Source organism: Streptomyces sp. NPDC028331 (genome assembly GCF_055565775.1).
In genome coordinates this window covers 567-54706 of record NZ_JBVHTR010000036.1, presented here as the reverse complement: position 1 = coordinate 54706, position 54140 = coordinate 567, and the positions used below count along the sequence as shown (strand labels likewise).

Annotated in this window: 48 protein-coding genes; 11 read left to right on the top strand and 37 right to left on the bottom strand. The window is 72.8% G+C overall.

Annotation, left to right across the window (positions count from 1 at the left end; genetic code table 11):
• Positions 1–163 precede the first annotated feature (163 nt).
• From ACZ4SW_RS34955 to ACZ4SW_RS34925, 7 genes are all read right to left on the bottom strand, one after another.
• Positions 164–1069, bottom strand: coding sequence for a S1 family peptidase (locus tag ACZ4SW_RS34955; protein WP_468253107.1), 906 nt, complete (start codon positions 1067–1069; stop codon positions 164–166).
• Between the two features lie 228 nt (positions 1070–1297).
• Positions 1298–2080 (bottom strand): DUF1684 domain-containing protein, encoded by a 783-nt coding sequence (locus ACZ4SW_RS34950; protein ID WP_468253106.1) that lies wholly within the window; start codon positions 2078–2080, stop codon positions 1298–1300.
• A gap of 138 nt (positions 2081–2218) precedes the next feature.
• Positions 2219–3166: an LLM class flavin-dependent oxidoreductase gene (locus tag ACZ4SW_RS34945; RefSeq protein ID WP_468253105.1), complete on the bottom strand. Its 948-nt coding sequence runs from the start codon at positions 3164–3166 to the stop codon at positions 2219–2221.
• A gap of 32 nt (positions 3167–3198) precedes the next feature.
• On the bottom strand, positions 3199–4956 hold the full coding sequence (locus tag ACZ4SW_RS34940) for an FAD/NAD(P)-binding protein (RefSeq protein WP_468253104.1): 1758 nt from the start codon (positions 4954–4956) through the stop codon (positions 3199–3201).
• Positions 4953–5183, bottom strand: coding sequence for a hypothetical protein (locus tag ACZ4SW_RS34935; RefSeq protein WP_468253103.1), 231 nt, complete (start codon positions 5181–5183; stop codon positions 4953–4955). The genes ACZ4SW_RS34940 and ACZ4SW_RS34935 overlap by 4 nt, the downstream gene beginning before the upstream one ends.
• Before the next feature lie 648 nt (positions 5184–5831).
• A complete protein-coding gene (locus tag ACZ4SW_RS34930) occupies positions 5832–7154 on the bottom strand; it encodes a nitrate- and nitrite sensing domain-containing protein (RefSeq protein ID WP_468253102.1) in 1323 nt (440 codons plus the stop codon).
• Between the two features lie 139 nt (positions 7155–7293).
• Positions 7294–8508 (bottom strand): DUF5685 family protein, encoded by a 1215-nt coding sequence (locus tag ACZ4SW_RS34925; protein WP_468253101.1) that lies wholly within the window; start codon positions 8506–8508, stop codon positions 7294–7296.
• Between the two features lie 289 nt (positions 8509–8797).
• Between ACZ4SW_RS34925 and ACZ4SW_RS34920 the strand changes: the two genes are divergently transcribed.
• Positions 8798–9235, top strand: a complete 438-nt coding sequence (locus ACZ4SW_RS34920; RefSeq protein WP_468253100.1) for a cell division protein SepF — start codon at positions 8798–8800, stop codon at positions 9233–9235.
• 43 nt (positions 9236–9278) lie between these two features.
• Here the strand turns inward: ACZ4SW_RS34920 and ACZ4SW_RS34915 are convergent, their stop codons facing one another.
• Both ACZ4SW_RS34915 and ACZ4SW_RS34910 read right to left on the bottom strand, forming a co-directional pair.
• Positions 9279–10469 carry an acyl-CoA dehydrogenase family protein gene (locus ACZ4SW_RS34915; protein ID WP_468253099.1) on the bottom strand — a complete coding sequence of 397 codons (1191 nt, stop codon included), beginning with the start codon at positions 10467–10469 and terminating at the stop codon, positions 9279–9281.
• Positions 10470–10608: 139 nt separating this feature from the next.
• A complete protein-coding gene (locus ACZ4SW_RS34910) occupies positions 10609–12210 on the bottom strand; it encodes an MFS transporter (protein WP_468253098.1) in 1602 nt (533 codons plus the stop codon).
• 258 nt (positions 12211–12468) lie between these two features.
• Here ACZ4SW_RS34910 and ACZ4SW_RS34905 point away from each other — a divergent pair, with 258 nt between their 5' ends.
• On the top strand, positions 12469–13641 hold the full coding sequence (locus tag ACZ4SW_RS34905; RefSeq protein ID WP_468253097.1) for a glycosyltransferase family 39 protein: 1173 nt from the start codon (positions 12469–12471) through the stop codon (positions 13639–13641).
• A gap of 239 nt (positions 13642–13880) precedes the next feature.
• Positions 13881–14897, top strand: a complete 1017-nt coding sequence (locus tag ACZ4SW_RS34900; RefSeq protein ID WP_468253096.1) for a phosphatase PAP2 family protein — start codon at positions 13881–13883, stop codon at positions 14895–14897.
• Positions 14898–14997: 100 nt separating this feature from the next.
• Here ACZ4SW_RS34900 and ACZ4SW_RS34895 read toward each other — a convergent pair whose 3' ends face one another.
• The 3 genes from ACZ4SW_RS34895 to ACZ4SW_RS34885 all read right to left on the bottom strand — a co-directional run bounded on the left by ACZ4SW_RS34895 (position 14998) and on the right by ACZ4SW_RS34885 (position 17486).
• Complete coding sequence (locus tag ACZ4SW_RS34895) at positions 14998–15213, bottom strand: I78 family peptidase inhibitor (protein WP_468253095.1); 216 nt, start codon at positions 15211–15213, stop codon at positions 14998–15000.
• A gap of 423 nt (positions 15214–15636) precedes the next feature.
• Positions 15637–16611, bottom strand: a complete 975-nt coding sequence (locus tag ACZ4SW_RS34890) for a helix-turn-helix transcriptional regulator (protein ID WP_468253094.1) — start codon at positions 16609–16611, stop codon at positions 15637–15639.
• Positions 16612–16829: 218 nt separating this feature from the next.
• Positions 16830–17486: a transglycosylase family protein gene (locus tag ACZ4SW_RS34885; protein ID WP_468253093.1), complete on the bottom strand. Its 657-nt coding sequence runs from the start codon at positions 17484–17486 to the stop codon at positions 16830–16832.
• Positions 17487–18027: 541 nt separating this feature from the next.
• Here ACZ4SW_RS34885 and ACZ4SW_RS34880 point away from each other — a divergent pair.
• Together ACZ4SW_RS34880 and ACZ4SW_RS34875 are read left to right on the top strand one after the other, a co-directional pair.
• Positions 18028–18801: a hypothetical protein gene (locus tag ACZ4SW_RS34880; RefSeq protein ID WP_468253092.1), complete on the top strand. Its 774-nt coding sequence runs from the start codon at positions 18028–18030 to the stop codon at positions 18799–18801.
• 85 nt (positions 18802–18886) lie between these two features.
• Complete coding sequence (locus ACZ4SW_RS34875) at positions 18887–19213, top strand: hypothetical protein (protein ID WP_468253110.1); 327 nt, start codon at positions 18887–18889, stop codon at positions 19211–19213.
• Between the two features lie 74 nt (positions 19214–19287).
• On the opposite strand, the gene der is transcribed toward ACZ4SW_RS34875, so the two are convergent.
• The 14 genes from der to ACZ4SW_RS34805 all read right to left on the bottom strand — a co-directional run bounded on the left by der (position 19288) and on the right by ACZ4SW_RS34805 (position 34996).
• Complete coding sequence (gene der, locus ACZ4SW_RS34870; protein ID WP_468253091.1) at positions 19288–20769, bottom strand: ribosome biogenesis GTPase Der; 1482 nt, start codon at positions 20767–20769, stop codon at positions 19288–19290.
• Between the two features lie 73 nt (positions 20770–20842).
• On the bottom strand, positions 20843–21490 hold the full coding sequence (locus tag ACZ4SW_RS34865; RefSeq protein ID WP_468253090.1) for a lysophospholipid acyltransferase family protein: 648 nt from the start codon (positions 21488–21490) through the stop codon (positions 20843–20845).
• Positions 21487–22182 carry a (d)CMP kinase gene (gene cmk / locus ACZ4SW_RS34860; protein WP_468253089.1) on the bottom strand — a complete coding sequence of 232 codons (696 nt, stop codon included), beginning with the start codon at positions 22180–22182 and terminating at the stop codon, positions 21487–21489. The genes ACZ4SW_RS34865 and cmk overlap by 4 nt, the downstream gene beginning before the upstream one ends.
• A 160-nt stretch (positions 22183–22342) precedes the next feature.
• Entirely contained in the window at positions 22343–23428 is a 1086-nt protein-coding gene (locus ACZ4SW_RS34855; protein WP_468253088.1) for a prephenate dehydrogenase, read from the bottom strand.
• Positions 23425–23787, bottom strand: coding sequence for a chorismate mutase (gene aroH, locus ACZ4SW_RS34850; RefSeq protein WP_468253087.1), 363 nt, complete (start codon positions 23785–23787; stop codon positions 23425–23427). The genes ACZ4SW_RS34855 and aroH overlap by 4 nt, the downstream gene beginning before the upstream one ends.
• Before the next feature lie 199 nt (positions 23788–23986).
• The gene (locus tag ACZ4SW_RS34845; RefSeq protein ID WP_468253086.1) at positions 23987–25060 is read right to left on the bottom strand and encodes a pseudouridine synthase; all 1074 of its coding nucleotides are present in this window, start codon (positions 25058–25060) and stop codon (positions 23987–23989) included.
• Positions 25060–25731 carry an SMC-Scp complex subunit ScpB gene (scpB, locus tag ACZ4SW_RS34840; protein ID WP_468253085.1) on the bottom strand — a complete coding sequence of 224 codons (672 nt, stop codon included), beginning with the start codon at positions 25729–25731 and terminating at the stop codon, positions 25060–25062. The genes ACZ4SW_RS34845 and scpB overlap by 1 nt, the downstream gene beginning before the upstream one ends.
• Positions 25728–26894: a segregation and condensation protein A gene (locus ACZ4SW_RS34835; protein WP_468253084.1), complete on the bottom strand. Its 1167-nt coding sequence runs from the start codon at positions 26892–26894 to the stop codon at positions 25728–25730. Before ACZ4SW_RS34835 ends, scpB begins: the two co-directional genes overlap by 4 nt.
• A gap of 19 nt (positions 26895–26913) precedes the next feature.
• Positions 26914–27495, bottom strand: a complete 582-nt coding sequence (locus tag ACZ4SW_RS34830) for a hypothetical protein (RefSeq protein ID WP_468253083.1) — start codon at positions 27493–27495, stop codon at positions 26914–26916.
• Positions 27480–28613 (bottom strand): ParA family protein, encoded by a 1134-nt coding sequence (locus ACZ4SW_RS34825; RefSeq protein ID WP_468253082.1) that lies wholly within the window; start codon positions 28611–28613, stop codon positions 27480–27482. Before ACZ4SW_RS34825 ends, ACZ4SW_RS34830 begins: the two co-directional genes overlap by 16 nt.
• Before the next feature lie 410 nt (positions 28614–29023).
• The gene (gene ald / locus ACZ4SW_RS34820) at positions 29024–30148 is read right to left on the bottom strand and encodes an alanine dehydrogenase (RefSeq protein ID WP_468253081.1); all 1125 of its coding nucleotides are present in this window, start codon (positions 30146–30148) and stop codon (positions 29024–29026) included.
• Between the two features lie 136 nt (positions 30149–30284).
• Positions 30285–32354 (bottom strand): tetratricopeptide repeat protein, encoded by a 2070-nt coding sequence (locus ACZ4SW_RS34815; RefSeq protein ID WP_468253080.1) that lies wholly within the window; start codon positions 32352–32354, stop codon positions 30285–30287.
• Between the two features lie 252 nt (positions 32355–32606).
• Positions 32607–33236, bottom strand: coding sequence for an NUDIX domain-containing protein (locus tag ACZ4SW_RS34810; RefSeq protein ID WP_468253079.1), 630 nt, complete (start codon positions 33234–33236; stop codon positions 32607–32609).
• 83 nt (positions 33237–33319) lie between these two features.
• On the bottom strand, positions 33320–34996 hold the full coding sequence (locus ACZ4SW_RS34805; RefSeq protein WP_468253078.1) for a CTP synthase: 1677 nt from the start codon (positions 34994–34996) through the stop codon (positions 33320–33322).
• A 495-nt stretch (positions 34997–35491) separates the two neighbouring features.
• Here ACZ4SW_RS34805 and ACZ4SW_RS34800 point away from each other — a divergent pair, with 495 nt between their 5' ends.
• From ACZ4SW_RS34800 to ACZ4SW_RS34790, 3 genes are all read left to right on the top strand, one after another.
• The gene (locus ACZ4SW_RS34800) at positions 35492–37294 is read left to right on the top strand and encodes a glycoside hydrolase family 15 protein (RefSeq protein WP_468253077.1); all 1803 of its coding nucleotides are present in this window, start codon (positions 35492–35494) and stop codon (positions 37292–37294) included.
• A 96-nt stretch (positions 37295–37390) separates the two neighbouring features.
• Positions 37391–38773 carry an FAD-binding oxidoreductase gene (locus tag ACZ4SW_RS34795; RefSeq protein ID WP_468253076.1) on the top strand — a complete coding sequence of 461 codons (1383 nt, stop codon included), beginning with the start codon at positions 37391–37393 and terminating at the stop codon, positions 38771–38773.
• A gap of 49 nt (positions 38774–38822) precedes the next feature.
• The gene (locus ACZ4SW_RS34790; protein WP_468253075.1) at positions 38823–40466 is read left to right on the top strand and encodes a PucR family transcriptional regulator; all 1644 of its coding nucleotides are present in this window, start codon (positions 38823–38825) and stop codon (positions 40464–40466) included.
• A gap of 6 nt (positions 40467–40472) precedes the next feature.
• On the opposite strand, the gene ACZ4SW_RS34785 is transcribed toward ACZ4SW_RS34790, so the two are convergent.
• From ACZ4SW_RS34785 to ACZ4SW_RS34760, 6 genes are all read right to left on the bottom strand, one after another.
• A complete protein-coding gene (locus tag ACZ4SW_RS34785) occupies positions 40473–41609 on the bottom strand; it encodes a glycosyltransferase family 4 protein (protein ID WP_468253074.1) in 1137 nt (378 codons plus the stop codon).
• 187 nt (positions 41610–41796) lie between these two features.
• Positions 41797–42600: a hypothetical protein gene (locus ACZ4SW_RS34780; RefSeq protein ID WP_468253073.1), complete on the bottom strand. Its 804-nt coding sequence runs from the start codon at positions 42598–42600 to the stop codon at positions 41797–41799.
• Positions 42601–42634: 34 nt separating this feature from the next.
• Positions 42635–44353, bottom strand: coding sequence for a DNA repair protein RecN (gene recN / locus ACZ4SW_RS34775; protein ID WP_468253109.1), 1719 nt, complete (start codon positions 44351–44353; stop codon positions 42635–42637).
• Positions 44354–44531: 178 nt separating this feature from the next.
• Entirely contained in the window at positions 44532–45437 is a 906-nt protein-coding gene (locus tag ACZ4SW_RS34770; protein WP_468253072.1) for an NAD kinase, read from the bottom strand.
• Positions 45434–46249 (bottom strand): TlyA family RNA methyltransferase, encoded by an 816-nt coding sequence (locus tag ACZ4SW_RS34765; RefSeq protein ID WP_468253071.1) that lies wholly within the window; start codon positions 46247–46249, stop codon positions 45434–45436. The genes ACZ4SW_RS34770 and ACZ4SW_RS34765 overlap by 4 nt, the downstream gene beginning before the upstream one ends.
• A 7-nt stretch (positions 46250–46256) precedes the next feature.
• A complete protein-coding gene (locus ACZ4SW_RS34760) occupies positions 46257–46571 on the bottom strand; it encodes a hypothetical protein (RefSeq protein ID WP_468253070.1) in 315 nt (104 codons plus the stop codon).
• A 43-nt stretch (positions 46572–46614) separates the two neighbouring features.
• Here ACZ4SW_RS34760 and ACZ4SW_RS34755 point away from each other — a divergent pair, with 43 nt between their 5' ends.
• Positions 46615–46962: an SCP2 sterol-binding domain-containing protein gene (locus tag ACZ4SW_RS34755; RefSeq protein ID WP_468253069.1), complete on the top strand. Its 348-nt coding sequence runs from the start codon at positions 46615–46617 to the stop codon at positions 46960–46962.
• Here the strand turns inward: ACZ4SW_RS34755 and ACZ4SW_RS34750 are convergent.
• Genes ACZ4SW_RS34750 through ACZ4SW_RS34735 form a run of 4 tightly spaced genes read right to left on the bottom strand, consistent with a single transcriptional unit; the run spans position 46946 to position 51025 of the window.
• Positions 46946–47824, bottom strand: a complete 879-nt coding sequence (locus ACZ4SW_RS34750) for an ABC transporter ATP-binding protein (RefSeq protein WP_468253068.1) — start codon at positions 47822–47824, stop codon at positions 46946–46948. The two genes, ACZ4SW_RS34755 and ACZ4SW_RS34750, sit on opposite strands and share 17 nt — an antisense overlap.
• Positions 47825–47867: 43 nt before the next feature.
• Positions 47868–48905, bottom strand: a complete 1038-nt coding sequence (locus tag ACZ4SW_RS34745; RefSeq protein ID WP_468253067.1) for a FecCD family ABC transporter permease — start codon at positions 48903–48905, stop codon at positions 47868–47870.
• A complete protein-coding gene (locus ACZ4SW_RS34740) occupies positions 48902–49945 on the bottom strand; it encodes a FecCD family ABC transporter permease (protein WP_468253066.1) in 1044 nt (347 codons plus the stop codon). The genes ACZ4SW_RS34745 and ACZ4SW_RS34740 overlap by 4 nt, the downstream gene beginning before the upstream one ends.
• Before the next feature lie 54 nt (positions 49946–49999).
• Complete coding sequence (locus ACZ4SW_RS34735) at positions 50000–51025, bottom strand: HAD hydrolase-like protein (protein WP_468253065.1); 1026 nt, start codon at positions 51023–51025, stop codon at positions 50000–50002.
• A 71-nt stretch (positions 51026–51096) separates the two neighbouring features.
• Between ACZ4SW_RS34735 and ACZ4SW_RS34730 the strand changes: the two genes are divergently transcribed.
• Positions 51097–52386: a DUF1015 domain-containing protein gene (locus ACZ4SW_RS34730; RefSeq protein WP_468253064.1), complete on the top strand. Its 1290-nt coding sequence runs from the start codon at positions 51097–51099 to the stop codon at positions 52384–52386.
• Between the two features lie 62 nt (positions 52387–52448).
• On the opposite strand, the gene ACZ4SW_RS34725 is transcribed toward ACZ4SW_RS34730, so the two are convergent.
• Positions 52449–53228, bottom strand: coding sequence for a tetratricopeptide repeat protein (locus ACZ4SW_RS34725; protein WP_468253108.1), 780 nt, complete (start codon positions 53226–53228; stop codon positions 52449–52451).
• Positions 53229–53564: 336 nt separating this feature from the next.
• Between ACZ4SW_RS34725 and ACZ4SW_RS34720 the strand changes: the two genes are divergently transcribed.
• On the top strand, positions 53565–54140 hold a 576-nt coding region (locus tag ACZ4SW_RS34720; protein WP_468253111.1), incomplete at its 3' end, for a hypothetical protein.

The window sequence follows — 54140 nt, the reverse complement described above, 5'->3', positions numbered from 1 at the left end:
TCGGCTGGGAAACCCCAGCCGAGCGTCTGTCTAAACTGCTCGCCGCCACACGTCAGTGATCACGTGTTGCGACGACCACTGGAATCCGCCGTCGCGTGCGGGGGCTCGCCTGCTGCCGGACGCAGGTCAGGCCGTGCGGGTGTGCCGGCTCGGGGTCCTTGCGTCAGTAGACGTGGACGCCGTAGGCGCTCAGGGCCTCGGTGACCGGCTGGAAGAAGGTCGTGCCGCCGGAGGTGCAGTCGCCGCTGCCACCGGAGGTCAGACCGTAGGCGACACCGCTGTTGGAGTAGAGCGGGCCGCCGGAGTCGCCGGGCTCTGCGCAGACCGTGGTCTGGATGAGGCCGTAGACGACGTCACCGTTGCCGTAGTTGACCGTCGCGTTGAGCGCGGTGACGCGGCCGCTGTGGATGCCGGTGGTGGAGCCGCGGCGGTAGACGGTGGTGCCGACGGAGGGCGTTGCGGCGCTCTTGATGTCCACGCTGCCCACGGCGCCCGACTTGGTCACCGAGCTGTTGGTGTAGCGCACGATGCCGTAGTCGTTGCCGGGGAAGCTGGAGCCGGCCGTGGTGCCGAGCGTGGTCGAGTGCGACGAGTTCGACCACCAGGTGCCCGCGCCGTCGGTGCAGTGACCGGCGGTCAGGAAGTAGTAGTTCCCGCTGTTGTCCTGCACGTTGAAGCCGAGCGAGCAGCGCCAGCTACTCGCATAGATGGCGTCGCCGCCGGAGATCAGCTTGTTGAGTTTGCCCGGGGTGTGCTTGATCGTGAGGGCACCGGCGTTGCCGCCGGCCTCCTGCTTGATCTTCGCGATCTCGGCGTTCGAGACCGTGCTGTCGACGGTGACGACGACACGGTTCGTCTTCGGGTCGACGGCCCAGGCGGTGCCCGGGACATCGGCCTTGAGCACCGAGTCGCTCGCCTTCGTGAGCTGGTTCGCACTGAAGGTCTGTGCGGAGTTCGCGTTCGCGCTGGGGACCGTGAACGCGGCGGCGGCCAGGAGTCCGGTGGCCACGGCGATCAGCCGGGTCCGTCTCGCGAGGCCGCTCGTGGGGTTGGTGCGCTTGATCCTCACTTGTCGTTCCCCTCCAAGGGAAGTCGGGGGCCCACGTGGGGGATGGGGCCCGTGAGTCGCAGCCGGGGGCCCCGCCATCCGGATTCCGGACACGCCGTGCCCCTGACAAGCGCTGTGGGGGAGTATTCGGCCGCCTGACCGAAGGGCGCAAGGGCGCCTTTCGGCCGTGCAGTCTTTAACCTCTTTAGGGCTCAAAGGGATTGACAGCGGCCCGGTGACGCCTTGTGTCTACAGCAGGGCGCGCTCCCCCGCCTCGATCGCGACGCCCAGCGTGTTGCCCGGGGGCGGGAAGGGGCAGATGAAGTGGTCCGCGAAGGCGCAGGGCGGCAGCAGCGCGCGGTTGAAGTCCACGGTCGTGCGCCCCTCGGCGTCGGGCGCGGGCGGCCGCAGGAACCGGAAGCGGAAAGTGCTGTCCCCGCTGGTGGTGTCGGCGAACACGGCCCACAGCGAGCCATCGCCCTCGACCGACACCTGGAGGGTCAGGTCCTGTCCGTCCAGGGTGAAGGCGAGCACTCCGCCGAGGCCCAGCCCGCGGTGCCGCCCGTCGGCGTTCTCGACCCGTACGGTGCGGCTCTCCCCGTACGGGGTGAAGTGGCCCTCGACGGACCAGCGCGGATCGTAGGGCGTGGCGTCGATGCCCCGGAAGGCCCGGCGCGCCGGGGCGGCCGGGTCGTAGTCGCGCACGCCCCACACCCCCTCGCGGGCGAGGACGACCAGGCGGCGCTCGCCGGCCGCGACGCGTGCCGCGCTCACCGGTCCGGCATCGGCGTCCAGGCGTACCTCACCGGTGAAGGGCCGCCCGTCGACGGTCAGTCCGTCGGCCTCACCGGCCGTCAGCACCACCGCGTCACCGTCGTCCGTCCACCGCCCCGGAAGATCCGGGACGTGCCCGTCCGGATGGTCCTCCAGCCAGTGGGTACCGGTCAACGCGAGGGGCCCGTACGGCTCCGACACCTGCGCGGTGCGGTGCTCGTGCCACTGCTTCCACTCGTCGGATGCGTCCGTCGTCATGCGGTCAACCCTTCCATACGGGATCCGTGTGCCCGGGGTGCGAGCGCAGCGTGGTGGGATGCGGTACGAGGAAGAACCCATCGGCGGCGCCCGATCGGACGAACCCGTTCCGTGCGGGACGGCGGCCGGAGCGCGGCGTCATGACGTTCCCCCGGTCACGACGTACCGGTGGGCGGGCCGGGGCAGGCCCAGGTGCTCCCTGAGCGTGCTGCCCGGGTAGAAGGTGCGGAACAGACCGCGGTGCTGGAGCAGCGCGACCGTGCCGTTGACGAGCCGCTCCAGATCGCGGCGCGGCTCGGCGGGCGTGAGGTGGAAGCCGTCGACGGCACCGGCCGCGTGCCAGTGGGCGATCAGTTCGGCCAGGTCGACGGGGCCGCCGCGGTAGAGAGGGCCGTGTGCGGTCTGCCGGGGGCCGCTCCCGCCTCCCCGGAGTTCCCTGCTTCGCTCGAACAGGGCGGACCCCCATCCGGGTTCGGCCGCGTGTTCCCCGTCGCCGAGGTCGACGGTCAGGCTCGCCAGGAGGCGCAGCGCGTCCGGTTCGCGGCCGAACTCGCGTGCCGCGTCCGTCAGTTCCTCACGTAGGGCGGCGGCCTGGGCCGGGCTCGTGACACGGGCGAGTGCCACGTCGGCGTGGCGGGCGGCACTGGTGCGGGTGTGTACGTCGGTGGCGTCGACGACGCGGACGGGCTGGCCCTGCGAGGGCCCGGGGTCCTCTCCTGCCGCCGGGAGCGGGGTATCTCCCCCGGTGGCCGGCAGGGTGAGGTGCCACCCGGCGCGGCCGCCGCTGATCCGGTCGAGGGTCGCGACGGCCGCCCGGACACGGGACGGCTCCGCGGATGTGCCGGGCACCAGTCCGATACGGCGGGTGGCGGGTGCGACGCGGGTCAGCACGGCGAGCGCGTCGGGTCCCGGCGCCTCGGATCCGCCGGGACCGGGCCCCGCGGAGTCGGCGCCGAGCGTGACGAAGTCGAGCGCTCCGCGCTCCGCGAGCCGCACCGCCTCGACATAGGGGCCGGCATCGCGGGCCTCCCGCTGGTCGACGGCGGCGGCCAGGTGCAACAGCCCCCGGCCGCGTGATGAGGTCATTTCGAATGAACCTTTCTGCGAATGATGGGGAGTCAGAGCGACGTGGACAGGTCGCGCAGCACGGTGAGCGCGGCCCGTGCCGCCGCGTCGTTCTGCCGGAACGCGGGCCCGCCCGTGCGCGGCCGGGTGAACGCGCCGGAACCCCGGGCGTCGGTGTGCGGGCCGAGCGCGAAGCGCCGCGGATGCGGGCGGCCGGAGCGGTCCAGGACGCGTCCGTCGGCGGGGTCCACGGCGAGCAGTCCCTCGGCAGTGGCGGCGGCGCCGTCCGCGTGCAGTTCGCGCAGCAGCCGGTCGCGGGTGCGCTCGACCGTGGGGTGCGGCAGCCGTGCCTCGACCAGGGCGCGGGCCTCGACGGACGCGCCGGGCACGGTGGTGCTCGTCGCCCGGAAGGTCCCGCCCTCGGCGGTGAGGGTCATGCCGGCGCCGAGGAACCTCAGCACACCCGCGCGGGACAGCGCGAGCATCTGCCGCAGCCGCGGGCCGGGCGGCCCCGATGCCAGAAAGCTGAAGAAACCGTGCCACCAGGAGCCGATGTCGCCGAGCCGCACCAACTGCCCGTAGACGGAGAGCAGCCCGAGGAAGACCGCGAGGTCCGGACTGTGGGCGGGGTCGTGGCGCCGGGCCAGGTCGGCCTCGATGTAGCGGCGCAGGCCGGCCTGGAGGTCGTCGTACGACGCGTGGCGCACCCCGTCCAGCGGACGGTCGAGGGCGGTCAGGTCGAGCCGGTCGGCGGGGTCGGGGACGGCGGCGGCCACCAGCGCGGGCAGCGACGCGGCTTCCGCCACGGCGTACTTCTCCTCGAAGTCCGTCCAGGCGACCGTGGTGCGTTCGGGGTGGGCGGTGAACAGCCGGTGGTAGTGGGCGAAGCCCAGCTCCTTCTCGATCGACGGCCACACGTCGCGCCGGAAGTCGAAGCCCTCGGGGCGCGCGAGCAGCGCGTCGACCTCGGCGGGCCCGAAGAAGCGGGGCAGCGGCGGCCTCTCCCCCGTCCAGTCGTAACCGATCTTGGAGTGGTAGGGCACGCCGCGCCGGGAGCCGACGTACAGGACCGGTTCGCGTCCCGAAGGCACGTACGCGTCCCCCTCGTACCGCCCGCCGCGCCCCTCGGTGAGCAGCACCATGAGGTCGACGAAGGCGAGTCCGAAGCCGCGGACGAGGACCGGCTCGCCGGCCCTCAGCGGCGACAGGTCGCTGTCGGCCGTGAAGTCGGGCGGCAGGTGGACGAGGCCGTGCCTTCGGGCGTACGACGCCAACGCGCGTTGTTCGCCGTCCAGTTCGGCGTCGAGGTGGCCGAGCGTGAGGACCACGAGGTCGGCGGTCAGCGGCTCGGGCCGTCCCTGCAGCCAGACCCGCTGCCGGCCGTCGCGCGGGCCGTCGACCCGGACGGCGAGGCGGGCATGGTGGTGGACGCGGATTCCGGGCGGCAGGGCGGCGACCGTCTGCTCGTAGACCCAGCGCAGGTACGCGCCCTGCCGCTGCCGTCCGGCGAACAGACGCCCGTCGACGCCGGCCCACTCGTGCAGCGTGGGGCCCTCGCGCACCGGGCCGTGCATGGCGACCGTCTCGTCGGTGAACATGGTGACGTCCTCGGCGTGCGAGTTCATCCACAGCAGTGGCGACTGCGCCTCGCGCCAGATGCGTCCGCCGCCGGGCGGGTACGGGTCCACCAGGTGCACGTCCAGCTCCGAACCGGAGTACAGCGCGGGTGCGTTGGCGGCGATCCGCTCCAGGAAACCGGTGCCCCGCGGTCCGGCGCCCACGATCACCAGCGAAAGCCGGTCACGGCTCATCGTGTGCGCTCCGCACCGCGCGCGCCGCGCAGGACGGCGGTGGAGGCGAGATACGCGCCGACGACGTGCCATGGGAACGCCGCGTCGCGCACGACGGAGGTGGGGGCGAACCCGGGCGGGACCAGGAGGACGGCGGCCCGCCGACCGAGGTGGCGCCGCGGGGCGAGGCGCGGGGGTGCGGCGTGTCGGGCGGCCGCGGCTGGTGTGGCGAGGGTCTCGGAGAACATGCGAAGGCTCCGTGATACGTCGAGTCGAACACGGCGGGTGCCTTCACACAGGCGCTGTACGGCCGAGCCCCTCAGCAAGGCCGTGCCCTGAGCGTACGCGGGCGTTTCCGCGCACTGTCAAGGCCGTCCAGAGTATGAGCCGTGCGTCTCACGTCGGTTGACGCGGAAACGGATGCCTGTTCCACTTGGCACATGCGCCCACAGCAGCGGCTGGTCACCCGCTCCCACATCGACTTCGGTCGTGTGTGGTCCTGTTCCTGTTGAGCTGACGCCCTGCATGGCCTGACGCCCTGCTCGCAGGGCCTCGTTCCGCGTTGTCCCACGCGTTTTCCACGCCTTCACACGCGCCCCCTCTTCGCGTTCCCTCGCGCGCTTTCACCTCCGGCCTTCAGGAGACCGCTGACCCATGCGTACGCCGACGCGTACCCATAAGAGGTTTTTCGCCCTGTTTCCCCTCGCCGTCTCGGCAGCTCTGCCGCCCACCGCGTGTCGTTCCGGCGACGCGTCGGGGCCGGACGGCGCGATGTCCGGGCCGCGGCCACGACCGGGAAGATCCCGGCCGCGGACGTCGGCCCGGCCCGACGGCAGGACGCTCGTCCCACAGCCAGGGCTTCGCCGTGAACACGTGACGGAGGGGTGACTCGGCGATCAGCACGTCGCAGATCTCACCGCCCGAACTGAAGAACTGAAGGGTTCCTCCCGCGCCCCCGAGGGGCGCGGGACACTGCGCGAGCACCCGCAATCGACCCGCAGCGAGCGAACGACCCGCAGCTCGGTGGCGAGGTCGAAGGCGGCGCGCTGCACGCGGTCGAACGCCTCGGCGACCTCGAGCACCTCCGCCCCGGCCCGATGGGGCACGGCGAGCGGTCCGGGCGGGCCCGGGTGCTCGACCGGAGTGCCGTGGCGCGCGGCGGCGACGGCGCGCGGCAGCCGCGTGCCGGCCACCTCGCGGGTCTGCTGGGCGAGGGCGGCGAGCGGGGTGGAGACGGAGCGTACGCAGTCCAGGGCGAGGTGGCCGAGCGCGGCGACGGTGCCCAGCGCGAACAGCACGAACAGCAGCAGATCGCGTCGGGCCGCGTTCCGGAGTGCGGCGGCGCGCCGCTGGACGTCCTCGTCGAGCGAGACCTGCACCGCGCGCAGTCCGTCGTTGACGGAGGTCATCGACTCCCACCAGGCCGTCGGAGCGATGCCGCCCGTGCCGAGGTCGCCCTCCGCGCGCACGGCGACGGCCTCGTAGGCGAAGGCGCGTTCGGCGTCGGGTGTGCCGAGTGCCGCGTCCAGACGCCGTCGCTGGGCGGCGGTGGCCGAGCGCGCGAAGCTCTCCAGGGCGGCGCGCCTGGCTGCGCGGAGCTGCAGGAAGCGGCTGTAGTCGTCGCCGCGGAACCGTCCGGCGCGTAGCGCGCCCAGGACGACGATGCTCTCCTCGTCGGTGGACTCCTCGGCCTCGCCGAGGGTTTCGAGCGCCTGGCAGGCGGCGCGGAGCCGGCCGTCGTACACGGCGTCGAGGCCCAGCCCGAGCCGGTCCAGGACGGTGATGCCGGCACTGAAGGAGGCGAGGGTCTCCTGGACGGTGCCGGTGCCGTCGTCGGCGTGCCGGCGGATCACCGTGAGCTTGCCGAGCCGTCGCAGGGACGCGCGCACGGAGGCGGCGGCAGCGTCGTGACGGCCCCGCAGCGCTCGTTCGAGCCGGGCGCGGGCGGTGTCGGTGGCCCTGCGCTGCGCGGGCAGCTCCGCGCCGAACTGCCGTACGCCGCCGACGTGTCCGGCGGTCAGCCCGCGCTCCTTCTGGAGCTCGTGGACGAGCCCCTGGAGGGTGATCTCGAGCCGGGCGTGGTCGGCGGTCGCGGCCGCGTTGCGGTGTTCGGAGATCTGCTGGGCGGCGGCCGCGCCGAGCAGGGCGAGCAGGACGGCGAGGGCGAGGACGAGGAACCTCAGCAGCCTGGCGCGCGTGGTGGGGGGTGTGACGTCCACGGATCAAGTGCCTTATATGGAGGACGAATGGTCGGAGGGGCAGAAAATCGTTCTGCCCCCGGCCAACGATCTCCGCGGCGCACCGGTCACCAGATCATGTGCTTGTTTTACGTGAGGGACATCTTGTGCGCGGCCGATGTCAGCAGTCGCAGCCGCAGTCGCATCCGTCGCCGCAGGAACAGCAGTTGCCGCAGCACTCACAGCAGTCGCCGCAATCGCCACAGTCGCAGTCGCAGTCACAGTCGCGGTCGTTGCACCATCCCTCGCGCTTCTTCCGCGACCACGGTCCCTCGAACTCGTCGGCGCAGCACACCCGGCAGGTGCAGCACAAACCCACGGCGACCGCGCATCCGGCCAGGAAGCCCCGCTTGCCGGGCTTCGAGAGATCCTGGGTGGTGAACGGATCGTCCTGTCGCGGTGGGCCGAAGGCGCCCTGCCGATCACCGGCCCCGGCGGCTCCGGCCGGCCCGCCGTCGCCGCGAAGGCCGTGCCCGCAGGACTCCGTGCCGAAGGCCCGGTCCACCGAGCGCCGCAGCTCGTGGACGAGCAGGACGTGCGCGAGCCGCCCATCGCGGAACTCGACGTCCCGCAGCGCGAGCCGTACCCCGTGCCACGCGTCGTCGGCGAGGCGGCGGGCCTCCTCCGGTGAGGTACCCGTGGCCGTCAGGGGGTTCCAGGCGCCCGACGCGGCGTCCGCCTCCCGGTCCTCGACGGCGTCCAGCAGGTGTGCGAGCCGCCCGAAGAGCCGGCCGGCCTCGGCGAGCGGTGCGGCGTTGCCGGGGCGGCCCGCGAGGACGGCCGTGTGCGCGAAGGCGGCGGCGGTGGCGGTCTCGGTCGGTTCGGTGACCGCCAGGAGCGGGGTGCCGGGCCCGGCGAGCGCCTCGATGCCCACCTGCCGTTCCACGGCGTCCACCAGCACGGCGGTGTCGAACCCGATGTCGGAGCCGGTACGGGCCCCGGCCCTGCCCCAGTTGGCGGCCACCCGGCGCGCGGCGAACGCCACCGGCGCGCGCGCCAGGAGCCCGTCCCCGTCGGCCATGTGATCGCGCACCTTGGCGGAGGCGAGCACCAGCGACACTGCGGCCGCGAGCCGCGCGCCCTCACCCCGCGCGACGGAGGCGGTGCGCATCCCGCGCAGCGGACAGGGACCGGCGGTGCGCCGCCACCCGGCGGCCGCCTCGGCCTGAGCCTCCGTCAAAACGGATATCAGCAGGCCGTCGTAGTTCGTGACGATGCGTGCGAACTGCCCGTGGTCCCGTCGCAGCGCGAGACACAGCCCGCACAAGTGCGCCGTCCACTGGGCCCGCAGACCCTCACTCATCCGGTGACGACAGGGTCGGACCATTCCGAACACGACACTCCCCCGTGGCTCGTACGATGGTGAATGCGGCAGCTTATCCACCGTCTCGTTCACCCGTACGCGCTCACCGTCACCCGGACGCCGCGACAAATGCTATTTCACTCATAGTCAGCAGGCGTCTACGTCCGAACTCTTGGGGCACACGGCCTCTCGACGGATCCGCTGTGCACCAGTACCGTCACGAAACCCCCGCGCGGCGTCTATCCCCTTGGCGCCACATCCGCATCATGGACGACCATGGGGTTGCGGAAGGCAAAAAAGACCGCTGTGAGAGGAGGCGTCCATGGGATCGGTGCGCAAGGCGAGTGCCTGGCTCGGCCTCGTCGACGACAACGATGACGAGCGTTACTACGACGACGACTACGCCGAGAGCCAGGAGCACGGCGACGCCTGGGTGACCGACCCGCGCGTCAAGGTCGCCTCCGACACGGCGGAGGAGAAGGGCCGCCGGATCGGCACGGTCACCCCGGACAGTTTCCGGGACGCCCGGGTCATCGGCGAGCTGTTCCGGGACGGGGTTCCGGTCATCATGAACCTCACCAACATGGAGCCCGGCGACGCCAAGCGCGTGGTGGACTTCGCGGCCGGCCTGATCTTCGGCCTGCGCGGTTCGATCGACCGCGTCTCCAGCCGGGTCTTCCTGCTGACCCCGGCGAACACGGAGATCGTCAGCGGCGACGCCGCGAGCCGGCACGGAGACGGCTTCTTCAACCAGAGCTGAGGCAGGGCCGCTCACCGGCCCTGCTCCGCTCCCGGGGCCCGGGTCACCGGAAGGCGTCGAGTCCGGTGAGCGCCTTGCCCAGCACGAGCTGGTGCATCTCGACGGTGCCCTCGTAGGTGAGCACCGACTCCAGGTTGGTGGCGTGCCGCATGACGGGGTACTCCAGGGAGATCCCGTTGGCGCCGAGGATCGTCCGCGCGGTGCGGCAGATCTCGATGGCCTCGCGCACGTTGTTGAGCTTGCCGAAGCTGACCTGTTCGGGACGGAGCCGTCCCGCGTCCATGCGGCGCCCCAGATGGTGGGCGAGCAGAATCCCCTTGTGCAGTTCGACCGCCATGTCGGCGAGCTTGGCCTGGGTGAGCTGGAACCCCCCGATGGGCCTGCCGAACTGTTCCCTGCTCTTGGCGTACTCCACGGCGGCCTCGAAGGACGACCGGGCCGCCCCCATGGCACCCCACACGATCCCGTAGCGGGCGTGGGAGAGACAGCTCAGCGGTCCCTTGAGTCCTGCGACCCCGGGGAGCACGGCGTCGGCGGGCAGCCGTACGTCGTCCAGGACCAGCTCGCTGGTGACGGAGGCGCGCAGGGACCACTTGTGCTTGATCTCCGGGGCGGAGAAGCCCGGGCTGTCGGTGGGGACGACGAATCCGCGGATGCCGTCGTCGGTGCGCGCCCAGACGACGGCGACACCGGCGACGGAGCCGTTGGTGATCCACATCTTGCGGCCGGTCAGGACCCAGTCGGAGCCGTCGCGCTTGGCGTACGTCCGCATCGAGGCCGGGTCGGAGCCGTGGTCGGGTTCGGTGAGCCCGAAGCAGCCGATGACCTCGCCGGCGGCCATCCGGGGCAGCCACTGCTGCTTCTGCTCCTCGCTGCCGTAGCGGTGCACGGCGTACATGGCGAGGGAGCCCTGGACCGAGACGAGGGACCGGATGCCGGAGTCCGCGGCCTCCAGTTCCAGGCAGGCGAGCCCGTACTGCACGGCGCTCGCCCCCGCGCAGCCGTAGCCGCTGAGCGACATGCCGAGGGCGCCGATGCCGCCCAGCTCCCGGGCGAGCTCGCGGATGCCGGGCAGCTCGCCCTTCTCGTACCACTCGCCGACGTACGGCAGCACTCGGTCCGCAGCCCAGGCCCGCACGGTGTCGCGGATGGCGCGGTCCTCGGCGTCCAGCAGGTCGTCGATCCCGAGCGGGTCCGCCGGGTCGAAGGGCGGCAACGTCGAGGACGCGTTCATGGGGCAGCCTCCGTGACACTGAAAACTAGCAGCGCTAGTCGGGGTGGACGGGGCCGACGGTACGACGCGGTGCGCTCCGCGTCCAGTACCGGGCCGCCGACCGCGCGTGCGCATCCCGGGCCGGGGACCGGCGCTCCCGCTACGCCGACACGCGCGTGTCGGCGGCCTCGCGCGATGCCGGCACCTCCGCCGCAGGCGCCTCGCACTGCATCACCCGCGGCAGCCGCAGCGCCATCACCGCACCCAGCAGCAACAGCCCCGCGCTCACCAGCAGCGTCACGTGCAGGCCGTGCACGAAGGAGTCCCGCGCGGCGTGGCGCAGCGCGGCGCCCCGCGCGCCGCCCAGCCGGCCCGCCACCGCGTAGGCCTCCCCCAGCGAGTGCCCCGCCGCCCGTGACGCCGCCGCCGGGACCCCGGGCACCGACGACAGCCCGGGCGCGTACGCCGCGTTCATCACGGTGCCCAGGAGCGCGATCCCGATGCCGGCGCCCAACTGGTACGACGTCTCCCCGATCGCCGCCGCGCCGCCGGACTGCTGCTGCGGCGCCTCGCTCAGCATCGACTCGTACGCCCCGAAGAGCGTCGTCTCCAGACCGAAGCCCAGCAGCACGAAACCGGACAGCAGCAGTGCCGGGTCGTCCTCCGCGCCCATCGCCGTCAGCAGCAGCACCGCCGCGGCCGTGAGGCAGAAGCCGAAGGCGACCATCCGGCGCGGTCCGAACCGGTGCAGCAGCTGGGAGCCGGCCAGGCCCGCCGCCATCGCCGCGAACGTCAGCGGCAGCAGCCTCAGGCCCGTCTGCAGCGGCGACAGACGCAGCACCAGTTGCAGGTACTGCGCCGCGATCAGCTCCAGACCGACCAGCGCGAGCATCGCCAGCACGATGCACCCGACCGAGATGCTGAACGCCGGTCGCGCGAACATCCTCAGATCCACCAGGGGGTGGGCACGGCGTCGCTGCCGCCGGACGAAGCCCGCCAGCAGGGCGGCGCCCACCAGCAGCGGCAGCAGTGTGGCCGGGGCGAACGGCGGCTCCCCGCCGCCGAGCCGCTTCACCCCGAGCACCAGCCCGAACAGTCCGCCCGCCGCCATGAGCGCACCGGCCACGTCCCACGGGCCGTCCCGGTCGCCCTTCGACTCGGGCAGCAGCAGGCGCCCGACCGGCAGGCTCACCAGCATCAGCGGGATGTTGATCAGGAAGACCGAACCCCACCAGAAGTGCTCGAGCAGAAAGCCGCCGAGCAGCGGACCGACCGCCGCGCCGACGGCGGCCACCGCGCTCCAGATGCCGATCGCCAGCGCCCGTTCGCGCCGGTCGGGGAACACCTGGCGGAGGATGGACAGCGTCGCCGGCATGATCATCGCGCCGCCCACGCCGAGCAGCGCCCGCGCCCCGATCAGCACGTGGGCGTCGTGGGCGAGGGCGGCGACGCCGGAGGCGACACCGAACAGCGCGTAGCCGAGCAGCAGGACGCGTCTGCGGCCGATCCGGTCGCCCAGCGTGCCGAAGAGGATCAGCAGCGACGCACAGACGAGCGGATAGATGTCGACGATCCAGAGCAGTTCTATCGCGCCGGGCTTGAGGTCCTCGGTGACGGCGGGCATCGCCACGTGCAGCACGGTCGCGTCCAGGGCGACGAGCAGCAGGCTCGCGCAGAGGACGACGAGCACGACCCAGCGGTTGGCACCGGCCCCGGCCGTCCTACGGCGCAGCCGAGCGGCGGCCGTGGTCGTCCCGGACATGTACGTACCTCCCAGATGATCCCTCGCTTCGGCGGATCCGCGGGGTGGGGACGTCCCCGTGGTAGCGGCCGGGAGGAGCGGTACTCCGGGCCCACGCGACAAAGCGAGTGAGTCGTCAGCGTACGCGAGTCCCCCCGGACGTCGCGTGGTGGACCTCTCACGTTCCCCTGGGAGGAGGTGTGGCATACGCCACGCCTCCCGCGGTCCAGGGCGTCCGGGCGACGGCGCCCGCTCCGTACGGCGTCGATAATCGAGCGCGTGACCGATCTTGTGACGCGCCCGGTGCCGCCCCCCACCGGCACCGTGCGCCGGGCCGCCCCCGCCCTCGCGGGGTACGCCGCCGTGCGCGCCCTGGGGCTGGTCGTGCTCGCCCTGTGGAGCGCGGCGCGGGGCACGAGCCCGCACACACTGCTGAGCGCCCGTTGGGACGCGCTCTGGTACACCCGGGTCGCCGCGCTCGGTTACGGCTACGAGGTCCGTCTGCCGAACGGCGACGTCCACTCGAACCTCGCGTTCTTCCCCCTGCTGCCCTGGCTGGAGCGGCTCGGCGCGGCGCTCACCCCGTTGTCGTACGCGGACGCCGGTCTCACCGTCGCGACGCTCGCCTCGCTCGCCGCGGCCTGGGGGATCTTCGCCGTCGCGGATCACGTGTACGGGCGCCGCGCCGGAGTGTGCGCGGTGCTGGTGTGGGCGGTGCTGCCGGTCGGGGTCGTGCAGTCGATGGCGTACAGCGAGTCCCTGTTCACGGCGCTGGCCGCCTGGGCGTTGTACGCGGTGCTGAGGGACCGCTGGGTGAGTGCGGGTGTGCTCGCGTCCCTGGCGGGCCTGACCCGTCCGGTCGGCGCGGCCGTGATCGCGGCCGTGTGGGCGGCGGCGATCCACTCGTCCGTGCGCGACCGGAGGACGCCGGCGGCGGACCGTCGGCGCGGCTTGCCCGTCCGCCGGGCGCTGGGGATGCTCCTGGCTCCGCTCGGCGCCGCCGGGTACGTCCTGTGGGTCGGTCACCGCACCGGCCGGGGCCCGCTCGGTTACCTCGACGTCCAGGCGGGCTGGCGCAACGGCTTCGACGGCGGCTACGCCTTCGCGCGCTTCGCCGCCGCCAAGTTCACCTCGCTCGCCTCGGTACCGGCCGGCATCGGTCTGGTGGCCGGGGTCGCCTTGCTCGTCTGGCTGTACGTGGTGTGCGTACGGCAGGGCCAGCCGCTGCCGTTGCTCGTGTACTCGGGCGTGGTCACGGCGCTCGCGCTCGGCGCGGCGAGCTACTTCGGCTCGAAACCGCGCCTGCTGATGCCCGCCTTCCCTCTGCTGCTGCCCCTCGCCCGCGCTCTCGCCCGGGGACGTCCCGCGAGGTCGGCGGCGGTCCTCGGCGGTGTCGCGCTGGCATCGGCCGTCTACGGAGCGTTCTGGCTGAACGGCTCCGGACCGCCGTGATCCACTCGGCGACCGCCGGTGATCGGCCGGGGAATTGAGCCCGAGCATTCGGTGAACGAATAGATAAGCGCCATAAAACGCGGATCTCGAAGATCAATGGAATTGAAGGCGACTCCTCGCGGCCCATTGCGGAATCCGTTGAAATAAACGCCCTGTTGAGAGGAATCCCACATCACATCGTCATCACAACCCCGGTGATTCGGGCGGGTGCACAGCTCACCCGCTGTAACGTCGATTGAGTGCGTACCGAACGAAAGCTGAGCCGTTGGGAGCGGGTCTTCGCCCGGTTGGACCGTGAGCCGAGCCGACCGGCCCACATCGACGTGCCCAGGATGAGCCGGCACCGAGTGGTTCTGTTCTCGGCGACTCTGGCCTTCTACTTGGCGATCGTGTGGGCGGTCGTCGTCTCCTCCTGGCTGGTCCGGCTCGACTGGCAGGTCATGTTCTTCCGGCCGTACCAGCAGTGGCCGCAGATCCACGCGTTCCTCGACTACTACGTGGTGCTCGGCCAGCGCGGCCCCACCGCGGTGATGGTCGCGGCCTGGCTCGGCTGGCGCTCCTGGCGGCAGCACACCCTGCGCCCGCTGCTCACCCTGGCCACGGCGCTGCTGCTGCTCAACATCACGGTCGGTGCCGCCAAGTACGGCATGGGCCGTCTCGGACCGCACTACGCGACCGTGATCGGCTCGAACGAGATGTGGCGCGGCGGCGATATATTCCCCTCCGGTCACACCGCCAACGCCGTGGTGACCTGGGGCATCCTCGCCTATCTGGCCTCCACGCCGCGGGCCAGGCGCTGGCTGTCCGCGCTCTCCGCGGTGACCTCCCTCGGCGTCGGCCTGACCACGGTCTACCTCGGTACGCACTGGCTGAGCGACGTGCTGCTCGGCTGGGCCGCGGGCCTGCTGATCCTGCTGGCGCTGCCCTGGTTCGAGCCGCCGATCGCCGTCGCCGAGGTCCGCATCCTGGCGCTGCGGGACCGCCTGCGCAGCCGCCGCGCCGCACCGCGCACCGCCCGGCCGGCCCCGGTCGGCAGCCCCTCGCTGGTCGTCGCCCCGCGCCCCGCCGCGGACGAGCCCGCGCGGGAGCCGGTGACCGCCTCGCGGGCCTCCCGCACACACGCGTATCTCGCCCCGGGTCCGCACATGACCCGGGCGGAGCGCACCCCGGTCACCCCGGTGGGCAGCCGTCGCCCGCCGCACGCGGACCGCGCCTCGCGCGGCACCGCCTCGGCCCGGCCCGTGACGGGCGGCTGAGCGGCCCGCGTCCGGGGACCGGTACGCACCCACCCCCCGGCAGGGCGAAGGCCCCGGCTCGCAGGAGCCGGGGCCTTCGTCCTGTGTGCCGGGCGGTCGGTCAGCCCTTCCAGGCCCGTTTGACCCTGCCGCCCTCGACCTCGAAGTTGATCCGTCCGAAGAGGTACTCCATGGTGATGATCGAGCCCGGCGGCAACGAGCGGACCGTGCGCCAGCCGTGCTCGCGGGCGAGCCGTTCGGCCTGCCCGGCCTCCAGGCCGACGTAACGCTCCGGGGAGTCTTCGGGATCGGCGTCAGATGTGGGTTGGGGTGCCATGCCGCCACCGTAGGCCGCGGGCTCCCGGGGCGGAAGCCCGGAACGCCACAGGAGGCTCCTGATACCCCTCCGGTCACACTTCTGTCACAGGATCACGACACCCGTTTCCTCCGAACAACGTCACACGTACGGGCGGTTCCGTTCGCGCCGCACACGCCTTCGAGCCCAATTCGGGACCGGCGTGACCACCTTCGGACGGGGATCGGAATAACCCCGCGGAATGCCGGGCGAGCAGTTCGCCGTGGCTCTTTCCATTCCGATTCCGGGATATGCCGCGCCACCTGACTCCGCATAAGAAACCCACGGCTTCGGCACAGAATCCCCGTATGTCTGCGGTCGGAGCCTCAGGCCGCGTGCATCAGGCCGTGAGCCCGCCGGAGTGCCGGACTCCGGCGCCCGGCCCGCACCGTCCCGGTACGCCGGTCACACTCCTTCAGCCCGGGCCAGGGCGGCATCGAGCCGGTCACGAGCGCTCCTGACCGCCTCGGTGAGCCCGGCGGGCCCCAGTACCTCGAACGCGAAGCCGGTCATGACCAGATGAACCACCAGCGCCTCGAGGCTCGGTGCCCCGGTACGCAGCAGACAGCTTCCGTCGCTCTCCGCCTCCAGCACTCCCGCCGAGGGGGAGACGCGCTCGGCCGCCTCGTGCAGCGGCACCAGCAGCCGCACGACGGCCTGAGCGACGTACGCGCGCGTGGAGACGCCCCGCGAGACGTACGCGGCCAGGTCGTCGGCCGGTGGTGTGCGCGGGGCGAAACGGGGGCCGTGCGGTGGTCTGGGAGTGATGCGGTCGACGCGGAACGTGCGCCAGTCGTCGCGGTCGAGGTCCCAGGCGACCAGGTACCAGCGGCGCTCGGTGCACACCAGGCGGTGCGGCTCGACCGTACGGCGGGTGGGGGCGCCGTCGTGGTCGCGGTACTCGAAGCGCAGCCGCTCGGCGTCCCGGCACAGGTGGGCCAGTTCCGTGAGGACACCCGGGTCCACGGGGGACGGCACGGGCCCGCGCAGCATCGGCACGGTGAAGGCGTTGAGGGCGCTCACGCGGCGGCGCAGCCGGGCGGGCAGCACCTGCTCCAGCTTGGCGAGGGCGCGCACCGAGGTCTCACCGATGCCCTCGATGCCCTGCCCGGCGGCCGTGCGCAGCCCCACGGCCACGGCGACCGCCTCGTCGTCGTCCAGGAGCAGCGGCGGCAGCTCGGCTCCCGCGCCGAGCTGGTAGCCGCCTCCGGCTCCGGGGCTGGCGTTGACCGGGTAGCCGAGGTCGCGCAGCCGCTCGATGTCGCGGCGGACGGTGCGGGGGCTGACGTGGAGACGCTCAGCGAGGTCGGGTCCGGACCATTCGCGGTGGGCCTGGAGCAGGGACAGCAGGCGCAGCAGTCGTGCCGAGGTCTCCAGCATGGGCCCCAGTCTGCCAGCCTTGCGGACACCTTCTGTCCGCGAACGAGGGCCGGTTCACGGCGCCGTCCCGCCGGCGGCGGCCCTGGGCGCGGGGAAGACCGTGGCGGGCCGCTCCGCCCGTGGCACTCCCGCGGGCGGCGGCAGCTCCGTGGGCCTGCGCGAAAGGCTTCGGGCCCTGACGCCCCCTGGTGACGTCAGGGCCCGAAGGGCGGGCACGGTCAGAGTTCGAGCCGCTGCCCGGGGACGATCAGGTCGGGGTCGCCGCCGATGACCGCCTTGTTGCGCTCGTACAGTCGCTGCCAGGTGGTGCCGTGCCGCTCCGCGATGCGGCTGAGCGTGTCGCCGCTGCGCACCGTGTAGTCGCCGCGGGACGCGCTGCGGTTGGTGTGGCCCGTCGAGTGCTGCGGTGCCTTCCAGGTCTTCTCGGCCGGGGCGGACTCGGTGGTGGCCGCAGCCGAGGAGGAACGGGTGCTCACCGCGCCGCCCGACGCGGCGGGGGCGCTGCCGTAGGCTCCGGCGCGCTGCGAGCAGACCGGCCAGGCGCCCCAGCCCTGGGCCTGCTGGACCTTGCCGGCGACGGCGATCTGCGCCTCACGGGAGGCCTGGTCGGCGGTCGGGGCGTAGGCGGTGCCGCCGTACGCACGCCAGGTGCCGGCGGAGAACTGCAGTCCTCCGTAGTAGCCGTTGCCTGTGTTGATGTGCCAGTTCCCGCCGCTTTCGCACTGGGCGATGCGGTCCCACACTCCACCGTCGGCCGCGGCGGCGTTGCCGGTGGCGGCGAGCAGTCCGAGCGGGGCGAGCAGAGCCGCGCCGGCGAGGACCGCCGAGTTACGGGTCGTACGGGTCTTACGGGCGTTATCGGCACATTCGGACATGTAATTCCCTCTCCACGGACCCGGGATCCCCCCAGGCGGGGCACGTCGTCCCGCGCATGGAACGCGGTCGTCGCACTCCGCCCCGTCCACCGGAGGTGGTGCTGCGCGCCGGCTGTGCGGCGCGCCCGGTGGACGTTCCCAGGCGGTGCTCGTTGCACACGGCGGAGGAATGTAGGGAGATCGACAGCCCGGAATCAACCAACTCGCTGTCATTCCAGGCCAGTTGGCTGTTACCGCAGGTATCGGCGATTTTCGGCCACCCACTTCATTCCCTGATTTCCGGATTTGTCGACCAGCCGACGCGGCGATCTGTGAGTCAGTTCACGGAGCCAACTTGCGCGCCGGTCACCGAAGTTGACATGGAGTAATCGATTCCGCTGTGAGCCTCACCCTGCGCGCTGGTTGGTTCGATTCCGTTCGCCTCCGGGCGTGACTCCGGCCACAGATCACCCGTTGTCTTCTTCATGAGCCGGGGACCCCCGGGCTCATGGGCCGGGAGCCACCCGGCACCGTCACGCACCGCATCCCGAGGGAGCCACCCGTGCCGCGCATGCTCGACGTCAGCGACGCCGTACGCGCCGAGATCGGCGACGAAGAAGCCGACCGGCTGCTCGCCGGAGACAACGCCCCGGGCAGTTACGACTGCACCTCCTGCCGCACCCCGGGCGACTCCGCACAGGAGCGCACCAGCACCGTCCTGTTCGTCGGCGAGGAGACGGCCGTCCTCGCCTTCGCCCACGCCACCTGCCTGCCCTCCCAGGTCGTCCAGGTCACCGAGGAGCAGTTGCAGGGCGCCGTCCGCTCCATCACCGCCGACCAGGGGCCCGGTACGGCCGTCCCCGAGCAGGCGGTGCTCGGGGTCACCAGCGGACTCGTCCTGATCGCCGGGGAGCTGCACCCGGCGCTCGTCGTGGAGCCGACCGCGCCGATCGCACGCCCGGGCACCACCGGGGTCGGCGACGACTTCCTCCCCCTGCTCATCGAGCAGGGCTTCATGCCGCTGACCGCGATCGAGTCGGTGCCGCCGGTCCTGCACGGCTGGTCGGTGCTGCTCGCGGTGGGCCAGCTCCACGCGGTGCTGCAGCCCGGGGCGAACGGCGGACAGCCGGTGGCGTGGTGGCAGGCCCACCAGCCGCTGCAGGTGACGGACGGCTGGCGGGCGGCCGCCAACAAGCACCAGCAGGTGCTGATGTTCGCGGCACCGGTGGGGTCGATCGGGCGTCAGCCGCGCGAGGACCTGCTGCGGGAGGCGCTGGACAGGGCGGCGGCGAACGGCAAGCTCGTCGCCGCGGCGCTGCCGCTGGCAGGCATCTGAGACCCGGGCTCGATGCTGCGCGCCCCCGGCGACGAAGCGGACTAATGGTGCGCATCCCTTGGGCGGCGGGGTCGTTGGCACCTACGTGCACGCATACGACGTCCCCCGCCGCCAGTCCTATCAGCCGATCCGCTCCGGGGCAGCGGCCCAGGACCCCTCCGCCACGCCGATCTACGACGCGCTCTACGCCGAGTACGTCAGGTCCTTCCGGGCGTGCCCGGGCGACCGCACCGGCGAGGAGGAGCTGGGCTTCACCGCCTTCTCCGCCTCCCCCCAGCACGGGACCGGGCACCTGGCCGCCCAGCACGGCCACACGGCCTCTGCGGCCACGGTCTGGCAGCAGGTGGCGCGGCACGCGCGGGGGATGCACCACGTCCCGGCGCTGCCGCCCGCGCCGCGCCGGGGGCTGTGAGCGGGGCGGCAGAGCACGCGGCACACGGAGAAGGGCCGGCCTCCGTCGGAGGCCGGCCCTCGTGTCACGTCACGTCACTTCTTCTTGGCGCGCTTCTCGCGGACACGCACCGAGATGTGGATCGGCGCTCCCTCGAAGCCGAACTCCTCGCGCAGCCGCCGCTCGATGAAGCGGCGGTAGCCCGCCTCGATGAAGCCGGAGGCGAAGAGCACGAACCGCGGGGGCTTGGTGCCCGCCTGCGTGCCGAAGAGGATGCGCGGCTGCTTGCCGCCGCGGACCGGGTGCGGGTGGGCGGACACCAGCTCACCCAGGAACGCGTTGAGGCGGCCCGTGGGGACGCGCGTCTCCCAGCCCGCCAGCGCGGTCTCGATCGCCGGGACCAGCTTCTCCATGTGGCGGCCGGTGCGCGCCGATACGTTCACGCGCGGCGCCCACGCGACCTGGCCCAGCTCGGTCTCGATCTCCCGCTCCAGGTAGTAGCGGCGCTCCTCGTCGAGGGTGTCCCACTTGTTGAAGGCGAGCACGAGCGCGCGTCCCGCCTCCACCGCCATGGTGACGATGCGCTGGTCCTGCACGGAGATGGACTCGGAGGCGTCGATGAGGACGACCGCGACCTCCGCCTTCTCGACGGCGGCGGCGGTGCGCAGCGAGGCGTAGTAGTCGGCGCCCTGCTGGAGGTGGACCCGCTTGCGGATGCCGGCCGTGTCGACGAACTTCCAGGTCTTTCCGCCGAGTTCGATCAGCTCGTCGACCGGGTCGCGGGTGGTGCCCGCGAGTTCGTTGACGACGACGCGCTCCTCGCCCGCGACCTTGTTCAGCAGTGAGGACTTGCCGACGTTCGGGCGGCCGATCAGGGCGACGCGGCGCGGTCCGCCCACCCCGGCGCCGCCGAAGGTCTGGGCGGGCGCCTCGGGCAGGGCCTCGAGAACGGCGTCCAGCATGTCGCCGGTGCCGCGGCCGTGCAGCGCCGAGACCGGGTGCGGCTCGCCGAGGCCCAGGTTCCACAGGTACGCCGCGTCGGCCTCGCCGCTCGGGCCGTCGACCTTGTTGGCGGCGAGCACCACCGGCTTGCCGGCCTTGCGCAGCAGGCGCACCACCGCCTCGTCGGTGTCGGTGGCGCCGACCTTGGCGTCGACGACGAACACGACCGCGTCGGCGGCCTCGATCGCGTACTCGGCCTGCGCGGCCACGGAGGCGTCGATGCCGAGGACGTCCTGCTCCCAGCCGCCGGTGTCGACGACCTTGAAGCGGCGGCCCGACCACTCCGCCTCGTAGGTGACGCGGTCGCGGGTGACGCCGGGCTTGTCCTCGACGACCGCCTCGCGGCGGCCGATGATCCGGTTCACCAGGGTCGACTTGCCGACATTGGGGCGGCCGACGACGGCGAGCACGGGCAGCGGCCCGTGTCCGGCCTCCTCGATGGCGCCCTCGACGTCCTCGAGGTCGAAGCCCTCTTCCGCGGCGAGCTCCATGAACTCCGCGTACTCGGCGTCGCCGAGCGCCCCGTGCTCGTACTCGTGCTCGGCCGAGCCGTCGGGCTGGATCTGGTCGTTCATGAAGTCCGTACCTCGTTCATCGTGGTGATCGGTGGAACACCGCACCTACGGTGATCCACTACTCAAGTGTCGCCTAGCGCCCGGTCAGGCGCCTGGCGTTTTCCAGGTGCTCGGTGAGCTGCTTCTGGATGCGCACGGTCGCCTCGTCCAGCGCCTTGCGCGTGCGCCGCCCACTCGCGTCGCCCGCCTGGAACGGGTCGCCGAAGACGACGTCGATCCGGCTGCGCAGCGGCGGAAGCCCCTTTATCAACCGTCCCCGCCGCTCGGAACTTCCCAGCACCGCGACCGGAACGATCGGCGCCCCGCTGCGCACGGCGAAGTAGGCGAGCCCGGCGCGCAGCGACGCGAAGTCGCCGCCGCCGCGGGTGCCCTCGGGGAAGATGCCGAGGACTCCCCCGTTCTCGAGGACGCCCAGCGCCCGGGTGACGGCCGTGCGGTCGGTGGCCGTGCGGTCCACCTTGAGCTGGCCGATGCCGGTCAGGAACGGGTCGAGGGGGCCGACGAACGCCTCCTTCTTGATCAGGAAGTGCGTCGGCCGGGGTGCCACGCCCATGACCATGGGCCCGTCGATGTTGTGGGAGTGGTTCACGGCGAGGATCGCCGGGCCGCTCGCGGGCACCCTCCAGGCGCCGAGCACGCGCGGCTTCCACAGCCCGTACATCAGCGGAACACCGATGCGCCGCCCCACCTCGGCGCGGCGTGCCGAAGGAGCCTCGGTCACTTCCCGGCCCGCTTCTCCTCGACGAGGGTGACGACGCACTCGATGACCTGCTGCAGGGTGAGGTCGGTGGTGTCCACCTCGACCGCGTCGTCCGCCTTGGCGAGCGGGGACGTCTTGCGGCTGGAGTCGGCCGCGTCCCGCTTGATCAGCGCCTCTCGGGTGGCGTGCAGGTCCGCGCCCTTCAGTTCGCCGTTGCGGCGGGCGGCGCGCGCCTCCGCGGAGGCGGTCAGGAAGATCTTCAGGTCGGCGTCGGGCAGCACGGTCGTGCCGATGTCGCGGCCCTCGACGACGATGCCGTTCTCGGCGGAGGCGGCGATCGAGCGCTGCAGCTCGGTGATCCGGGCCCGCACCTCCGGGACCGCGCTGACCGCGCTGACCTTGGAGGAGACCTCCTGGGAGCGGATCGGCCCGGAGACGTCCGTGCCGTCGACGGTGATGGCCGGCGCCTTCGGGTCGGTGCCGGAGACGATCTCCGGCTTGCCGGCCACCGCCGCGATCGCGGTGGGGTCCGTTATGTCGATGCCGTTGTTCACCATCCACCAGGTGATCGCCCGGTACTGGGCGCCGGTGTCCAGGTAGCTCAGCCCGAGCTGTGCGGCCACGGCCTTCGAAGTGCTCGACTTGCCCGTGCCGGCGGGGCCGTCGATGGCGACAATCACTGCCGGGGCGGTCCGGGCGGCGCCGTTTTCCACGGTGGGGACACCTTCCTGGTGCGGTGTGGCGGGTGGGTGGGCGGGAGCGCGAAGGCGCCCCGCACAAGGTTACTGGCTCGCCGGGCCCGGTATGCCGGGCCTTCCCCTCACCCGGTGGAGCGGCGCCCGGCGCGGCCCCGTGGACGGCCCTACGCCGGCGCTACTGCCTGATCACCCAGCCCCGCTCCCGCAGCGCGGCGCTCAGCACCGCGGCGGCCGCCTGCTCGACCATGAGCTGCACCAGGCCGGCCTGCTGCCCCGTCGCGTGCTCGATGCGGACGTCCTCGATGTTGACTCCGGCCCTGCCCGCGTCCGCGAAGATACGGGCGAGCTGGCCGGGCTGGTCGTCGATGAGGACGGCGACGGTCTCGTAGGCGCGCGGGGCGCTGCCGTGCTTGCCGGGCACCCGGACCTGCCCGGCGTTGCCGCGGCGCAGCATGCCCTCGATGCCCTCGGTGCCCTCGCGCCGCTTGGCCTCGTCGGAGGACTGCAGGGCCCGCAGCGCCCGGACGGTCTCGTCGAGGTCGGCGGCGACCTCCGAGAGCAGGTCGGCGACCGGGCCGGGGTTCGCGGAGAGGATGTCGATCCACATCCGGGGATCGGAGGCCGCGATCCGGGTCACGTCCCGGATGCCCTGCCCGCACAGCCGTACGGCCGCCTCCTCGGCGTGCTCCAGGCGCGCGGCCACCAAGCTGGAGACCAGGTGCGGCATGTGCGAGACGAGGGCGACGGCACGGTCGTGGGCGTCGGCGTCCATGACGACCGGCACGGCACGGCAGTGGGAGACCAGCTCCAGGGCGAGGTTCAGCACCTCGGTGTCGGTGTCCCGGGTCGGGGTGAGCACCCAGGGCCGGCCCTCGAAGAGGTCGCCGCTGGCCGCCAGCGGACCCGACTTCTCACGGCCCGACATGGGGTGCGTGCCGATGTACGGGGCCAGGTCGAGGCCGAGCGCCTCCAGCTCGCGGCGCGGGCCGCCCTTGACGCTGGCCACGTCGAGGTAACCGCGCCCCAGGCCGCGCCGCATGGCGTCGGCGAGCGCGGCGGAGACGTGGGCGGGCGGGGCGGCGACGATCACCAGGTCGACGGGGCCCTCGGGCGCCTCGTCGGTACCGGCGCCGAGCGCGGCGGCCGTACGGGCCTGCTCGGGGTCGTGGTCGGCGAGGTGCACGGTGACCCCGCGGGCGGCCAGCGCGAGGGCCGCGGACGTGCCGATCAGCCCCGTGCCGATGACGAGTGCGGTCCTCACTGGGCGATGTCCTTGCGCAGGGCGGCGGCGGCACCGAGGTAGACGTGCGCGATCTCCGCACGGGGCTTGTCGGACTCGATGTGGGCGAGGATGCGGACGACCCGGGGCATCGCGCCCTCGATGTCCAGCTCCTGTGCGCAGATCAGCGGTACGTCGACGATGCCGAGCTTGCGGGCGGCGGCCGCCGGGAAGTCGCTGTGCAGGTCGGGCGTGGCCGTGAACCAGATGCTGATCAGGTCGTCGGCGGTCAGCCCGTTGCGCTCCAGGATGGCGGTGAGCAGGGCGCCGACCTGCTCGTCCATGTGCCCGGCCTCGTCCCGCTCGAGCTGAACGGCACCACGGACCGCTCGTACCGCCACGTCTTGCTCCTCGCTGGTCCACGAAACGTCTGCCCACCAGCGTAGGGCAACCCGCGCCCCGTCAGGGGCGCGGGACTGCGCCGATGTGCGGCTCGGCCGCGTGGGCGCGACCGGCCACGACGACTCCGCACTCGCCGTCCGGCACCGGACCCCGCGCTCTCAGGCGCCCTGGGCCCTGCACCCTGCGGAGCACGTCGTGTTACAGGTCGACTTCCTTCATCAGCATGCCGACCTCCGTGTTGGACAACCGCCGCAGCCACCCCGACTTCTGGTCCCCCAGCGTGATCGGGCCGAAGGCCGTCCGCACCAGCTTGTCCACGGGGAATCCGGCCTCGGCGAGCATGCGCCGCACGATGTGCTTGCGCCCCTCGTGCAGGGTCACCTCCACGAGGTAGTTCTTGCCGGTCTGCTCCACCACGCGGAAGTGGTCCGCGCGCGCGTACCCGTCCTCCAGCCGGACGCCGTCCTTCAGGCGCTTGCCCAGGTCGCGCGGGATCGGGCCCACGATGTGCGCGAGGTAGGTCTTCTTCACGCCGTACTTGGGGTGGGTGAGGCGGTGGGCCAGCTCACCGTGGTTGGTGAGCAGGATGACGCCCTCGGTCTCGGTGTCGAGCCGGCCGACGTGGAACAGCCGGGTCTCGCGGTTGGTGACGTAGTCGCCGAGGCACTGACGCCCCTCCGGGTCCTCCATGGTGGAGACGACACCGGCCGGCTTGTTGAGCGAGAAGAACTGGTACGACTGCGTGGCCACGGTCAGCCCGTCGACCTTGATCTCGTCCCTCTCGGGGTCGACCCGCAGGCCCTGCTCGATGACGATCTCGCCGTTGACCTCGACCCTGGCCTGCTCGATCAGCTCCTCGCAGGCACGCCGGGAGCCGTATCCGGCCCGGGCGAGCACCTTCTGCAGCCGCTCGCCCTCCTGCTCGGCGCCCGGGAAGGTCTTGGGCAGCTTGATGTCCTTCTTGCCCGCGTACCGCGCCCGGTTGCGCTCCTCGATCTGCGCCTCGTACTCGCGCGGACGCGCCGGTGCCGTACGGCCGCGCCCGGCGTCGCGCTGCTGGGGCTGCCTGGGGCCGCCCTTGGCGCCGCCGCGGGCCGCACCACCGCGCCCGGACTTGGGTCCGTCCTGGGAGGCGCCCGGGCCGACGTCGTAGCGGCGCTCCTCGGGGCGGGGCTTGCGGGGGCGGCCCTGCCCCTGCTTCTGGTCCCTGTTGTTGCCGGCACCGCGGTAGTTACCGCGCCCGCCGCTCTTTCCGCTGCCGCTGCTTCGCATCAAAGTTCCGTCGTCGTCTTCGTCGTGTGATCGTCGTCTGCGTCCGGAGCATCGGGAGCGTCCGGGTCGAACGACGGTACGCCCTCCTGGGTCTCGGCCTCGATCGCCTCCGCCTCCGGGAGGAAGGGCGCGAGCTCCGGAAGTTCGTCCAGGCCGCGCAGGCCCATCCGCTCCAGGAAGTAGTTCGTCGTCCTGTACAGGATCGCACCTGTTTCGGGTTCCGTGCCCGCCTCCTCGACGAGACCGCGCTGGAGGAGGGTGCGCATGACACCGTCGCAGTTCACCCCGCGCACCGCCGAGACGCGGCTTCGGCTGACCGGCTGGCGGTAGGCGACGACGGCGAGGGTCTCCAGCGCGGCCTGGGTGAGGCGGGCCTGCTGCCCGTCGAGAACGAAGCGCTCCACGGCCGGGGCGTACTCGGCCCTGGTGTAGAAGCGCCAGCCGCCCGCGACGAACCGCAGCTCGAAGCCGCGGCGCTGCACGGTGTACTCGTCCGCCAGCTCCCGCAGCGCGTCCGCGATCTGCCGCTGAGGCCGCTCGAGGATCTTCGCCAGGTGCTCCTCGGTCGCGGGCTCGTCCACGACCATGAGGACGGCCTCGAGGGCGGGCTTGAGGTCGAGCTCGGCGACGGGGTTCAGCCCCGCCGGTACGTCGATGGTGTCCTCGCTCACGCCTTCTCCTCCTCCTTGGCCGGCTCGGGCTGCTCGGGCGGCCGGTCGAACTCGTCCGTGACCATGACGCCGGCGTCCGCGTCCCCGCCGGTCCAGCGCACCAGCAGCTCGCCGAGGGCGGTCTCCTGCTCCAGCGCCACCGCCTTCTCGCGGTACAGCTCCAGCAGCGCGAGGAAGCGGGCGACGACCGTGAGGGTGTCGTCGGTGTCGTCCACCAGCGCCCGGAAGCTGGCCTCCCCGAGCTCTCTCAGCCGGGCCACGACGATCCCGGCCTGCTCCTGCACGCTGACGAGCGGGGCGTGGATGTGGTCGACATAGACCTGGGGCTTGGGCTTGGGCTGCATCGCCTTCACGGCGAGCCTGGCGAACCCCTCGGGTCCGATGCTGATGACGACCTCGGGCAGCAGCTCGGCGTGGTGGGGCTCGAGGCCGACGGTACGGGGATACCGCCGGGCCTCCTCCTCGGTGCGCCGGTTGAAGATGTCGGCGATCTGTTTGTACGCGCGGTACTGCAGCAGCCGCGCGAACAGCAGGTCACGGGCTTCGAGCAGCGCGAGGTCGGCCTCGTCCTCGATCTCGGCGGCGGGCAGCAGCCGCGCGGCCTTGAGGTCGAGCAGCGTGGCGGCGACGACGAGGAACTCGGTCGTCTGGTCCAGGTCCCAGTCCGGTCCCATGGCCCGGATGTGCGCCATGAACTCGTCGGTCACCTTGGAGAGGGCGACCTCGGTGACGTCGAGCTTGTGCTTGGCGATCAGCTGGAGGAGCAGATCGAAGGGCCCCTCGAAGTTGTCGAGCCGAACCTTGAAGACCCCGTCACCGGGTTCTGCCGAGGACTCGACGGCCCGCGGCTCCTCGGAGGCGGGTTCCGCCGGGGACTCGACGGCCCGTGGCTCCTCGGGCGCGGGTTCCGGCGAAGGTTCGACAGCCCGGGACTCCCCGGACGCGGGTTCCGGCGAAGGTTCGACAGCCCGGGACTCCCCGGACGCGGGTTCCGGCGAGGGCTCGTCGGGCGCGGGTTCCGCTTTCGGCTGGGGCACCTGCTGAGCCACCGGCAAGGCCGCCGAGGGCGAAGGGGCGGCCCCGGGCCCACGCCCCAGCGCACGGCGACGGCCGCCGAAGCCGGAAGAACCGTTGGCGGGGGCGGAGCCGTCGTTCGAGGTCATAGCCGTCGCAGGCTACCTCTTACCGCCCCCGGAGCCGGCGTACGAGAATGCTCGCGTCCCCACGGGACTCCAGATCCGCCAGCACCACGGCGACGGCCTCCCGCACGATGCGCCCGCGGTCGACCGCGAGCCCGTGCTCTCCCCGGAGCACCAGCCGCGCGTGCTCGAGGTCCATCAGCTCCTCCGCGGACACGTACACGGTGATCTTCTCGTCGTGCCGCTCGCGCCCGCTGGGCCGCCGCCCGGCCGCACGCCCCCGCTTGCGCGGCTGGGCCGCCGAGGCACCGGCAGAACCTTCCTGCGCCGCCGCAGCGCCGCGCCGCGCGGTCCGCTCCGCGGCCGCGGACCGTGCACGGGACTCCCCGGACTCCGTCTCCGCGACGTCCGCCGCGACGTGCTCGTCGCCCTCGCCGTCGCCGCCCTGCACGGGCACCGACGGCGGTGCGTCCTCCGCCACGGCCGCCGGGTCGCTCTCGCCCGCGGGAGCCGGCACCCGGGCCTCGCCGTTGGCCTGGCGCCTGGGAGTGGACGCCTGGAGCGCCATTCCCCCGGTGGTACGGAACAGTTCGTCGGCCCCCGGCAGACTCACTCGGCGTGACACCGGGCGAGCACCTCCCTGGCGAGCTGGCGGTAGGCGGCGGCACCGACGGAGTTGGAGGCGTACGTGGTGATCGGCTCGCCGGCGACCGTGGTCTCCGGGAAGCGAACGGTCCGGCCGATCACCGTGTGGTAGACGTGGTCGTCGAACGCCTCGACGACCCGCGCGAGGACCTCACGGCTGTGCACGGTCCGGGAGTCGTACATCGTGGCGAGGATGCCGTCGAGCTCCAGCTCGGGGTTGAGCCGCTCCTGGACCTTCTCGATGGTCTCGGTGAGCAGCGCCACACCGCGCAGCGCGAAGAACTCGCACTCCAGCGGCACGATCACCTTGTGCGCCGCGGTGAGGGCGTTCACGGTGAGCAGGCCGAGCGAGGGCTGACAGTCGATCACGATGTAGTCGTAGTCCGGCAGCAGCGGCTTGAGGGCCCGCTGGAGCGTGGACTCGCGCGCGACCTCCGACACCAGCTGGACCTCGGCGGCCGAGAGGTCGATGTTGCTCGGCAGCAGGTCCATGTTGGGGACCGCGGTCTTCAGCAGGACCTCGTCCGCCGACATGCCCCGCTCCATGAGCAGGTTGTAGACGGTGAGGTCCAGCTCCATGGGGTTCACGCCGAGGCCCACGGACAGCGCGCCCTGCGGGTCGAAGTCGACGAGCAGGACCCGGCGCCCGTACTCCGCGAGCGCGGCACCCAGGTTGATGGTCGACGTGGTCTTGCCGACGCCGCCCTTCTGGTTGCACATCGCGATGATCGTCGCCGGGCCGTGGTCGGTCAGCGGTCCGGGGATGGGGAAGTACGGCAGCGGGCGGCCGGTGGGGCCGATGCGCTCACGGCGCTGCCGGGCCGCGTCGGGCGCGAGCGTGGCCGCGTACTCGGGATCGGGCTCGTATTCGGCGTCGGGGTCGTAGAAGTGCCCCTCGGGCAGCTCTTCGTAGTCGGCGAAGTGGCTGTGGACCCCGCCACTTCCGTCGCCGGCCATGGCGTTCACGTGTTGGCCATCCATGCTCTGGTGTGCTGTCTGAGCCATGTGGGGGCTCTGGCTCTGGTGGGCTGCGAAGGTACGGACAGCGACGGAGCCGACAGCCTCGAGCCCCGTGGGGCCCGTGCCCCGCGCAGGCATTCCTGGTTGACCACCCCCGGGAGTAAATGTCGACTCATTCACAAGTCGTCTTACCTCCTTGGTGACCAGGAAACTTCTAGATAGGTCAGCGTGGCACCATGCCGACGGTTGGCGACTCTATGGCGTGTCGGCGGTCCGCAGCAACACAATCCGCCGGACCCGGATCGATGTGTCGGCAATGAAACATCCCGCTGTCAAGGGCGTACGGGTGTCGTTCGCCCGGTTTCGCCGGTGTGCGAAACGGTGGAAGGGTTGCGTTCGAGGCGACTTGAACGAGTGCCGCAAAGTGACCATACACACACCCGGCCGGACCTTGTCGGGCAAGGTCCGGCCGGATGAGCGCTGTTGACGAGGCGTGTTGACCTATCGCCTTGTGGGCACGGGAAATCGAACCCGGGCCGGTGGCCGGGCTAGCCGAGCAGCGACTCCAGCTCCACGTGCTCCAGGCCGTGTGCCTCGGCGACCTCCTTGTAAACCACCTTGCCGTCATGGGTGTTGAGGCCCCTGGCCAGCGCCGCGTCGCGGCGCAGCGCCTCGACCCAGCCGCGGTCGGCGAGTTCCACGATGTAGGGCAGCGTGGCGTTGGTGAGCGCGTAGGTGGAGGTGTTGGGGACGGCGCCGGGCATGTTGGCGACGCAGTAGAAGACCGACTCGTGGACCCGGAAGGCCGGCTCGGCGTGCGTGGTCGGGCGGGAGTCCTCGAAGCAGCCGCCCTGGTCGATCGCGATGTCGACAAGGACACTTCCGGGCTTCATCCGGGAGACCAGCTCGTTGGTGACCAGCTTCGGGGCCTTGGCGCCCGGGATGAGGACGGCGCCGATGACGAGGTCGGCGTCCAGGCAGGCCTTCTCCAGCTCGAAGGCGTTGGAGACGACGGTCTGGATCTTCGTGCCGAAGATCTTGTCGGCTTCCTTGAGCTTGTTGATGTCCTTGTCGAGCAGGGTGACGTGGAAGCCCATGCCGATGGCGATCTGCGCGGCGTTCCAGCCCGACACGCCGCCGCCGATGACGACGGCCTTGGCGGCCTGCACGCCCGGGACGCCGCCGGGCAGCACACCGCGGCCGCCGTTGGCGGCCATGAGGTGGTAGGCGCCGACCTGCGGGGCGAGGCGGCCCGCGACCTCGGACATGGGGGCGAGCAGCGGGAGCGCGCGGTTCGACAGCTCGACCGTCTCGTACGCGATCGCCGTGGTGCCGGACTCCAGCAGCGCGTCCGTGCACTCCCGGGAGGCGGCCAGGTGCAGGTAGGTGAAGAGCGTCTGGTCCTTGCGGAGGCGGTGGTACTCCTCGGCGATGGGCTCCTTGACCTTGAGCAGCAGGTCGGCGGTGGCCCACACCTCGTCGGCGGTGTCCAGGATCTGTGCGCCTGCGGCGGTGTACTCCTCGTCCGGGATCGAGGAGCCGACACCGGCGTTCCGCTCGACGACGACCTGGTGGCCGTGGCGCACCAGCTCGTGCACGCCGGCGGGGGTGATGGCCACCCGGAACTCGTTGTTCTTGACCTCGCGGGGGATGCCGACCTTCACGTCGATCACGGTCCTTGGCTCAGGGAATGTGGGGGCAATGCTGGATATACCCGGACGTGCACGGGCACACCGGGAGACACCGCTAGAGAACGTGCGGCAGAGCCAGTTTAATGAAGGTGTTCCCGCTGTCTAGCCTTTCATTGCATCAATCTTCAGCGGGTGTACTACGGATTTCGCAGGCGTTAGGGGTGTGTTCCGAGGTCGGCGTCCCCTCCCGCGGCCCGTCTCCCAGCATGCGCTCGGCCGCCGACCGGTGCAGGGCGGCGGCGGCCGGGTCGCCCAGACGTTCCAGGGTGTCGGCCAGCCGGAGCCGGAGCGCCGCCTGCAGCCGCGTGTCGTCGGCCTGCCGCGCCCACTCGACGGCCTCCTCGCAGGTGCGCAGCGACTCCTCCGGACGGCCGGCGTACTCCTGGACGCGGCCCAGCTCGCTCAACGCCCGGGCATGCGCGGCCACATCGCCGCTCCTGCGGTGCAGGGCGATCGCCGCCCGCCAGTTGCGCTGCGCCTCGCCGTAGCGGCCCCGGTAGGTGTGGACGGTGGCGAGGCGGCCGTACAGGCGGGCGGCCTCCACGCGCTCGTCCCGGGCGAGGCGATGGGCCAGGGCACGGCCGTACCAGTCGGCTGCCCGGTCGAAGTCCCCCAGCTCCTGGTGGGCGCCGCCTACGGATTCCATCGCGCGGCCCGTCGCATACGGGTCCTCGCCGGCCCGCCCGGCGTCCAGCGCGGCCCGGTAGCGGGCCAGTGCCTCCCTCGTACGGCCGGTCTGCGCATCCACGTCCGCGAGGTTCAGCAGGGCCGCGGCCTTCTCCCGGTGCAGACCACGGCGCTCGGCGACATCGAGGACCAGCCGGTGGATGCCGTACAGCTCGGGCGCGGCGGCCCGGGTGCCGAAGTGGGCCACCAGGGCCCGTACGAGCGCGGCCATCAGGCGCCGGGCGAGGGTGTCCAACTCGCCGTCGGCGACCGCGAGCCGCGCCGACGCCAGCAGCGCGGGCTGCCGCAGGCGCAGCCAGTCCTCGGCCGCGCGGGGGCTGGGGAAGCGCAGGTCGCGGGGCAGTTTGGCGAGCTTCTCGCGGGCCTGGGGGCTGTCGGTCTCGGTGACCGCCCGGCAGGACTGCAGCAGCCGCACCGTCCGCTCCAGCATCCGGGCGCGGGCGAGCTGCAGCTCGGCGGGCCGGTCGTGGCGCTCGGCGAACGCGCGCAACTGGGGCAGCAGACAGCCCGGGACCTCGTACTGCGGCAGGGACGAGTCGAGGCGTCGCAGGAAGCCGCGGTCCGTGAAGTCCTCGAGGGCGGTGCGGGCGGTGTCCACCGGGCAGCCGGCCAGCGCCGAGGCGGTGTGCGGGTCCGGCAGGCCGGCGGGGGCCAGGCTGAGCAGCCGCAGCATCCGCTGGGCGGGTCCCGGCAGCGCCTCGTAGGAGAGCCGGAGGGTGCGGGCCAGGGGCGAGCCGCCCTCGGCACCGGTGCGCAGGTGCCGGGCGAGGTCGGCGACGGCGGCCTTGGGGTGGGCGGCGAGCCAGCCCCCGGCGAGGACGAGCGCGGCGGGCTGGCCCGCGCACTCCTCGACGAGCCCCTCGGCGGCGCGCGGGTCGACGGTGACCCGGACGGAGCCGGCGTACCGGGTGAGCAGTTCCAGGGCGGCCTTGGTGTCCAGGCCGCCCAGCGTGCAGGGGCGCACGTCCGCGATGCCGGTCAGCGGCCCGGCGGAGACGGCGACGACGAGACAGTCGGGGCTGTCCGGCAGCACCGCGTCGACCTGCTCGGCGCTCACCGCGTCGTCGAGCAGGAGCAGGGCACGGCGCTCCGCGAGGGCCGCGCGCACCGCCTGGCTCAGCTCGTCCTCGTCGGCGCCGGGCGGGGTGGGCAGGCCGAGGGCGGTGAGCAGCTCACGGGCGGTGCGCTCGGTGGGGACGGGGGTGCCGTCGGGCTCGCTGAGGCGGACGCGCAGTGCGCCGCCCTCGTAGCCGTCCGCGACCTGGCGCACCAGTTCCTCGGCGAGGGCGGTGCGGCCGTAACCGGGGCGGCCGGCGACGAGCAGTACGCGGGCGCGGGGCGCCTTGCGTCCGGCGAGGGTGTCCAGGCCCGCGCGGTCGATGTCGGCGCGGAGCTCCTTCAGCTCCCGGGTGCGGCCGAGGAACGGACCGTGGCCGGCGGTGGGACGCGGGCCGCTGTCCGACCGCACGCTTCCGTCTGTGTCCACCGCCTGATCCGTCACGGGCCACACTCCCGTCCCACTGCGCGCACGGGCCCGCCGAGGTCTCGGGCGGGTCGCTGTCAGAGCCTAGTTGACGCTCTGCGACGATCCCGGCGGAGCACGGCGGGCACGTCCCCCGATCGGATCAGGCGATCGTACGACCGACGGTGTGTTCCGGCCGGTCCGGAGATCCCACGGCCGGCGCCCCCTCGGCACCCCGTCCGGGCGTGAGGGGTGCGCAGCTCCTGAGGACGGTGTGCCGGGCCGGAGGCGTCACGCCTCGAACGGGCGGGCCGGCCACGGGGCCTCGGCGGGGCGCAGGGCGTCCAGGCCGTCGCCGGTCCGCGCGGCGACGAGCGACAGGACGCCGACGACGAGGCAGTTGTTGTGCAGGTCGCCCGCCAGAACGCCCCGCACGAGGTCCGCCACCGGCACCCGGGCCAGCTCCATGTCGGCCTCCTCGTCCTCCACCTGGAAGCGCTGCCCGTCGGCCTCGGACAGGTCGCGGGCGAGGAAGATGCGCACGGCCTCGTCGCAGCCGCCCGGCGTGGTGTAGACGTCGGTCAGCACGCGCCAGTCCTCGGCCTTGAGGTGCGCCTCCTCGTACAGTTCGCGCTGGGCGGCGTGCAGCGGGTTCTCGCCGGGGACATCGAGCAGACCGGCCGGAATCTCCCACAGCTTCTGGCGCACCGGGTGGCGGTACTGCCGGATGACCAGCACCCGGTCCTGGTCGTCGAGGGCGAGGACGGCCACCGAGCCGGGGTGGACCTGGTAGTCGCGGCGCGCCACCGAGCCGTCCGGCATGACCACGTCGTCGGCGCGGACGGAGGTCTTCTTGCCGACGAACGGGGTCTCGCTCGCCCGGATCTCCCACTCCTCGGCGGTGTCCTTGATCGTCGTCATGTCGCCCTGTTCCTCCCACGCCTTGCACGAAACCGGGGTACGCCCCCAAGGAGGCGTACCCCGGCCACCGTACAGGCCCCGTTCTACTTGCCGTTCTTCCCGTTCTTGCGGGCCACGGCCGCCCTGACCAGGCCCGCGAACAGCGGGTGCGGGCGGGTCGGGCGGGACCGCAGCTCGGGGTGCGCCTGCGTGGCCACCAGGTAAGGGTGCACGTCGCGCGGGTACTCCACGTACTCCACCAGCTTGCCGTCGGGCGACGTCCCGGAGAACACGATGCCCGCCTTCTTCTCCAGCTCGGCGCGGTAGGCGTTGTTCACCTCGTAGCGGTGGCGGTGGCGTTCCTCGACGTACTCCTTGCCGTCGTACACCTCGCGCACGATCGAGCCCTCCGCGAGCTTCGCCGGGTACATGCCCAGCCGCATCGTGCCGCCCATGTCGCCCTCGCCCGCGACGATGTCGAGCTGCTCGGCCATGGTGGAGATGACCGGGTGGGCGGTCGCCGCGTCGAACTCGGTGGAGTTGGCGTCGGGGATGCCCGCCAGGTTGCGCGCCGCCTCGATCACGATGCACTGCAGGCCGAGGCACAGCCCCAGCAACGGGATCCTGTTCTCACGGGCGTACTGGATCGCGCCGACCTTGCCGGACACGCCCCGGTCGCCGAAACCGCCGGGGATGCAGATCGCGTCCACGTCCGAGAGCTGCTTCTCGGCACCTGCCGGGGTCTTGCAGTCGTCGGACGTGACCCACTTGATCTTCACCCGGGCCTTGTTGGCGAAGCCGCCCGCGCGCAGCGCCTCGGTCACCGACAGGTAGGCGTCGGGCAGGTCGATGTACTTGCCGACCAGGGCGAGGGTGACCTCGTGCTCCGGGTTGTGGACGCGGTCGAGCAGGTCGTCCCAGGTCGTCCAGTCCACGTCGCGGAACGGCAGGTCGAGCTTGCGGACGACGTAGGCGTCCAGGCCCTCGGAGTGCACGACCTTCGGGATGTCGTAGATCGAGCGGGCGTCCGGGCAGGCGACGACGGCGGCCTCGTCGACGTCGCACATCAGGGAGATCTTGCGCTTGATAGCGGTGGGGACCTCGCGGTCGCAGCGCAGCACGATCGCGTCCGGCTGGATACCGATGTTGCGCAGGGCGGCGACCGAGTGCTGGGTCGGCTTGGTCTTCAGCTCGCCGGAGGGGCCGATGTAGGGCAGCAGCGAGATGTGCACCACGAAGACGTTGTCGCGGCCGACCTCGTGGCGGACCTGGCGGACGGTCTCCAGGAACGGAAGCGACTCGATGTCGCCGACCGTGCCGCCCACCTCGGTGATGACGACGTCCACCTCGTCGGTGGCCATGCGCCGGATGCGGTGCTTGATCTCGTTGGTGATGTGCGGGATGACCTGCACGGTGTCGCCCAGATACTCGCCGCGCCGTTCCTTGGCGATCACCGTCGAGTAGACCTGCCCGGTGGTGACGTTCGCCGAGCCGTCGAGGTCCCGGTCGAGGAAGCGCTCGTAGTGACCGATGTCCAGGTCGGTCTCGGCGCCGTCGTTGGTGACGAACACCTCACCGTGCTGGAAGGGGTTCATCGTGCCCGGGTCGACGTTCAGGTACGGGTCGAGCTTCTGCATCACGACGCGCAGGCCCCGCGCCTTGAGCAGCATGCCGAGGCTGGAGGCCGTCAGGCCCTTGCCGAGCGAGGAGGCGACACCCCCGGTGACGAAGATGTGCTTGGTCGTCGTGGCTGTGCTGTTGCGGTAAGCAGCGGGCGGCATGGCCAAGAGGGGGCTCCCGTGGTCGCGGTATGGGGTGCGGTACGGCCCGTCCTCGAAGTATTTTTTTCGAGGGTGCCGTCGCTGCGGTTCGGGGGTTTCGAGCCCACCGGTCCACGGGCTACCAGCGTATCAGCGCCGCGAGGGGACTGCTTCCGGCCACGCTCCGCACACGTGTCACCACGGACGCGCGAACCTTAGGCGCTTTTCACCTGGGTTTCACCCGAGGCTCACTCGTTCGGGGCAGCGCGGTTGCCCGGCGGGGCACGCGGATCATGCACCTGCGTCGTATCCTGCTCGGACACTCTCGCTGCCGAGCGTTTCCGGAATACGGCACCACCCCCGCCCGTCACCGGAACAACAAGAGCTCGTCAGTTCGTTGAACATCGACTGCATCATTTTCGAATGGGTCGGTGAACAACGACTTTCTCACCGACCCCCATGACCGCACAGAGCGACCGCCCCTCGGGGCGACGTGGCCGTTCGACTGGAGTTGCATTGGCCGGGCGCATCGAAGACTACGCACTCATCGGAGACATGCAGACCGCGACGCTGGTCTGCCGGGACGGCACGGTGGACTGGCTGTGCCTGCCCCGCTTCGACTCCCATGCCGTCTTCGCGGGGCTGCTCGGCACGGAGGAACACGGCTTCTGGCGGCTGGGCCCGGCCCACGCGTCGGACGCCGAGCCGCCGAGGGCGACCCGGCGCACGTACCGCGGCGAGTCGCTGATCCTGGAGTCCGAGTGGGACACCCCGCGCGGCACGGTCCGGGTCGTCGACTTCATGCCGCCGCGTGACGGCGCCCCCCAGCTCATCCGGATCGTGGAGGGCGTCACGGGCCGCGTGCCGATGCGGTCGGCGCTGCGGATGCGGTTCTCCTACGGGCGCATCGTGCCCTGGGTGCACAAGCACGAGGGGCGCACGGTGGCCGTCGCCGGACCGGACTCCGTGTGGTTCGACACCGAGGCCGAGACGTACGGCAAGGGGCTGACCACGTACGCGGACTTCACCGTCGCACCCGGTGACCGGATCGCGTTCACGATCTCCTGGCAGCCCTCGCACAAGGAGCCGCCGCCCCTGCCGGAGCCCGAGCAGTCGCTCGAGGCGACCGTGGACTTCTGGCGCGAGTGGGTGGAGCATTGTACGTACCACGGCCCCTACCGCGAGGCCGTCATCCGCTCGCTGATCACCCTCAAGGCCCTGACGTACGCGCCGACGGGCGGCATCGTGGCCGCGCCCACGACCTCGCTGCCGGAGGAGATCGGCGGCGTACGCAACTGGGACTACCGCTACACCTGGCTGCGGGACGCGGCGATCACCCTGTCGTCGCTGCTGCGCACCGGCTACCGCGAGGAGGCCCGCGCCTGGCGCGAGTGGCTGCTGCGGGCCGTCGCCGGCGACCCCGAGAACCTGCAGATCATGTACGGCATCGCGGGCGAGCGGGAGCTCGGCGAGGCGGAGCTGGACTGGCTCCCCGGCTACGAGAACTCGGCGCCGGTGCGCGTCGGCAACGGCGCCGCGCACCAGCTCCAGCTCGACGTGTACGGCGAGGTCACCGAGGCGCTGCACCTGGCCCACATGACCGGCCTGGCCCGCAACGACTACGCCTCCCTTCTGCAGCTCAAGCTGATCCGCTACCTGGAGCAGCACTGGGACGAACCGGACGAGGGCATCTGGGAGGTGCGGGGCCCGCGCCGGCACTTCGTGCACTCCAAGGTGATGGCGTGGGTGGCGGTGGACCGCACGATCAAGCTGCTCGAGTCCGGGGAGGCGGACGGACCGCTGGAGAAGTGGCGCGAGCTGCGCGACGACATCCACCGGGACGTGTGCGAGAAGGGCTACGACAAGGAGCGCAACACCTTCACGCAGTCCTACGGCTCCAAGGAGCTGGACGCCTCGCTGCTGCTGATCCCGCAGATGGGCTTCCTGCCGCCGGACGACAAGCGGGTGATCGGCACGATCGAGGCGATCCAGCGCGAGCTGTCCACGCCGGACGGCTTCATCATGCGCTACCCCACGTCGGGCGACGAGGAGGGCGTGGACGGCCTGCCGGGCGACGAGGGCGCGTTCCTCGCCTGCTCGTTCTGGATGGCCGACGACCTGGCGATGATCGGCCGCGTGGACGAGGCCCGCAGGCTGTTCGAGAAGCTGCTCGCACTGCGCAACGACGTGGGGCTGCTCGCGGAGGAGTGGGACCCGCGCCTGAAGCGCCAGGTGGGGAACTTCCCGCAGGCGTTCAGCCACGTGCCGCTGATCGACACCGCGCTGCGGCTGACGGCGTCCGGGGCGTACGGGGGCTGAGGGGGCGCATTCGCCTCCGAACAGGACCGGTGCGCGGTGCCTGCCTAGGCTGAAGGCAGGCCCTGTCCCCTGCTGTGCTGGAAGGGGGCGGCTGCCATGGCCCCCTTCACCAAGGCGCGCACCGCGCTCGCCGCGCTCCGCGCCGACCTGGCCGGTGAGGTCCTCGCTCCCGGCGATCCGGGGTACGACCCGGCCCGGGCCGTGTTCAACGCGCGGATCGACCGTCGGCCGGCCGTGATCGCGCGGTGTGCCGGGCCGGCCGATGTCGTCCGGGCGGTGCGGTTCGCCCGGGAGCTGGATCTGAAGATCGCGGTGCGGGGCGGCGGCCACAGCGTCGCCGGTATGGCGGTCAACGACAACGGGGTGGTCGTGGACCTGCGCCGGATGCGCGGGGCCACGGTCCACCCCGGGGCCGCCGCGGTACGCGTCGAGGGGGGCGCCCTGATGCGCGACCTGGATCGCGCGACGCAGCCGTACGCCCTCGCGACCACCGGCGGCCGGGTCTCCACCATCGGTGTGGGCGGTTTCGTGCTCGGCGGGGGCAGCGGCTGGCTGGAGCGGGCCTTCGGGCTCGCCGTGGACAACCTGCTCGGCGTCGAGCTGGTGACCGCGGACGGCGCCGTGGTCCGGGCGAGCGCCGGGGAGAACCCCGAGCTGTTCCGGGCGCTGCACGGCGGCGGGGGGAACTTCGGCGTCGCCACCGCGCTCACGCTCCGGCTGCACGAGCTGCCCCACTTCTCGGTCGCCCTGCTCGTGTTCCGGCCGGAGAGCGGCCCGGACGTCGTCCGCTGCTACCGGGACCTCCTCGCGGGCGCGCCGCCGCGGGTGGGCGGCACCGTGCTGTACCGGACCGGGACGCCCGCGCCGTACGTCCCCGCGCACCTGACGGGCAGGCTGCTGTGCGCCGCGCTGCTCACCCACGCCGGCCCCGTGGACGACCTGCGCGAGTTCGCCCGGCCGCTGCTGGCGCTGCCGCACGAGTCCGAGGTCGTCACCTCGCTGCCGTACGCCGACGCGCAGCGCATGTCCGACGTGCCGCCCGGGCTGCGGCACCACTGGTCGGCGGAGCACCTGACCGCTCTGCCCGACGAGCTGATCGACCGGTTCTGCGCCCGGGCCCGCGCGATGCCCGTCCCGACGGCCTGCCGGCACATGCTGGTTCCGCTGGGCGGCGGGGTCGCCTCCGGGCCCGCCGACTTCCCCGTGCCCGGCCGGGACGCGCCCTGGGCGCAGCACGCGTTCGGCATCTGGGAGGACCCGGCGGACGACGAGCGGGTCTGCCGGTGGGTCGGGGGCGCGGGCGACGACGTCCGGCCCTGGCGCACCGGGGCGGTCTGTCTGCCGCTCGCCGGGGACGAGGGCCGGGACCGGCTGGTGGCCGGGGTCGGCACCGACAGCCTCAACCGGATGGCCCGGGTGAAGCGGCGCTACGACCCGGACAACGTGTTCCGCTACAACCACAACGTGCTGCCCGCCTGACCGGGGCCCGGCGCTGTGCCCAGGACGTCGGCGCAGGTAGCGTCACCGCATGGACAGCCGTTTCGACCTCCCGGCGGGTACCGAGGGCGCCGGAATCACCGTGCGGCGGGCGCTGGAGCTGCCCGGGCTGCGCAGCGGGCTGCCGGAGGTGCTGGCGGGCGCCGACCGGCTGGGCCGCACGGTGCGCTGGGTGCACGCGGGCGAGGTGCCGAACATCGCCTCGCTGCTCAAGGGCGGCGAACTGCTGCTGACCACCGGGTACGGGCTCGGCAGCCGCCCCGCCGAGCAGCGGGCGTTCGTGCGGACGCTGGCCGAGCGCGGTATCGCGGCCCTGGTGGTGGAGCTGGGCACCCGTTTCACCCGGCTGCCCGCCGCCCTCGTCGAGGCGGCGAAGGCCGCCGGGCTGCCGTTGGTGCAGTTGCATCGCGAGGTGCCGTTCGTGACGGTCACCGAGGAGATCCACACGGAGATCGTCAACGGCCACTACGCCCTGCTCCAGCGGGCCGAGGAGGTGCACCGCCGCTGCACCGAGGCGCTGCTCGGTGGGGGCGGGGTGCCGCAGGTCCTGGGCATTCTGGCCGACTTCGGCGGCAACCCGGTGTTCCTGGAGACCGCCGACGGTCGGCTTCTCTACGCCGCCGGGACCGGCCCCGCGGACACGGACCCCTTGCAGGTGTGGGAGGGGCTGCGCGGCCACCACAAGGACGAGCCGCCGGCCGGGACGACGATCGTGGACGTGCCCGGCGGTGGCCCCGGCGCGGGGGCGGTACGGGCCCGGCTGGTGCTGTTGCCGGTGAGCGCGCCGGTTGCGCCGGTGCACCGGATCGCGGCCGAGCGGGCCGCGGGCATCCTCGCCGTGGTGCTGATGCAGGCCCGGCAGGAGGAGGAACTGGCGGCGCGCGGGCGTGGCGACTTCCTCACCGACCTCGCCGAAGGCCGGATCGCCGCCGACGACGCGCCGGCGCAGGCCCGGGTGCTGGGCTTCAAGCCGGGCCGCGGCCCGCTGCTGCCGGTGGTGATGCGCCTTGCGGACGGGCCCGCGGCGGGCGGCGGGGGCTGGGCGGTGCTGGCGCGGGCGGTCGCGGAGGAGCTGGTGTCCGTGGGGGTGCCGGTGCTGCTGGGCGTGCGGCCGGTGGAGGGGCGGGTGCCGCTGCTGCTGGGGCTGCGCTCGGAGTCGGAGCGGGCGGCGGTCGCCGACCGGGTGGCCGCGGCGCTGCGGGCGGGCGTGGAGCGGGCGGGCATGCAGCGGCCGGGGGCCCGGCCGCCGGTCGTGGTGGTGGGGGTGGCGGGCGGCTGGGCCGCGGCGTCGGCGGGGCTGCGGCACGCGGCGGAGACCGCTACGGCGGCGCAGGGGTTGCCGGAGCTGCCCTGGTACGACGCCCGCCGCCTGGACATCGACCTGCTGCTGTGGCGGCTGCGCGACCATCCGGACCTGGCGGCCTTCGTGGACCGCGCGATCGGCCCGCTGCGGGAGCACGACGACCGTTCGAAGCCGCCGCTGCTGCCGACGCTTCAGACGTATCTGGCCCATGCGGGCCGCAAGGCGGAGACGGCCCGCGAGCTGCACCTGAACCGGCAGACCCTCTACAACCGGCTGGCGAGGATCGGGGAGCTGCTGGGCACGGACCTGGACGACCCGCAGACGGTGCTGACGCTGAGCCTGGCGCTGCGGGCGCGCCGGCATGTGCCCTGACCGTCCTCAGAGGTAGGGCCGCACCTGGGTCAGCTCGTCGTAGACGCTGAGGACCTGGGCGACGGTCTCGTCCTCGGTGGGCCAGGTGGCGGCCTGCCGGGTGCCCGTGTTCTTCAGCAGCTCACGGCGTGCCGGGTCGTCGAGGAGCCGTACGACGGCGGTGGCGAGCGCGTCCGCGTCGCCGTACGGGACGAGTTCGGCGGCGTCGCCGACCAGTTCGCGGATGCCGCCGACGTCGGTGGCGACCAGCGGCACACGCGCGTGCAGGGCCTCCTGGGCGAGCACGGACCGGGACTCCCAACTGCTGGGCAGCAGCGCGACATCGGCGGCGGCCAGCAGCTCCGCCACGTCCTCGCGCCGTCCCACCAGCCGCACCGGGAGCCCCTCGTCCTCGATGCGTCGCTGCAGCACCGTCCGCAGCGGCCCCTCCCCCGCGATGACGACCAGCGGCTCCGGGTCGAGGCCGCACCAGGCGCGGGAGGCGTCCAGCAGCACCTCGTGGCCGCGGTGCCGGTCGAGCGCGCCGACGGCGATGAGCAACGGCCGGTCGGTGGCGCCGAGTTCCGCGCGGAGCTTGGGGCTCACCGGGTCGGGGTCCTCGTACTCGGTGGGTCTGCGGGGCGCGGGGAGGGCGACGGCGGCGAGCCGGGCGTCGCGGGCGCCCCGCCGGCGGGCCCGTTCGACCAGGTCGGACGACGTGCCGAGCACGACGGACGCGGCCCGGGCCACGCGCCGCTCCAGCAGGCGCAGCAGATGTGCGCGGGCGCCCTCGGCGTGCGCCCGGGTGTGCCAGGTGACGACGAGGGGCGTGCGGCGTCCACCGAGGGCGAGGGCGGCGCGCAGGCCCGCGTGCAGCCCGTGCGCGTGCACCAGGTCGGCGTCGCCGCAGGCGATGCGGAGCGCGGCCAGGGACGCGGGGTCCGTGCTGCGGGGCACGGGGACGTGCTGGGCGCCGGCGCCGGTGAAATCGTAGGTGCGCTCGGCCTCCACGGGGGCGCACACCGTCACGCGCACGCCCCTGGCGACCAGGCCCGCAGCCAGTGTGCGCACGTGCGCGCTGCTGCCCGCGCTGCCCCCGCCGAGCACCTGCACGGTGCGCAGCGGCGACCGGCCGTGCGGTGAGAGGCTGCTCGCGAGGCTCACGTGGCCGGGGCTCCTGGTTCGGCGTCGGACGGTCACGAAGAAACGTACAGAAGGATCGCGCGGTGGAGGCGGACCGCGTGAGGTGGACCGCGGTTGACTCAAGGATGCCAGGGCGCGCGGGTGTTGCGGGACCGGCGGGCGCGGGCGAGCACGGCGGAGCGGGTGCCCGGGCGCGCACCCCGGTCACTCACACGGGTGAGGTGGTGGCCGGAGGGAGGGGGGCCACGGGGAACTGTCCGATCCGCCACGACCTCGCGGCTTCGCTCACCTTGTCCCCGTACGCCGCCGCGGCCACGAACGCGACCGCGTGCGCAAGCATTCCGGCCCGCCCGTTGCCGGCCACGGCCGCGGCCCCGAGCGCGGCGCCGAGGGCGTGCGCCCCGGTGTCGCCGAGCATCGCGCGTTCGCCGAGGTCGTCGGGGAGGGCGGCGGCCGCGGCCCCCATCGCGGCGGCGGTCAGCTCCCCGCAGGCGCCCTTCCGCAGCAGCCCGGGCGCACCCAGCGCGAGGACGGCCCCGGCGGCCCGCCCCGGCCGGACGTCCACCAGGTTGACGAAGTGCGCGGCTCCGGCGATCACCACGCCGGCGAGCACCTTGTCCAGGGGCCGTTCCTTGAGCACGGCCCCCGCGGCGAGCGCGGCGGCCGAGATCCCGAACAGTTTCACCGCACCACTGGTGACGTCACCGTCCCGCAGGGCCGACAGATGCGCCCGGAACCCCCTGTGGGAGCCGCCCGCGATGTCGTCGTAGGCCCCGCAGGCACCGGCGGCGAGCACGGCGAACCCGGCCGCCGGATGGACCCGCCCGGCCCCGATGGCGGCCGCCGCGGCCACCGCGGGCCCCGGGTACAGCACGACGGTCCGCCCGGCGTGGTTCGTCCGCTGCCAACGCCCCCGCCCGCCCGGCGCCACGGCGCGCAGAGCGGCGGTGGCGCCCCGGGTGACGGCGGCGGCGAGCGCGAACGAAACGGTCCTGCGGGTGCGCGTGATCATCGCACCAGCCTAATCCGCCCGCCGGAAGCCTGTCCTACACGTCCGTCCGTGCCGTGGCCAGCAGTTCCTCCGCGTGGGCGCGGGCGGTCTCCGAGTCCTCCTGGCCCGCCAGCATCCGGGACAGCTCACGGATCCGCTCCTCGCCCTGGAGGACCTTCACCCCGGAGCGCGTCACCGAGCCGTCGTCGGTCTTCTCCACCAGCAGTTGCCGGTCGGCGAACGCCGCCACCTGCGGCAGGTGGGTGACCACCACGACCTGCGCCGTCTTCGCGAGCTTCGCGAGCCGGCGCCCGATCTCGACCGCCGCCTTGCCGCCGACGCCCGCGTCGACCTCGTCGAACAGGTAGGTGGGCACGGGGTCCGTGCCCGCGAACACGACCTCCACGGCGAGCATCACGCGCGACAGCTCACCGCCCGAGGCGCCCTTGGCGATGGGCCGGGGCGGCGCGCCGGGATGCGGGGCGAGCAACAGTTCGACCTCGTCGACGCCCGACGGGCCGTAGGCGACCGTACGCCCGCCGACCTCGACCCCGTTCGGGTCCTCGGTCTGCCGGATCTCGAACGACACGCGCGCGTGCGGCATGGCGAGCGAGGCCAGCTCGGCGGTGACAGCGGCGGCGAACCGCTCGGCGGCCTCCGCCCGTGCGTCCGTCAAGGCCTGCGCGAGACCGCCCAGCTCGGCCCGCAGCGCGTCCCGTTCGGCGGTCAGCTCCTCGATCCTGTCGTCGTCGCCGTCCAGTTCGCTCAGCCGGGCGGCGCTCTGCTCGGCCCAGTCGAGAACGGCGTTGATGTTCTCGCCGTACTTCCGGGTGAGCGCGGTGAGTGCGGCCCGCCGTTCCTCCACGGCCGCCAGCCGCAGCGGGTCGGCGTCCAGGTCGTCGGCGTACCCGGCCAGCTCACCGGCCACATCGCCCAGCAGGATGCCGATCTCCCCGATCCGCTCGGCGAGCCCCGCAAGCGCCGGGTCGTGCGAGCGGACCGCCTCCAGCGCCCGGTGGGCGCCCGCGACCAGGGTGGAGGCGTCGACGGCTTCGGGGTCCTCGGGATTGCCCGCCAGCGCCGAGTGCGCGGCCGTCGCCGCCGACGCCAGCGCCTCGGCGTGCCCGAGCCGCTCGGCCTCCTCGGCGAGCTCCACGTCCTCACCCGGCCGCGGCTCCACGGCCGCGATCTCCTCGAGCCCGAAGCGCAGCATGTCGGCTTCCTGGGCGCGCTCACGGGCACGCGTGGTGATCTCGTCCAGTTCGGCGGAGACCGCGCGCAGCCGCCGGTAGGCCTCCTGGTACTTGGCGAGCGGCACGGCGACGGCGTCCCCGGCGTACCGGTCCAGCGCCTGCCGCTGCCGGGACTGCTTGAGCAGGCCCTGCTGGTCGGTCTGCCCGTGCACGGCGACCAGTTCGTCGGCCAGCTCCGCCAGCACGCCGACGGGCACGGAACGCCCGCCCAGGTGCGCCCGCGAGCGGCCCTCGGCGGAGACGGTACGGCTGACGATCAGCGCCCCGTCGTCGAGTTCGGCCCCGGCCTCTTCGGCGCGTACGGCGACGGAGGCGTCCTCGGGCAGGGCGATCCGGCCCTCGACGACCGCGTTCTTCGCCCCGATCCGCACGAGCGCGGGGTCGGCGCGCCCGCCGAGCAGCAACCCGAGACTGGTGACGACCATGGTCTTGCCCGCACCCGTCTCACCGGTCACGGCGGTGAAACCGGGCGACAGCTCGACGACGGCATCGTCGATGACTCCGAGAGACCGTATCCGCATCTCCTCCAACACGGAGAAGACCTTACGAGGTCGGCGGGCAGAAGTGCGAGCGGCCCATGTCACTCCTGGGAGGTACACCGCGGCCCGAGAGGGCCGCGGGGCCGTGCCGATGTGCGGCTCCGCCGCGTGGGCGCGGGAAACCACGGACCGCCGCACCGGACGGACGGCCCGCCGTTCCCTAGTGCGGCCGCCCTCGCCAGCCCGACACCGGAAGCGCGAACTTGGCCACGAGCCGGTCGGTGAACGACGCATGGTGCAGCCGAGCCAGCCGCACCGGGACCGCCCCCCGCCGCACCTCCACCCGCGCGCCCTGCGGCAGCTCCACCATCCGCCGCCCGTCGCACCACAGCACCCCGTGCGAGGTGTCCGGCTGCACCTCGACGGCCAGCACCGAGTCCGGGGAGGTCACGAGCGGCTTCGCGAACAGCGCGTGCGCACTGATCGGCACCATCAACAGCGCCTCCACCTCCGGCCACACCACGGGCCCGCCGGCGGAGAAGGCGTAGGCGGTCGACCCGGTGGGGGTGGCGCACACGATGCCGTCGCAGCCGAACCCGGTCACCGGCCGCCCGTCGATCTCCAGGACGACCTCCAGGAGCTTCTCGGCGGACACCTTCTGCACGGCCGCCTCGTTGAGCGCCCAGTCGGTGTGGACGATGTCGCCGTTCCTGTGCACGACGACGTCGACCGTCATGCGCTCCTCGACCTCGTACGCCTTCATCACCACCCGGTCGACGACCCGGTCGAGGTCGTCGCGCTCGGCCTCGGCGAGGAAGCCGACCCGGCCGAGGTTGATGCCCAGCATCGGCACCCCGGAGGCGCGGGCGAACTCGGCGCCGCGCAGCAGGGTGCCGTCACCGCCGAGCACGATGAGCAGCTCGCACCCGTCGAGGCACTGCGGGGTGGCCTCCTTGACCAGTTGCACCTCGTCCGGCAGCGGAAGGTCGGCCGCCTCGTCCTCCAGGGCGCGCACACCGATCCCGGACCGCAGCAGGCCCTTGACCAGCAACTCGGCGCTGCGGATGGCGGCGGACCGACCGGTGTGGGCCAGCAGGAAAACAGTACGAGCTCGGTTCGTTGTCAACGCGGCCCCTCCGCCACAGCACGGTCAACGTCGGCCGGGTCCAGCGCGGGTGCTCCGGCTCGCAGCCACAGAAAGTACTCGACATTGCCCGAGGGCCCGGGCAGCGGGCTGGCCGTCACGCCCTTCACCCCGAGCCCCAGTTCCGCGGCCCGCCCGGCCACCTGGCACACGGCCTCGGCGCGCAACTGCGGGCTGCGGACGACGCCGCCGCTGCCGAGCCGTTCCTTCCCCACCTCGAACTGCGGCTTGACCATCATCACCAGGTCGGCGTCCGGCTTCGCGCACCGCACCAGGGCGGGCAGCACCAGTCCGAGCGGGATGAAGGACAGATCCCCCACGACAAGATCCACTGGCTCCCCATCGATCGCTTCGAGCGTCAACTCGCGTACGTTCGTACGGTCTTTGACGGTGACGCGTTCATCGCTCTGCAGAGACCAGGCGAGTTGTCCGTATCCGACGTCCACGGCGACGACGTGTGCGGCGCCGGCGCGCAGCAGGACGTCGGTGAAGCCTCCGGTGGACGCGCCGGCGTCCAGTGCCCGCCGTCCCTCGACGACCAGGCCCTGGGGGACGAAGACCTTCAGGGCGCCGGCGAGCTTGTGGCCGCCGCGCGAGACGTAGTCGGGGTCGCTGTCGTCCCGCGCGACCACGATGGCGGCCGCGGTCTCGACCTGCGTGGCGGGCTTGGTCGCAACCGTCTTGCCGACGGTGACCCGGCCTGCGGCGATCAGCTGGCCGGCGTGCTCACGCGAGCGCGCGAGCTTCCGGCGGACCAGCTCCGCGTCGAGACGGCGGCGTGCGACTCCTGCCACGTTCGGTTCAGCTCCTGTTGCCGTAGGACCCTGGGGGCGCCGGAGGTCCCGGACGGGCGTCGAGCGCGGTGAGCGCGTCGCGCAGCCCCCGATGTACATCCTCGTACACCTCGATGTGCCCGTCGGTGGCGAGGTGGTCGGCGTCGGCCAGACGCTCCAGGGCCGCGTCCACATCGGCGTCGCCGGTGGGGGTCCGGGGCACGTTCAGGGGGGCGGGCACGGCGGGGTCGTCCGCCGCCTGGGACGCGGACTGCGCCGGACCGTCCGGCTCCACTGCCCCCGCTTCCGCCGGGACCCCGGCCTCCGTCACAGAGTCGCTCATGCCCCGAACGCTATCGCGAAGCGCTGAGGTACCGTCGCTGACGATGGCGACGATTGAGGAGTGCCGCAGCGCACTCGAGAAGTTCTCGGACAACCTGGCGGGCGCCGAAGGGGACGTACGTGAAGCGGCGGCCCTCGACCGCTCGCTGAGCTGCCACATCACCGACCTGGACGTCACGTTCGTCGGCCGCCTCGAGGACGGCCGGATCGAGGTGCTGGACACCCTCCAGGGGCCGCCGGCCGAGAAGGCCCAGATCAGACTCGCGATGACCGGGGACGACCTGGTGGCGATGGTCGACGGGGAACTGCACTTCGCCAGGGCGTGGGGTTCGGGCCGGGTCAAGCTGGAGGCGGGGCTGAGGGACCTGTTCCGCCTCAGGAAGCTTCTTTAGCGGCGGCTGCGACCGACTGTGCCCGTGCCCTGCGGGCCGCCGGGACCACCAGCGGGGTTCCCGTCTCCGGGTCGGGGATGACCTGGCAGCGCAGGCCGAAGACCTCCTCCACCAGCTCGGCGGTGACGATGTCGTTCGGCGCGCCCTCGGCGACGACCCGGCCGTCGCGCAGGGCGACGAGGTGGGTGGCGTACCGGGCGGCGTGGTTGAGGTCGTGCAGCACGGCGACCAGGGTGCGCCCCTGCTCCTCGTGCAGTTCGGCGCACAGGTCGAGCACGTCGATCTGGTGCTGGATGTCGAGATAGGTGGTCGGCTCGTCGAGCAGCAGCAGCGGGGTCTGCTGGGCGAGCGCCATGGCGATCCACACGCGCTGCCGCTGGCCGCCGGAGAGTTCGTCGACGTAACGGTCGGCCAGTTCCGCGACGCCGGTCCGCGCCATGGCCTCCTGCACGACCCGCTCGTCCTCGCCGGACCACTGGCGCAGGAGCCCCTGGTGCGGGTAGCGCCCGCGCCCGACCAGGTCCGCCACGGTGATCCCGTCGGGTGCGACGGAGGACTGCGGGAGCAGGCCCAGCGTGCGCGCGACCTTCTTCGCGGGCATCGACTGGATGACCTGCCCGTCCAGCAGCACCCGCCCCTGAGCGGGCCTGAGCATCCGGGACAGGGCGCGCAGCAGCGTGGACTTGCCGCAGGCGTTCGGGCCGACGATCACGGTGAAGGAGTGGTCGGGGATCTCCACGGACAGCCGTTCGGCGATCACGCGCTGGTCGTAGGCGAGGGTGACGTCGTCGGCGCAGAGGCGGTTCACAGTGCTCCTCGTGGTCCTGGTGTCGTTCGTGTCCGGTGCGTCCGCGGCCGTCATGTCCGGCCCTCCGGCACCCCCGTGTCCGGCCCGCCCGTGGCCCTCATATGCGGCCCGCCCTGCGTTCGGCGACCAGCAGCCACAGCAGATAGGCGCCGCCGAGGACTCCCGTCACCACGCCCACGGGGAGCTGGTCGGCGCCGAACACCCGCTGCGAGGCCCAGTCCGCGACGATCAGCAGGGTGGCGCCCATGACCATGGAGGGCACCAGGTTCGGCCCGGGCGAGCGGGTCAGCCGGCGGGCGAGCTGAGGCGCGGTGAGCGCCACGAACCCGACCGGTCCCGCGGCGGCCGTGGCACCGGCGGTGAGCAGCACCGCGGACACCATCAGCAGCAGCCGTACCCGCTCCACCCGCACGCCGAGGGCGCAGGAGACGTCGTCGCCCATCTCCATCATCCGCAGCCCGCGCGCGTTGCCGAGGACGAGCGGTACGAGGACGGCGCAGAGGGCGAGCAGCGGCCACACCTGGTCCCAGTCGCGGCCGCCCAGCGAGCCGGTCATCCAGAAGACCGCGCGGGCCGCGTCCACGATGTCGGCCTTGGTGAGCAGGAACCCGTTGACCGCCGTCACGACCGCGGAGACACCGATGCCGACGAGGACGAGGCGGTAGCCGTGCACGCCCTGTTTCCAGGCGAGCAGATAGATGGCGGCTCCGGTCACCAGGCCGCCGACGAGCGCGCCCAGGGCGACCTGGGTCGCGCTGCCGGAGAACAGCACGATCACCACCAGTGCCCCCGCGGTGGCCCCCTGACCGAGGCCGAGCACGTCCGGACTGCCCAGCGGATTGCGGGAAACGGACTGGAACAGCGCGCCGCCCAGGCCGAGCGAGGCGCCGACCAGCAGGCCGACCAGCACGCGCGGCAGCCGCAGCTCGGTGACGATGAACTCCTGGCCCCGATCGCCCTCGCCGGCCAGTGTCCTCAGGACATCCCCGGCCGGGATCGGGAAGTCGCCGGTGCCGATCAGCAGCACGCTCGCGGCGAGCGCGGCGAGCAGGAGCAGGACGACCACGACGAGCGCCCGGACGTCCAGTCGGAAGGACAGCCCTGCGGGGGCTGTGAGGACACGCTTGGACGTCACAGCCGGGCCGCCCTCCGTCGCCGCACGAGGAAGATGAAGACCGGGCCGCCGAGCACCGCGGTCACGATGCCGACCTGGAGTTCGGCGGGCCGGGCGACGACACGGCCGATGACATCGGCGCCGAGCAGCAGCACCGGCGACAGAACGGCCGCGTACGGCAGGATCCAGCGCAGGTCCGGTCCGGTGAAGGACCGCACGGCGTGCGGGACCATCAGCCCGACGAACACGATCGGTCCGCAGGCGGCGGTCGCGGCCCCGCACAGCACGGTCGCGGCGGCCATGGACAGGGCGCGGGTGCGGTTGAGGTTCGCGCCTAGGGCGCGGGCGGTGTCGTCGCCCATCGCCACGGCGTTCAGCGGGCGGGCCAGTGCGAGCGCGAGGACCGTACCGGCCAGCAGGAACGGCAGGACCTGCCGGATGGTCGCGTCCGTGGCGGAGGCCAGGGAGCCGACCGTCCAGAAGCGCATGGTGCCGAGCGCCGCGTCATCCATGATCATCGCAGCCTGGAGGTAACCGTAGAGCGCGGCACTGATCGCGGTGCCTGCGAGCGCGAGCCGCACCGGTGTGGCGCCCCGGCTGCCGCCGAGGAACCACACCAGGGCCCCGACGGCGGCCGCGCCCAGGAAGGCGAACCACACATAGCCGCTCAGGCTGGTGACGCCGAAGTAGGTGATGGCGGTGACGACCGCCGCGGACGCGCCCGCGTTGATGCCGAGCAGACCGGGGTCGGCCAGCGGGTTGCGGGTGAGCGCCTGGAGGACGGCACCGGCCAGACCGAGCGCGGCGCCGGCGAGCAGACCGAGCACCGTGCGCGACCGCCGGTCGCCGACCACGACGTCGGCGTACGTCCCCGAGTCGTGGAACAGGCCGTGCCAGACCTGCGCCGGCGAGAGGCCCTTCGCACCGATCGCGATGCTCGCCAGTGCGACCAGCGCCAGGAGCGCGAGGGAGACGAGGAGCCCGAGGGTCCGTACCGCCCGGCGATGAGGGGGCGCGGGGGCGGCGTCCGCGCGCGGTTCGGGAGGGCTGTCGACCAACACCCAGTTAGGTTAGCCTACCCTCGCTTCGCGTCTCGACCGGCCGCCCCTCCGCTGTCACAGCCCGAGCCGCGCCAGCGCCTTCTCCCCGTCCAGGCCGCACGAGCCGTCGCCGGCCGCCGTCCAGGCCGCCGCGCACAGCGCCCGCAGCCCGTCCAGCGCCTCCCCGTCACCCTCCAGCTCCAGTCGGTCCCCCGCCGTCGCCGTCCAGCCACCGCAGCGGAAGCCGCCGCCCTCCCCGACGACCTCCGGCTGCCCGGTCAGCAGCCCGCGCAGGTCCGCGTCCACGTACGTCGGCCGGTGCTGCGGCGTCGCCGCCAGCAGCCGCGCGCCGTCCGTCACGCCCGTCAGGACCAGCAGCGAGTCGACCCCGCCGTTGAACGCGCCCTCGATGTCCGTGTCCAGCCGGTCCCCCACCACCAGCGGCCGCTTCGCGCCCGTGCGCAGGATCGTCTCGCGGTGCATCGGCGGCAGCGGCTTGCCCGCCACCTGCGGCTCCGCGCCGGTCGCGATCCTCACGACCTCCACGGCCGCCCCGTTCCCCGGCGCGATACCGCGCGCGCTCGGGATCGTCAGATCGGTGTTCGACGCGAACCACGGCACCCCGCGCGCGATGGCGTAACAGGCCTCCGCGAACCGCCCCCACGGCAGCTCGGGCCCGCCGTAACCCTGCACCACGGCCACCGGGTCGTCCTCGGCCGACTCCACGGGCACCAGCCCCCGCTCCCGCAGCGCCACCCGCAGCCCCTCGCCGCCGATCACCAGGACCCGCGCCCCCGCCGGCACCTGCTCACTGATCAGCCGGGCCACCGCCTGCGCCGACGTGATGACGTCCGAGGATCCCGTCGGTATCCCCAGCTCCGTCAGGTGCGCGGCCACCGCGTCCGGCGTACGCAGCGCGTTGTTCGTCACGTACGCCAGATGCATCCCGCCGCGGCTCGCCGTGCCGAGCGACTCCACGGCGTGCGCGATCGCGCTGCCCCCCGCGTACACCACCCCGTCCAGGTCGAGCAGCGCCGTGTCGTACGCCTCGCTCAGCGGTGCCGCACTGCCCTCGGGCCGCGTCCTGACGGTCTGGCTCATTACGCATCGCTCCTCGTTCGATCGCCTTCCCCGATCATCCCGCACGGCACTGACACACTTACGATGCATCAATGAACACTGCAGGTCGTGGGGACGTACCGGCGCACACGGGTCTTGACCTGGCTCCCTTCCGGGGCCTGCGCTACGACCCCGACCGCGTCGGCAGTCTCGCCGCGGTCACCTCACCGCCGTACGACGTCGTCGTTCGCCCGGACGGACTCCTCCACCTGGAGTCGGCGGACCCGCACAACATCGTGCGTCTCATACTGCCCCAGGCGGCCACCCCGGCGGCACGCACCAAGCAGGCGGCGGAGACCCTGCGCCGCTGGCTCGCCGAGGGCGTGCTGCGGACCGACACCGAGCCCGGCCTGTACGTCTACGAGCAGCGGGGCGGCGGGGTGCTCCAGCGCGGCGTCATCGGGGCCCTGCGCGTCTCGGAACCCTCGGAGGGCGTGGTGCTGCCCCACGAGGACGTCATGCCACACGTCATCGCGGACCGCGCCGCCCTGATGCGCGCCACCTGCGCCAACCTCGAACCCCTGCTGCTCACCTACCGCGGCAACGGCTCCGAGGCCGGCGCCACGGCGGTCGTCGAACGCACCGTCGAACGCACGCCGCTGCTGGCGACCACCACGGAGGACGGTTTCAGCCACCGCCTGTGGTCGGTGACGGATCCGGACGCTCTGGCCGAGATCCGGGCGGATCTGGCCCAGCACCAGGCCCTGATCGCCGACGGCCACCACCGCTGGGCGACATACGTGCGGCTCCGCGCCGAGCACGCCTCACCGAGCCCGTGGGACTACGGCCTGGTCCTGCTGGTGGACACCGCCCGCTACCCGCTGAGGGTCCGGGCCATCCACCGCCTTCTGCACCGGCTCCCGGTGCCCGAGGCGCTGTCCGCCCTCGAGGGCCTGTTCCGCGTACGCGAGCTGCGCCTGCCGCTGCCGGAGGCCCTGGAGGTGCTGGCCGACGCCGCCTGCGCCGGCAACGCCTTCCTCCTCGCCGGCGACGGCGCCTTCCACCTGGTGGACCAGCCGTCCCCGGACCTCCTGGCCCGTACGGTCCCGGCGGACCGTCCCGAGGCCTGGCGCACCCTGGACGCGACGGTCCTGCACGCCGCGCTCCTGGAACACGTCTGGCGCATCCCCGAGGACTCACCGGAGCACATCGCCTACATCCACGACACGGCCGCCACGGTCGAGAAGGCCGAGCGCGACGGCGGCACGGCGGTCCTGATGCACCCGGTCCGCGAGGAGGTCGTCCGCGAACTGGCCCGCCAGGGCGTGACGATGCCGCGCAAGTCGACGTCGTTCGGGCCGAAACCGGCCTCGGGGCTGGTGCTCCGGGCGCTGGAGCTCTGAGACGCGACAGGGCGGGACCCGAGGGGGTCCCGCCCTGTCCCGTCCGGTGCCGGCGACCGACGTCAGTCGGTGGCGCCGTCGTCCCCGGCTGCGCCGTCGCGCTCGTCGTCGCTTGCCTCGTCGTTCTCGTCGTCGCTCTCGTCGTCGCTCTCGTCGTCGCTCTCGACCAGGGCGTCGACGAACTCCACGCCGTCCAGTTCGGCGAGCCGGTCGGAGGCGTCCGTGCTGCCGTCCCTGTCGGCCTCGACGGCCTTGGCGAACCACTCGCGTGCCTCGCCCTCCCGGCCGGCGGCCAGCAGCGCGTCGGCGTACGCGTACCGCAGCCGCGCGGTCCACGGCTGGACGGAGTTGGACGCCAGCTCGGGGCTCTGCAGCGTCACGATCGCCGCGTCGAGCTGCCCCATGTCCCGGCGCGCACCGGCCGCCACGAGCCGCATCTCGACCTGGCCGGCCTTGTCGAGCTTGTGCACCTCGGGCGCACCGGCCATGTCCAGCGCCTTCTCGGGCCGGCCGAGACCGCGCTCGCAGTCCGCCATGACGGGCCACAGGTCGACGGTGCCGGTCATTCGCCGGGCGGCCCGGAACTCGGCGAGCGCCTCACCGTACTTCTGGTTCGCGTAGGCGGCGAAGCCGGCCGCTTCGCGCACGGCGGCGACGCGGGACGCGAGGCGCAGCGCGACCCTGGAGTACGCGTACGCCGTCTCGGCGTCCTCGTCGATGAGCCGGGCGACCATCACCAGGTTCTTGGCGACGTCCTCGGCGAGCGTCTTGGGCAGGCTCTGCAGCTCCTGCCGTACGTCCTTGTCGATCTCCTCGCCGGTGACGTCCTCGGGGATCGGCAGCCGCTTGATCGGCTCGCGGTCACGGTCCCGCTCCTCGCGGAACCGGCCGCCGCCACGCCGGTCGTCACGGCCCCGGAAACCTCCGGGGCGGCCGCCGCGCTCGTCACGGCCCCGGAAGCCGCCGGGACGCCCACCGCGCTCGTCGCGCCCACGGAAACCGCCGCGGTCGGAGCGGCTGTCGTCCCGACGGAAGCCACGCTCGCGGTCGTCACGGCGCGGGCCGGACGGCCGGTCGTCGCGACGCTCGTCGCGCCGGAAGCCACCGCGCTCACTGTCGCGCCGGTCGTCTCGACGATCCTCCCGCCGGTCGTCGCGGCGGACATCCCGGCGGTCGTCGTGGCGGTCGTCGCGACGGCCGTAACCGCCACGGTCGTCATCACGGCGGCCGTAACCGCCACGGTCGTCGTCGCGACGGCCGTAACCGCCACGGTCGTCATCACGGCGGCCGTAACCGCCACGGTCGTCATCACGGCGGCCGTAACCGCCGCGGTCGTCATCACGGCGGCCGTAACCGCCGCGGTCGTCATCACGGCGGCCGTAACCGCCACGGTCGTCGTCACGGCGGAAGGAGGGGCGGTCGCCCTCGCGGCGGAAGCCACGGTCGCGGTCGTCACGGCGCGGGCCGGACGAACGGTCGTCGCGACGGAAGGAGGGGCGTCCACCACGGTCACGGTCGTCACGCCCGCCACGGTCGCGGTCGTCACGGCCATGGAATCCGCCACGCTCGCCACGGTCGCCGTCACGACGGTCGTCTCCACGGCGATCGTCGCGACGGCCGTACCCACCGCGGTCATCGTCGCGGCGACCGTAACCACCGCGGTCGTCGTCACGGCGGAAGGAGGGGCGGTCGCCCTCGCGGCGGAAGCCACGGTCGCGGTCGTCACGGCGCGGGCCGGACGAACGGTCGTCGCG

Coding starts and splice junctions, on each gene's coding strand:
- ACZ4SW_RS34950 (WP_468253106.1), bottom strand. CDS start 2,080: ATGACGACGGACGCATCCGACGAGTGGAAGCAGTGGCACGAGCACCGC.
- ACZ4SW_RS34945 (WP_468253105.1), bottom strand. CDS start 3,166: ATGACCTCATCACGCGGCCGGGGGCTGTTGCACCTGGCCGCCGCCGTC.
- ACZ4SW_RS34940 (WP_468253104.1), bottom strand. CDS start 4,956: ATGAGCCGTGACCGGCTTTCGCTGGTGATCGTGGGCGCCGGACCGCGG.
- ACZ4SW_RS34935 (WP_468253103.1), bottom strand. CDS start 5,183: ATGTTCTCCGAGACCCTCGCCACACCAGCCGCGGCCGCCCGACACGCC.
- ACZ4SW_RS34920 (WP_468253100.1), top strand. CDS start 8,798: ATGGGATCGGTGCGCAAGGCGAGTGCCTGGCTCGGCCTCGTCGACGAC.
- ACZ4SW_RS34915 (WP_468253099.1), bottom strand. CDS start 10,469: ATGAACGCGTCCTCGACGTTGCCGCCCTTCGACCCGGCGGACCCGCTC.
- ACZ4SW_RS34910 (WP_468253098.1), bottom strand. CDS start 12,210: ATGTCCGGGACGACCACGGCCGCCGCTCGGCTGCGCCGTAGGACGGCC.
- ACZ4SW_RS34895 (WP_468253095.1), bottom strand. CDS start 15,213: ATGGCACCCCAACCCACATCTGACGCCGATCCCGAAGACTCCCCGGAG.
- ACZ4SW_RS34890 (WP_468253094.1), bottom strand. CDS start 16,611: ATGCTGGAGACCTCGGCACGACTGCTGCGCCTGCTGTCCCTGCTCCAG.
- ACZ4SW_RS34885 (WP_468253093.1), bottom strand. CDS start 17,486: ATGTCCGAATGTGCCGATAACGCCCGTAAGACCCGTACGACCCGTAAC.
- der (WP_468253091.1), bottom strand. CDS start 20,769: ATGAACGACCAGATCCAGCCCGACGGCTCGGCCGAGCACGAGTACGAG.
- ACZ4SW_RS34845 (WP_468253086.1), bottom strand. CDS start 25,060: ATGCGAAGCAGCGGCAGCGGAAAGAGCGGCGGGCGCGGTAACTACCGC.
- ACZ4SW_RS34835 (WP_468253084.1), bottom strand. CDS start 26,894: ATGACCTCGAACGACGGCTCCGCCCCCGCCAACGGTTCTTCCGGCTTC.
- ACZ4SW_RS34825 (WP_468253082.1), bottom strand. CDS start 28,613: ATGCCTGCGCGGGGCACGGGCCCCACGGGGCTCGAGGCTGTCGGCTCC.
- ACZ4SW_RS34810 (WP_468253079.1), bottom strand. CDS start 33,236: ATGACGACGATCAAGGACACCGCCGAGGAGTGGGAGATCCGGGCGAGC.
- ACZ4SW_RS34805 (WP_468253078.1), bottom strand. CDS start 34,996: ATGCCGCCCGCTGCTTACCGCAACAGCACAGCCACGACGACCAAGCAC.
- ACZ4SW_RS34795 (WP_468253076.1), top strand. CDS start 37,391: ATGGCCCCCTTCACCAAGGCGCGCACCGCGCTCGCCGCGCTCCGCGCC.
- ACZ4SW_RS34790 (WP_468253075.1), top strand. CDS start 38,823: ATGGACAGCCGTTTCGACCTCCCGGCGGGTACCGAGGGCGCCGGAATC.
- ACZ4SW_RS34780 (WP_468253073.1), bottom strand. CDS start 42,600: ATGATCACGCGCACCCGCAGGACCGTTTCGTTCGCGCTCGCCGCCGCC.
- recN (WP_468253109.1), bottom strand. CDS start 44,353: ATGCGGATACGGTCTCTCGGAGTCATCGACGATGCCGTCGTCGAGCTG.
- ACZ4SW_RS34760 (WP_468253070.1), bottom strand. CDS start 46,571: ATGAGCGACTCTGTGACGGAGGCCGGGGTCCCGGCGGAAGCGGGGGCA.
- ACZ4SW_RS34755 (WP_468253069.1), top strand. CDS start 46,615: ATGGCGACGATTGAGGAGTGCCGCAGCGCACTCGAGAAGTTCTCGGAC.
- ACZ4SW_RS34750 (WP_468253068.1), bottom strand. CDS start 47,824: ATGACGGCCGCGGACGCACCGGACACGAACGACACCAGGACCACGAGG.
- ACZ4SW_RS34735 (WP_468253065.1), bottom strand. CDS start 51,025: ATGAGCCAGACCGTCAGGACGCGGCCCGAGGGCAGTGCGGCACCGCTG.
- ACZ4SW_RS34730 (WP_468253064.1), top strand. CDS start 51,097: ATGAACACTGCAGGTCGTGGGGACGTACCGGCGCACACGGGTCTTGAC.